This window comes from Gilliamella sp. M0320 (genome assembly GCF_016101635.1).
Taxonomy (GTDB): Bacteria; Pseudomonadota; Gammaproteobacteria; order Enterobacterales; family Orbaceae; genus Gilliamella; species Gilliamella apis.
Genome location: NZ_JACFQD010000007.1, coordinates 1 through 57,671, shown reverse-complemented (window position 1 = coordinate 57,671; position 57,671 = coordinate 1). Strand labels below are relative to the sequence as shown.

General features: G+C 34.4%; 50 protein-coding genes, 2 pseudogenes and 1 riboswitch (1 of these 53 running past the window's edge). Of the genes and pseudogenes, 18 read left to right on the top strand and 34 right to left on the bottom strand.

Annotated features, from left to right (window positions below):
* The 3 genes in view from H3T83_RS09465 to H3T83_RS09455 are tightly spaced (at most 14 nt apart) and all read left to right on the top strand, a layout consistent with a single transcriptional unit that may run on beyond the window.
* Positions 1–149: the final stretch of a nucleoside recognition domain-containing protein gene (locus H3T83_RS09465; RefSeq protein ID WP_144188193.1), read on the top strand. Its footprint begins 508 nt before the window's first position; only the last 149 of its 657 coding nucleotides appear in the window; its start codon lies off the left edge, out of view; the stop codon is at positions 147–149.
* Positions 142–615 (top strand): YjiG family protein, encoded by a 474-nt coding sequence (locus tag H3T83_RS09460; protein WP_086361013.1) that lies wholly within the window; start codon positions 142–144, stop codon positions 613–615. Before H3T83_RS09465 ends, H3T83_RS09460 begins: the two co-directional genes overlap by 8 nt.
* Before the next feature lie 14 nt (positions 616–629).
* Positions 630–1,730, top strand: a complete 1,101-nt coding sequence (locus H3T83_RS09455) for a M20 peptidase aminoacylase family protein (RefSeq protein ID WP_065579177.1) — start codon at positions 630–632, stop codon at positions 1,728–1,730.
* A gap of 42 nt (positions 1,731–1,772) precedes the next feature.
* On the opposite strand, the gene ribB is transcribed toward H3T83_RS09455, so the two are convergent.
* The 6 genes and pseudogenes from ribB to eco all read right to left on the bottom strand — a co-directional run bounded on the left by ribB (position 1,773) and on the right by eco (position 8,161).
* Positions 1,773–2,411 carry a 3,4-dihydroxy-2-butanone-4-phosphate synthase gene (gene ribB / locus H3T83_RS09450; protein WP_198215629.1) on the bottom strand — a complete coding sequence of 213 codons (639 nt, stop codon included), beginning with the start codon at positions 2,409–2,411 and terminating at the stop codon, positions 1,773–1,775.
* Between the two features lie 151 nt (positions 2,412–2,562).
* Positions 2,563–2,701, bottom strand: a riboswitch (FMN riboswitch).
* A gap of 106 nt (positions 2,702–2,807) precedes the next feature.
* On the bottom strand, positions 2,808–3,566 hold the full coding sequence (locus H3T83_RS09445; RefSeq protein ID WP_082205211.1) for an ABC transporter permease subunit: 759 nt from the start codon (positions 3,564–3,566) through the stop codon (positions 2,808–2,810).
* 243 nt (positions 3,567–3,809) lie between these two features.
* Positions 3,810–4,682, bottom strand: a pseudogene (gene potH / locus H3T83_RS09440) (putrescine ABC transporter permease PotH); the annotation flags it as partial.
* Between the two features lie 324 nt (positions 4,683–5,006).
* The gene (potG, locus tag H3T83_RS09435; RefSeq protein WP_034902514.1) at positions 5,007–6,143 is read right to left on the bottom strand and encodes a putrescine ABC transporter ATP-binding subunit PotG; all 1,137 of its coding nucleotides are present in this window, start codon (positions 6,141–6,143) and stop codon (positions 5,007–5,009) included.
* 101 nt (positions 6,144–6,244) lie between these two features.
* Positions 6,245–7,354, bottom strand: coding sequence for an extracellular solute-binding protein (locus tag H3T83_RS09430; RefSeq protein WP_198215628.1), 1,110 nt, complete (start codon positions 7,352–7,354; stop codon positions 6,245–6,247).
* A gap of 312 nt (positions 7,355–7,666) precedes the next feature.
* Positions 7,667–8,161, bottom strand: a complete 495-nt coding sequence (gene eco, locus H3T83_RS09425; protein ID WP_198215627.1) for a serine protease inhibitor ecotin — start codon at positions 8,159–8,161, stop codon at positions 7,667–7,669.
* A gap of 104 nt (positions 8,162–8,265) precedes the next feature.
* Between eco and ydiK the strand changes: the two genes are divergently transcribed.
* Both ydiK and pssA read left to right on the top strand, forming a co-directional pair.
* On the top strand, positions 8,266–9,318 hold the full coding sequence (gene ydiK / locus H3T83_RS09420; protein WP_065579181.1) for an AI-2E family transporter YdiK: 1,053 nt from the start codon (positions 8,266–8,268) through the stop codon (positions 9,316–9,318).
* Positions 9,319–9,454: 136 nt separating this feature from the next.
* Positions 9,455–10,810, top strand: a complete 1,356-nt coding sequence (gene pssA / locus H3T83_RS09415) for a CDP-diacylglycerol--serine O-phosphatidyltransferase (protein ID WP_198215626.1) — start codon at positions 9,455–9,457, stop codon at positions 10,808–10,810.
* A 64-nt stretch (positions 10,811–10,874) separates the two neighbouring features.
* On the opposite strand, the gene H3T83_RS09410 is transcribed toward pssA, so the two are convergent.
* The 3 genes from H3T83_RS09410 to H3T83_RS09400 form a co-directional block, all read right to left on the bottom strand.
* The gene (locus tag H3T83_RS09410) at positions 10,875–11,846 is read right to left on the bottom strand and encodes a sugar-binding transcriptional regulator (protein ID WP_198215625.1); all 972 of its coding nucleotides are present in this window, start codon (positions 11,844–11,846) and stop codon (positions 10,875–10,877) included.
* A 280-nt stretch (positions 11,847–12,126) separates the two neighbouring features.
* A complete protein-coding gene (locus H3T83_RS09405) occupies positions 12,127–12,462 on the bottom strand; it encodes a hypothetical protein (protein ID WP_198215624.1) in 336 nt (111 codons plus the stop codon).
* A gap of 149 nt (positions 12,463–12,611) precedes the next feature.
* Positions 12,612–14,585: a TonB-dependent receptor domain-containing protein gene (locus tag H3T83_RS09400; protein WP_198215623.1), complete on the bottom strand. Its 1,974-nt coding sequence runs from the start codon at positions 14,583–14,585 to the stop codon at positions 12,612–12,614.
* A gap of 170 nt (positions 14,586–14,755) precedes the next feature.
* Between H3T83_RS09400 and H3T83_RS09395 the strand changes: the two genes are divergently transcribed.
* From H3T83_RS09395 to H3T83_RS09385, 3 genes are all read left to right on the top strand, one after another.
* Positions 14,756–15,676, top strand: coding sequence for an ABC transporter substrate-binding protein (locus H3T83_RS09395; RefSeq protein WP_198215622.1), 921 nt, complete (start codon positions 14,756–14,758; stop codon positions 15,674–15,676).
* Between the two features lie 690 nt (positions 15,677–16,366).
* Positions 16,367–17,689, top strand: coding sequence for a 30S ribosomal protein S12 methylthiotransferase RimO (gene rimO, locus H3T83_RS09390; protein WP_198195416.1), 1,323 nt, complete (start codon positions 16,367–16,369; stop codon positions 17,687–17,689).
* 7 nt (positions 17,690–17,696) lie between these two features.
* Positions 17,697–19,085: an MATE family efflux transporter gene (locus H3T83_RS09385; RefSeq protein WP_198215621.1), complete on the top strand. Its 1,389-nt coding sequence runs from the start codon at positions 17,697–17,699 to the stop codon at positions 19,083–19,085.
* Between the two features lie 58 nt (positions 19,086–19,143).
* Here H3T83_RS09385 and tkt read toward each other — a convergent pair whose 3' ends face one another.
* From tkt to H3T83_RS09355, 6 genes are all read right to left on the bottom strand, one after another.
* Positions 19,144–21,150, bottom strand: a complete 2,007-nt coding sequence (gene tkt, locus H3T83_RS09380; RefSeq protein ID WP_198215620.1) for a transketolase — start codon at positions 21,148–21,150, stop codon at positions 19,144–19,146.
* 117 nt (positions 21,151–21,267) lie between these two features.
* Positions 21,268–22,218 (bottom strand): transaldolase, encoded by a 951-nt coding sequence (gene tal, locus H3T83_RS09375; protein ID WP_065613207.1) that lies wholly within the window; start codon positions 22,216–22,218, stop codon positions 21,268–21,270.
* Between the two features lie 611 nt (positions 22,219–22,829).
* Entirely contained in the window at positions 22,830–23,066 is a 237-nt protein-coding gene (locus tag H3T83_RS09370; RefSeq protein ID WP_065651889.1) for a FeoC-like transcriptional regulator, read from the bottom strand.
* A gap of 38 nt (positions 23,067–23,104) precedes the next feature.
* Entirely contained in the window at positions 23,105–25,432 is a 2,328-nt protein-coding gene (feoB, locus tag H3T83_RS09365) for a Fe(2+) transporter permease subunit FeoB (RefSeq protein ID WP_198215619.1), read from the bottom strand.
* The gene (locus tag H3T83_RS09360; protein WP_081298917.1) at positions 25,429–25,668 is read right to left on the bottom strand and encodes a FeoA family protein; all 240 of its coding nucleotides are present in this window, start codon (positions 25,666–25,668) and stop codon (positions 25,429–25,431) included. Before H3T83_RS09360 ends, feoB begins: the two co-directional genes overlap by 4 nt.
* A 234-nt stretch (positions 25,669–25,902) precedes the next feature.
* Positions 25,903–26,244 (bottom strand): nitrous oxide-stimulated promoter family protein, encoded by a 342-nt coding sequence (locus H3T83_RS09355; RefSeq protein WP_065651887.1) that lies wholly within the window; start codon positions 26,242–26,244, stop codon positions 25,903–25,905.
* A gap of 72 nt (positions 26,245–26,316) precedes the next feature.
* Here H3T83_RS09355 and H3T83_RS09350 point away from each other — a divergent pair, with 72 nt between their 5' ends.
* Positions 26,317–27,147 (top strand): shikimate 5-dehydrogenase, encoded by an 831-nt coding sequence (locus H3T83_RS09350; RefSeq protein ID WP_198215618.1) that lies wholly within the window; start codon positions 26,317–26,319, stop codon positions 27,145–27,147.
* Positions 27,148–27,446: 299 nt separating this feature from the next.
* On the opposite strand, the gene H3T83_RS09345 is transcribed toward H3T83_RS09350, so the two are convergent.
* Both H3T83_RS09345 and ycaO read right to left on the bottom strand, forming a co-directional pair.
* Complete coding sequence (locus H3T83_RS09345; protein ID WP_198198776.1) at positions 27,447–28,403, bottom strand: carbohydrate kinase family protein; 957 nt, start codon at positions 28,401–28,403, stop codon at positions 27,447–27,449.
* A gap of 360 nt (positions 28,404–28,763) precedes the next feature.
* The gene (ycaO, locus tag H3T83_RS09340) at positions 28,764–30,527 is read right to left on the bottom strand and encodes a 30S ribosomal protein S12 methylthiotransferase accessory factor YcaO (RefSeq protein WP_198215617.1); all 1,764 of its coding nucleotides are present in this window, start codon (positions 30,525–30,527) and stop codon (positions 28,764–28,766) included.
* Positions 30,528–30,651: 124 nt separating this feature from the next.
* Between ycaO and H3T83_RS09335 the strand changes: the two genes are divergently transcribed.
* A complete protein-coding gene (locus H3T83_RS09335; RefSeq protein ID WP_065613220.1) occupies positions 30,652–30,978 on the top strand; it encodes a DUF4282 domain-containing protein in 327 nt (108 codons plus the stop codon).
* 83 nt (positions 30,979–31,061) lie between these two features.
* On the opposite strand, the gene tsaD is transcribed toward H3T83_RS09335, so the two are convergent.
* Genes tsaD through coaE form a run of 4 tightly spaced genes read right to left on the bottom strand, consistent with a single transcriptional unit; the run spans position 31,062 to position 33,677 of the window.
* Complete coding sequence (gene tsaD, locus H3T83_RS09330; protein WP_065613221.1) at positions 31,062–32,090, bottom strand: tRNA (adenosine(37)-N6)-threonylcarbamoyltransferase complex transferase subunit TsaD; 1,029 nt, start codon at positions 32,088–32,090, stop codon at positions 31,062–31,064.
* Positions 32,090–32,308, bottom strand: coding sequence for a DNA gyrase inhibitor YacG (yacG, locus tag H3T83_RS09325; RefSeq protein ID WP_198215616.1), 219 nt, complete (start codon positions 32,306–32,308; stop codon positions 32,090–32,092). The genes tsaD and yacG overlap by 1 nt, the downstream gene beginning before the upstream one ends.
* A gap of 24 nt (positions 32,309–32,332) precedes the next feature.
* Positions 32,333–33,070 carry a cell division protein ZapD gene (zapD, locus tag H3T83_RS09320; RefSeq protein ID WP_065651882.1) on the bottom strand — a complete coding sequence of 246 codons (738 nt, stop codon included), beginning with the start codon at positions 33,068–33,070 and terminating at the stop codon, positions 32,333–32,335.
* Positions 33,063–33,677 carry a dephospho-CoA kinase gene (gene coaE / locus H3T83_RS09315; RefSeq protein WP_198215615.1) on the bottom strand — a complete coding sequence of 205 codons (615 nt, stop codon included), beginning with the start codon at positions 33,675–33,677 and terminating at the stop codon, positions 33,063–33,065. Before coaE ends, zapD begins: the two co-directional genes overlap by 8 nt.
* A 327-nt stretch (positions 33,678–34,004) precedes the next feature.
* On the opposite strand from coaE, the gene lexA reads away from it, so the two are divergent.
* Positions 34,005–34,631 carry a transcriptional repressor LexA gene (gene lexA / locus H3T83_RS09310; protein ID WP_065651880.1) on the top strand — a complete coding sequence of 209 codons (627 nt, stop codon included), beginning with the start codon at positions 34,005–34,007 and terminating at the stop codon, positions 34,629–34,631.
* 50 nt (positions 34,632–34,681) lie between these two features.
* The gene (locus H3T83_RS09305) at positions 34,682–35,056 is read left to right on the top strand and encodes a hypothetical protein (protein WP_198215614.1); all 375 of its coding nucleotides are present in this window, start codon (positions 34,682–34,684) and stop codon (positions 35,054–35,056) included.
* Between the two features lie 48 nt (positions 35,057–35,104).
* Here the strand turns inward: H3T83_RS09305 and hisM are convergent, their stop codons facing one another.
* The 3 genes from hisM to H3T83_RS09290 are packed head-to-tail and all read right to left on the bottom strand — an operon-like array spanning position 35,105 to position 37,315.
* Positions 35,105–35,827, bottom strand: a complete 723-nt coding sequence (gene hisM, locus H3T83_RS09300; RefSeq protein ID WP_198215613.1) for a histidine ABC transporter permease HisM — start codon at positions 35,825–35,827, stop codon at positions 35,105–35,107.
* A 12-nt stretch (positions 35,828–35,839) separates the two neighbouring features.
* Positions 35,840–36,523: an ABC transporter permease gene (locus H3T83_RS09295; protein ID WP_198215612.1), complete on the bottom strand. Its 684-nt coding sequence runs from the start codon at positions 36,521–36,523 to the stop codon at positions 35,840–35,842.
* Between the two features lie 3 nt (positions 36,524–36,526).
* Positions 36,527–37,315, bottom strand: a complete 789-nt coding sequence (locus H3T83_RS09290; protein ID WP_065579207.1) for a lysine/arginine/ornithine ABC transporter substrate-binding protein — start codon at positions 37,313–37,315, stop codon at positions 36,527–36,529.
* 290 nt (positions 37,316–37,605) lie between these two features.
* Here H3T83_RS09290 and yccS point away from each other — a divergent pair, with 290 nt between their 5' ends.
* Complete coding sequence (gene yccS, locus H3T83_RS09285; RefSeq protein ID WP_370528030.1) at positions 37,606–39,750, top strand: YccS family putative transporter; 2,145 nt, start codon at positions 37,606–37,608, stop codon at positions 39,748–39,750.
* Between the two features lie 470 nt (positions 39,751–40,220).
* Here yccS and H3T83_RS09280 read toward each other — a convergent pair whose 3' ends face one another.
* From H3T83_RS09280 to yejK, 3 genes are read right to left on the bottom strand one after another with little or no spacing between them, the layout of a single operon-like run.
* Positions 40,221–41,147 carry a hypothetical protein gene (locus tag H3T83_RS09280; protein ID WP_198215610.1) on the bottom strand — a complete coding sequence of 309 codons (927 nt, stop codon included), beginning with the start codon at positions 41,145–41,147 and terminating at the stop codon, positions 40,221–40,223.
* A 4-nt stretch (positions 41,148–41,151) separates the two neighbouring features.
* Complete coding sequence (gene nfo / locus H3T83_RS09275; protein WP_086356878.1) at positions 41,152–41,994, bottom strand: deoxyribonuclease IV; 843 nt, start codon at positions 41,992–41,994, stop codon at positions 41,152–41,154.
* Positions 41,995–42,007: 13 nt separating this feature from the next.
* Positions 42,008–43,015, bottom strand: a complete 1,008-nt coding sequence (yejK, locus tag H3T83_RS09270) for a nucleoid-associated protein YejK (RefSeq protein ID WP_198215609.1) — start codon at positions 43,013–43,015, stop codon at positions 42,008–42,010.
* A gap of 182 nt (positions 43,016–43,197) precedes the next feature.
* Between yejK and H3T83_RS09265 the strand changes: the two genes are divergently transcribed.
* Entirely contained in the window at positions 43,198–44,577 is a 1,380-nt protein-coding gene (locus H3T83_RS09265; protein ID WP_198215608.1) for an MATE family efflux transporter, read from the top strand.
* 146 nt (positions 44,578–44,723) lie between these two features.
* Here H3T83_RS09265 and H3T83_RS09260 read toward each other — a convergent pair whose 3' ends face one another.
* The 4 genes and pseudogenes from H3T83_RS09260 to H3T83_RS09240 all read right to left on the bottom strand — a co-directional run bounded on the left by H3T83_RS09260 (position 44,724) and on the right by H3T83_RS09240 (position 48,470).
* The gene (locus tag H3T83_RS09260) at positions 44,724–45,410 is read right to left on the bottom strand and encodes a tetratricopeptide repeat protein (protein ID WP_065651873.1); all 687 of its coding nucleotides are present in this window, start codon (positions 45,408–45,410) and stop codon (positions 44,724–44,726) included.
* Between the two features lie 214 nt (positions 45,411–45,624).
* Positions 45,625–46,530 carry a hypothetical protein gene (locus tag H3T83_RS09255; protein WP_198215607.1) on the bottom strand — a complete coding sequence of 302 codons (906 nt, stop codon included), beginning with the start codon at positions 46,528–46,530 and terminating at the stop codon, positions 45,625–45,627.
* 170 nt (positions 46,531–46,700) lie between these two features.
* Positions 46,701–47,592: pseudogene (locus H3T83_RS11590) on the bottom strand (DMT family transporter).
* A gap of 11 nt (positions 47,593–47,603) precedes the next feature.
* Positions 47,604–48,470 (bottom strand): YicC/YloC family endoribonuclease, encoded by an 867-nt coding sequence (locus tag H3T83_RS09240; RefSeq protein WP_198215604.1) that lies wholly within the window; start codon positions 48,468–48,470, stop codon positions 47,604–47,606.
* A 163-nt stretch (positions 48,471–48,633) separates the two neighbouring features.
* Here H3T83_RS09240 and rph point away from each other — a divergent pair, with 163 nt between their 5' ends.
* Together rph and pyrE are read left to right on the top strand one after the other, a co-directional pair.
* Positions 48,634–49,350: a ribonuclease PH gene (gene rph / locus H3T83_RS09235; RefSeq protein ID WP_065579222.1), complete on the top strand. Its 717-nt coding sequence runs from the start codon at positions 48,634–48,636 to the stop codon at positions 49,348–49,350.
* Between the two features lie 13 nt (positions 49,351–49,363).
* Positions 49,364–50,011, top strand: a complete 648-nt coding sequence (gene pyrE, locus H3T83_RS09230) for an orotate phosphoribosyltransferase (RefSeq protein WP_065579223.1) — start codon at positions 49,364–49,366, stop codon at positions 50,009–50,011.
* Positions 50,012–50,206: 195 nt separating this feature from the next.
* Here pyrE and H3T83_RS09225 read toward each other — a convergent pair whose 3' ends face one another.
* Positions 50,207–50,911 carry a GntR family transcriptional regulator gene (locus tag H3T83_RS09225; RefSeq protein WP_065579224.1) on the bottom strand — a complete coding sequence of 235 codons (705 nt, stop codon included), beginning with the start codon at positions 50,909–50,911 and terminating at the stop codon, positions 50,207–50,209.
* Positions 50,912–51,084: 173 nt separating this feature from the next.
* Here H3T83_RS09225 and H3T83_RS09220 point away from each other — a divergent pair, with 173 nt between their 5' ends.
* Positions 51,085–52,956 carry a beta-glucoside-specific PTS transporter subunit IIABC gene (locus H3T83_RS09220; RefSeq protein WP_198198766.1) on the top strand — a complete coding sequence of 624 codons (1,872 nt, stop codon included), beginning with the start codon at positions 51,085–51,087 and terminating at the stop codon, positions 52,954–52,956.
* 13 nt (positions 52,957–52,969) lie between these two features.
* Positions 52,970–54,406, top strand: a complete 1,437-nt coding sequence (locus H3T83_RS09215; RefSeq protein WP_198215603.1) for a 6-phospho-beta-glucosidase — start codon at positions 52,970–52,972, stop codon at positions 54,404–54,406.
* A 129-nt stretch (positions 54,407–54,535) separates the two neighbouring features.
* On the opposite strand, the gene dinB is transcribed toward H3T83_RS09215, so the two are convergent.
* Together dinB and cptA are read right to left on the bottom strand one after the other, a co-directional pair.
* Positions 54,536–55,591: a DNA polymerase IV gene (dinB, locus tag H3T83_RS09210; protein WP_198192530.1), complete on the bottom strand. Its 1,056-nt coding sequence runs from the start codon at positions 55,589–55,591 to the stop codon at positions 54,536–54,538.
* A gap of 84 nt (positions 55,592–55,675) precedes the next feature.
* Positions 55,676–57,382, bottom strand: coding sequence for a phosphoethanolamine transferase CptA (cptA, locus tag H3T83_RS09205; RefSeq protein ID WP_198215602.1), 1,707 nt, complete (start codon positions 57,380–57,382; stop codon positions 55,676–55,678).
* Positions 57,383–57,671: the final 289 nt, after the last annotated feature.

The following is a 57,671-nucleotide window of genomic DNA, read 5'->3' as shown; positions in this document are numbered from 1 at the left end:
ATTTTTCTATTGGCTCAGCGCTTTTTGCGTCAATGTCTGTTGCAATATTTACGCCTCTGGTCATTATGATTGTATTGAAATTTGTCGGTGCAATTTTAGTCCGCCTTGTATTAAATTCAGTTTACAAAAAGGATTTCATCAATGAGTAATTCAAGCAATCAAAAACAGACTAACAATCCATTAGACATTTTTGTCATTGGTGCTCGTAAGGGCTTTAATATTGCCATTAACAATTTAATGCCAAATATTATTATGGCATTTGTTATTACCGAAATTTTAAAAAGACTCGGTCTAATGCAATTAATTGGTGAAGTATTTGCCCCAGTCATGGGACTATTTGGATTACCAGGTGAAGCAATTACTGTTTTATTGACAGCTTGGTTATCAGCTTCCGCTGGAACTGGTGTTGCTGTAAATTTAATTAGTGGTGGTATTCTCACTGGTACTGATATCACTATTATAGCACCAGCTATCTTCTTAATGGGCTCACAATTACAATATATGGGCCGTCTACTTGGTGTCGCTGATGTGCCTAAAAAATATTGGCCACTATTAATGGTTAATAGTATTGTTAATGCGTTAATAGCGATGATCATTATGCGATTTATTGTGTGATAAAGGAGATATCTATGTCGAACGTACTCGAACACTATCACTATTTACATCAAATTCCTGAGCTAGGATTTGAAGAAGTTAAAACATCAAACTATATAGCAAGTAAACTAGAAGAAGCTGGCTACAAAGTAACCCGTAATATAAATAATACTACAGGTATTGTTGCAGAATATGATAGTGGTAAATCAGGTCCTGTACTGGCATTACGTGCGGATATGGATGCCTTAGGACACATAATTGATGGCCAACATTGTGCCAGACACACTTGTGGTCACGATGGCCATTCATCAATGTTATTGACTGCAGCACAAGAGCTTATTAAAGAAGGAAATATCAAAAAAGGTAAACTAAAATTGATTTTTCAACCAGCTGAAGAGTTAGGTTCTGGTGCATTGGCTATGATTGAAGGCGGTGCAATTGATGATGTTGATATGATCATCGGTTTACATGTTCGCCCTAAAGAAGAATGCCCTAAAGGCTTTGCATCAGCCGCTATGTTCTATTCGGCTTCAACCACAGTTGAAGTCAATATTCATGGTATACCAGCTCATGGGGCAAGACCTCATTTAGGCGTTAACGCTTTAGATGCGGCAACTATGGCGATTCAAGCCGTGAATACCATTCATTTAGCTCCTAGTTTAACATATAGCGTCAAAGCAACACGTTGTATATGTGATGCCGGTGTAACAAATGCTATTCCTTCTGAGGCTTATGTTTGTTGGGATTTACGCGCACCAACCAACCCTGCTATGGATGAATTAAAAGCCAAAACGCTTAAAGCGATTGAATTAAGTGTGGCATCTATCGGTGCTAAAGCTGATATCAAAGTATCGAAAGAAATCCCTGCTGCGGAAATAGATGATGAAGTAACTAAAATCATCGCTGAATCTATTACCGATGTACTCGGAAAAGAGGGATTGAAAGATCCTATTTTCACACCTGGTGGCGAAGATTTCTTCAATTATCCACGCGAAAGAGATGTAAAATCTGGTTTTTGGGGCTTAGGTGTCGATTTAACACCAGGTTTACATCATCCTGATATGACTTTTGATACATCAGCATTAGAAAATGGTGTAAAAATTACTAAAACTTGTGCTTTGAAGGTTTTAGGTTAAACAAAAAAATCCGCCGATTACTTCGGCGGATTATTAAAAACATTATAATAATTTACGATAAGCCACTATATCTTCAATGGTGACTACCGGTAGCTGATGCTGTTTTGCAAACGCAACAACTTGTGGCGCTCTTGCCATTGATCCATCATCATTAGTTATTTCACAAATTACTGCTGCAGGTTTAAATCCAGCTAATGTTACTAAATCAACCGATGCCTCAGTGTGCCCTCGACGATTTAATACACCACCCTCTTTGGCAACTAGTGGGAAAACATGACCAGGATGATTTAAATCTGTTGGTTTAGCATCATCTGCTACTGCGGCTTTGATAGTCGTTACTCGATCTGCTGCAGATACACCTGTTGTAACACCTTTTGCCGCTTCAATAGAAATAGTAAAAGCAGTATGGTTTTTACTCGTGTTATTGGCAACCATCATTGGTAGTTCCAATTTATCACAATAAGATTGTGGCATACATAAACAAACTATACCGCTGCCATGACGAATAGTTAATGCCATTTGCTGAGTGGTAATAGTTTGCGCTGCCCAGATGATGTCTCCTTCGTTTTCACGATCTTCATCATCCAAAACTAACACACCAGATCCAGCTTTGATTGAAGCAATTGCTTTGTTTACGCGCTCGATTGATGTGCCAAATTCATTTAAATTAAACTGATTCATGGTAAATACCTATCCTGTTTTATTAAACTAAATATATTTATTCTTAATTAACTAACTTAAATTTATTAAAAATTAAATATATTAAATACCAGAATCAGGGCAAGTGCTTGACCATAGTGATTTAGCTATAACGCTAATTATAGAAAAGATAAGCTACTCTCTTTCATCCAGACTTTAACTGTCGGCTTTGGAATCTCACCAAATCTGCTGTCCTTAATAAAATAGGATTTTACTAAGCGCTCGTGGGCTATACCACCGGTGGGGAATTGCGCCCCGCCCTGAGAATTTTGTCAGTAACCTGACTGCGCACACTATAATATAAAACGGCTAAAAAAACACGTATATTTTATAAGGATAAAAAAATTGCCGCAAAAGCGGCAATAATTAATAATCAGATTAACGCATGCGAATTTCTCTTAAATGTCGTTTTTCGGCGCGACGCATCCAAAGCCATGACATAAAACCGATAATACCAACAATTAGTAAAATAATTGTTGCTAAGGCATTAACTTGTGGATCGACACCTAAACGAACCTTAGAAAATACTAGTTTCGGTAATGTCATTGCACCCGGTCCGGTAACAAAATTAGCAATAACCACATCATCAAGTGATAGAGTAAATGCCAATAACCAACCAGAAACCAGCGCTGGTGCAATCATTGGTAAAGTAATTATGAAAAATACCTTCAATGGATTCGCACCAAGATCTAAAGCCGCTTCTTCGATTGACTTGTCTAACTCTCGCAATCTGGCACTGATAACAACTGTCACATATGCAGTACAGAATGTTGCATGCGCCATCCAAATAGTCAATGCACCGCGTTCTTTTGGCCAACCGAGCGCTTGTCCCATTCCGACAAATAGCAGTAATAAGGCTAAACCAGTAATGACATCAGGCATAACTAACGGTGCCGTAGTCATAAACGAGAACAGGTTAGAGCCACGGAATCGTCTAAACCGAATGAGAGTAAAAGCAGCTAAAGTACCCAGTACAATCGCTAATGAGGCTGCACCTGCCGCGATAGTCAAACTCAATCCTACTGCTTTGAGTAAAGTGTCATTATGTATTAACTCAACATACCATTTGGTTGAAAATTCTGCCCATACCGTTACCAGCCTTGAACTATTGAACGAATAAACAATTAAAATGACCATAGGGATATATAAAAAGGAAAAAACTACTAATAGAATTAATCCTTTTAAACATCTTACTAACAACGCAATTGTTACAATAGTTGTTAAGATAAGGCTAAATAGCAAGCATCCGACATACAAGCTAGCACTACCTAATAGCGCAAATCCTGATGCAGAGATCAAAACCGATAACACTATTGAACCGAATAATGCAGCAATAAAAACAATCAATGCTGAGCGCATGACTAATGGTAAATTATTCATTTATTTACCTCCCATTTCTCGGTTCTGGAACTTATTAAAGTAGTAGATAGGTACAATTAATATCAATAACATTACTGTTGCCACTGCTGATGCAGCTGGCCAATCGTGATTATTAAAGAATTCAGCCCATAATTGGGTACCAATCATTAGACCATCAGAAGGACCTAATAATTCAGGAATAACATATTCACCTACTGCAGGAATAAATACCAACATGCCTCCGGCGATAACGCCATTTTTGGTTAGCGGTACAATAATTTTGAAGAAGGTTTTAATTGGTTTACAACCAAGATCTAACGCCGCTTCAATCAGCGTTGTGTCTACTTTACTTAATGAGGTATAAATTGGTAATACCACAAATGGTAAATAAGAATAGACAATACCGATATAAACAGCTAAGTAAGTTTTCATTATGATTAATGGCTGATCTATAACCCCTAACCACATTAAGAAATTATTTAATAGACCATTAGGATTTAAAATCCCAATCCAAGCATAAACCCGAATTAGAAACGAAGTCCATGATGGCAATATGATTAATAGTAATAAAATATTTCTGGTTGATGGTTTACATTGTGAAATAGCCCAAGCTAAAGGGTAACCGATCAAAATACATAGCAATGTGGAAATTGCAGCAACTTTTAATGATTGTAAATAAGAGTCTAGATAAATAGTATCTTCGAGTAAATTAAAATAATTACCAAAGTTTAAAACAATATTAACTAGACCATCTTCATAACTTAGCAGTTCAGTATAAGGTGGTACGGCTATCGCCACTTCGGAAAAACTGATTCGAAATACAATCAAAAACGGTAATAAAAATAGCAACAACATCCAACAATATGGAATAGCGATAACTAATAGACGGCCATAGAGTGTCATCAAATCAGAATCATCACGTTGTAGTCGCAACTTACGATAAGCATAATAGATCGCCACTAAACCTAATCCAGCAGGTATATATAAAATACTGCCGGCTATAATCAACCGATAAGCAAATTTAGATGGTTTATAATGTGCCAAATATGCGCCAACACATGATACTAATAAACTTAATACCATTGACGTAAATAACGCATCTAAAAACAGATTGTCAAATGCATTGATGGTTACAAAACGTACATAAACACCAAGTAACACTAAGGCATTTAACAACAAACCCCATAAAATGGATCGCATCAATTTGTCCTCTTGTGTTTATTCGGTCAGCACAACACAGCTATCAATTTCCCAACTTAAGTTGACAATATCACCCCAAGTTGGCATTCCTTTACGATAACGATGTTCGTTTTGTAGTTGAGCAATAATAATTTGTCCACTTTGTAATTTAACGTGATAAATCGACAGATCGCCTAAATAGGCAATTTCAACTACTTCACCCGTGGCAACGTTGTAACCATCGGCTGGAATTTCATCACAAAGTTTAATTTTTTCCGGTCGTAATGCGACTTGAATTGGCACACCTTCAACCGCCGGTGAATCGTAATCGACTTTTAATGGGTGTTTAATCATCGGACAACTGATAATTAATCCATCTTCTAAGGTCTCTTGTAAAATACCGTCAAAAACATTTACAGAACCAATAAACTCGGCACTATAACGGCTATTTGGATGTTCATAGATTTCTTCAGGCTCACCTATTTGCACAAATTGGCCTTTGTTCATAATCGCAATACGCCCAGCCATAGTCATGGCTTCTTCTTGATCATGGGTAACCATTACGCAGGTTGCACCAACTTGTTCTAAGATGCTAACCACTTCAAGTTGCATTCGGTCACGAAGTTGCTTGTCCAATGCGCCCATTGGTTCATCTAACAGTAGTAATTTTGGTCTTTTAGCTAAACTTCGAGCTAAAGCAACGCGTTGTCTTTGACCACCTGAAAGTTGATGAGGTTTACGTTTGCCAAACTGTTCCATATGCACAAGCGCCAACATCTCTTCAACACGATGTTTAATTTCATTTTTATCTAATTTATCTTGTTTTAATCCAAAGGCAATATTTTGCTCAACCGTCATGTGAGGAAAAAGAGCATACGATTGAAACATCATATTAATCGGACGATTATAAGGTGGTACTTGTGATAAATCTTTACCATCTAAAATAATTTGTCCAGAAGTCGGTTGTTCAAAACCGGCAAGCATCCGCAATAATGTTGATTTACCACTACCAGAAGCTCCTAATAAGGCAAAAATCTCTCCGGTATAAATGGTTAAATTGACATCATCAACGGCATAATAATCATCATTAAAAACTTTGGTTAAATTTTTGATCTCCAATAATGGAGTTATCATCTTTTTTTTAGGCTGTACCTGATTTGTTGTTTTATCGTTCACACTTTTTTCCTCATAACAACAAGCCAAAAAAAACGAGACGGAAAGATTTTAAATCTCCCCGTCTAGAATGTATAAGTCAATTAATTGACATTTTCAAACGGCTATTTACCCGTTTTTAATTTTGTCCATGTGCGAGTGATCACACGTTCAAGTTTCGGTTCTTTTACCGTTAAAGTGAATAATTTTTCCATCACTTCTGGTTTTGGATAAACCGCTGGATCATTTTTCACTTCTGGCTTAACAAACTGATCATTTGCAACTTTATTAGCGCTAGCGAAATTAACATCATTAGTAACTTGAGCTGCGATTTCAGGTTTCATAACAAAGTTCAAAAACTCATGAGCCTCATCAGGATTTGCAGAATCTTTTGGAATAGCAAAAGTATCAAAGAATACTAATGCACCTTCTTTCGGAATTTGATATCCAACATGCACGCCATTTTTGGCTTCGTTAGCTCTATCACGGGATTGTAAAATATCACCTGACCAACCTAAAATCACACAAATATCACCATTAGCTAAATCAGTAATATATTGAGATGAATGGAAATAACGGATATTTGGTCTTACTTTTTCCAACAATTCGTAAGCTGCACCAGTATAATCTTTTGCATCAGTACTATTTGGATCTTTACCTAAATATTGAAGAGCACTTGCTAAGATTTCAGTTGGAGCATCTAAGAATGCCACACCACAATCTTTAAGTTTTTCCATATTTTCAGGTTTGAAAACTAAATCCCAACTGTCAACAGGAGCATCCTTTCCAAGACGTTCTTTAACTTTATCAATGTTATAACCAATACCAGTAGTCATCCATACATATGGGATTGCATACTTATTATCTGGATCATGGTTAGCCATTAATTTCATTAAATTAGGATCAAGATTTTTCCAATTAGGCAATTTACTTTTATCTAACGGTAGATAAATATCAGCTTTAATCTGTCTAGCTAAAAAACTATCTGAAGGTGAAACCACATCAAAACCAGAATGACCGGCCATTAATTTACCTTCAAGCGCTTCATTGGAATCATACACATCATAAACCAGTTTAATACCAGTTGATTTTTCAAAATCAGTGATTGTGCTATTACCAATTTGACCTGCCCAATTATAAAAATGCACGACACGGTCTTTTGCTATAGCAGATTGAGATAGTGCTAGTGATACACCAGCGATGATTGAAAGAATTGTTTTACGTTGAGTAAACATGCTCACCACTTCTCCTCTAGTTAGGGATATTACATGTTAGACACAAGCCCATTGTTAAATACAACGGACCCCCAAATTTTACCATTATTACTCATTAAATAATATGGTGAAACCGAGGTAATCAGGCAATCACAAATCATTAATATAATTAATGAACATGTAGAGCTAACCTTGCATTACGAGGGATAAAATACCTTTTTTTTTTCAGATGTCCACTTAAAAAGTCAAATATTCTAAGATTGTGGGCTGAGTGACTAGATTTTAATCAATCAACCCTTTATTAGCGAGCTATTAACAATTAATTTACTTTTTTTATTCGGCGCTAGCTTGCAAAATTTTTGCTTCTGGTTGCCATACACGATATTTAACCGTCAAATCGTTTGGAACGTAGAATACTAATGGTAATCGGCTGTTATAATTTAATAAACCTAACTTATGGTTGATAGAAACAAATTTATTTTCGTTAGCGCCTTCAGGACAAGTCATCATTGTAGAAATGCTACCTTTAGCTTCTTCAACAACATAGTAAGAATATCCCCAACCTTTAAGCTCTTGTTCTTTAACAACTCCACCTAAACTTTGAGTATTGCAATCAACATTCATCTCTTTACCAATTAATATTTCTACTTTAGCGTTAACTTCATCTTTTAAGTTTGGTAAATGAATAACATAACGAGTAGAACCGGCTTTTGCATCAGGATATGGAGCAATTTCATTTAGTTTTTGAACCTCTTGCGGGGCTTTTTGCGTATTTGCGCAAGCAGATAATGCCACACTCATCAATGCTAATAATACTAATTTTTTCATTATTATTTCTCCAATAAAATTGTCTAACTTAATACGTCAACGTATGCTTTTTAGAACATAATGCGTATAATAACATTATCTAGATTAATGAATATGAGATAAAAATGCCAGCAGAAAAAAAAACTGATGATTTATTAAAATTAATTCTTAATTTACTTTTGATAGGCTTACTAATTGTTTTAACTTATCGAGTAGTCGAAGTATTTTTATTTGGCTTTTTTTGGGCGGTAATGGTGGTTATTGCAACTTGGCCATTAATGATCAAAATCCAAAAAAAACTCTTTAATAAACGTTGGTTATCTTTATTAGTCATGGCGATAATTTTAGCCTTTGTCTGTGTTATTCCTTTTATCTTAATAATTAGTAGTGTTGCTCAAAATGGTCATTATCTGGTCGAATGGGTTAGAACGTTATCGCATAGAGAATTACCTACCCTCGATTGGTTGGTCAATATTCCGATGTTTGGTGAAGAAGTTCACCAAAAATGGCTTGAGCTTATCAAAACAGATGGTTCACAATTAATATCCGATATTCAACCTTATATTGGCATCATGATTGGTTGGCTTTTAGAGCAAGTAACCAATATTGGCGTTTTTATTTTTCATGCCGGTGTCATGATCATTTTTAGTTTATTACTGTTTCTTAAGGGAGAAAGTATCACTAAATATGTTTATGTTTTGGCGAATCGTTTATCTAAACAATATGGCACTACAACAGTTACCTTAGCGGGCCAATCAATACGAGCGGTGGCATTAGGTGTAGTTGTCACTGCTATTACATTAGCATTAATTGGCGGAATGAGTTTTATCTTTACCAAAATGCCATTTCCAGGCATTTTAACCCTAATTCTATTTATCTGTTGCGTTGCTCAAATTGGACCTGTTATTGTCATGTTAGGTTGTATCATTTGGCAATTTTGGGATGGGCATATTATATCAGGCATAGTTTTAATTGTTGTGGCTATCATTTTGACCACCCTTGATAGTGTAATGCGAGCATATTTGATAAAGAAAGGCGCCGATCTCCCCTTCTTACTTATCTTATTTGGCGTAATTGGCGGAATTCTAGCCTTCGGAATTATGGGTTTATTCATCGGCCCAGTAGTCTTAGCCTTAAGCTATAAAATTATTCAACAATGGGTTAATGAACAAGCTTAAAGCATATTTAGGTATATAATAGAGTTAGTTAACCGATCAATTTAATTATAGGTTACCCCTAAATAATAGGAGTATTATTTTCTGACATAAATTGTGGTATTCTACACTTTGTGTCAGTTTTAATGATATTTAGAACATGCGAATACCCTTTATAAAATATAATCATCAAAAACATTTAAACGAATTAGCCAAGCTTCAACAGAAAGCTGAACAATATCAGATTATTTATGATCCTAAAACCTATAGAGTTGCATTGCTTGAACAGATAAAAAAAGCTCAACAGCGTATCTATATTGTTGCCCTTTATTTAGAACAAGATGAAGCTGGTCGCGAGATTCTTGATGCGCTTTATCAAGCTAAAACCCACCAACCAAACTTAGACATCAAAATTTTTGTTGATTGGCATCGTGCTCAACGGGGTCGAATTGGTGAAGATAAAACCAAAACGAATGCGCGTTACTATTATGATTTGAAACAACAACATCCATCTGTTGATATTCCGGTTTATGGTGTGCCAGTTAATCGTCGAGAAGTTTTAGGTGTATTACACTTAAAAGGATTCATAATTGATGACACTGTAATCTATAGTGGTGCTAGCATTAATAATGTTTATTTATATAAACTCGATAAATACCGTTATGATCGATATCACTTTATCACTAATAAAGTTTTAGCGGATACAATGGTGAATTATGTTAATGATAATTTTCTGCCACTTGATGGCGTTCAACGGTTAGATGTTAGTGAACATAAAACCCGTAAACAAATCAAGTCAGAAATTAAACAACTACGCCAACATCTTATGGATGTTAATTATCAATATACGGGAAATAGTGATAATGACACTTTATCCGTAGCACCAATTGTAGGTCTTGGCCGAAATAATCAACTGAATAAAATTATTCACCATCTAATAAACACGACTGAACAAAAAATCACATTTTGCACACCTTATTTTAACTTACCTAATATATTAGTGCGTGACATCATTCGTCTATTAAGAAAAGGTAAACAAGTTGAAATCATTATTGGTGACAAAGTAGCTAATGACTTTTATATTCCTGAAGACCAACCTTTTAATATCTCGGGTGGATTACCTTATTTGTATGAAATAAACTTAAGACGTTTTGTTGAACGGCTACAAAATTATATTGATAAGGAACAGTTAATCATTCGATTATGGAAAGATGCTGATCAAACTTATCACTTAAAAGGGATTTGGGTAGATGATGAGTGGATGATGATTACAGGTAATAATCTTAATCCAAGAGCTTGGCGTTTAGATCTGGAAAATGCCATACTTGTTCATGATCCTAAACATGAATTACAACAACAGATTAAACAAGAACTCACAACTATTCGTGAAAAAACAGCACATGTCACCCATTTCCAACAAATTCAAGCTAGCCAATTCTATCCAAAACAGGTACATAAATTAATTAAACGTTTAAGCCGCATCAGAGTGGATAGAATTATTAAACGATTATTATAGTTAAATTTGATTTAGATTAATCAAGGCTATTTGTAATGTGTTTACAAATAGCTTATTGGCTAAATTAGATTTTGTTTTGTTGTAAACTTAATATAGTTCTAGCGTTTGAAGCACTTGTCGCAATGATATCAATTACGCCCGAACGTAGTGCACCTAAAATTGCGGTTGCTTTAGTATTTTCCGAAGCAATAGCAATAACACATGGAATATTGCGTAATTCTTCAATACTTAAACCAATCACTCGATCATTCATATTTGTATCGACGGGGTTACCATTGATATCAAAAAATCCATATCCAGCAATATCACCAATCACACCTTGATTTAATGTTGCATAGGTCACTTCTTGTGGAGTAAACCAACCCAATTGCACCATATAACAGTTTTCATTCATATCGCCAATACCAACTAAAGCAATATCAGCTTTAGCCGCTCTTTCTAATGTATCTTTAATAACTCGATTTTGGATAAATGCACGTTTAAGTTCACGATTTTCTACATAAGCTGGCGCGTATAAAGTCTCACTAGTTGCACTAAATTTTCTGGCTAAACTTCGACTAATATGGTCAGCATCAATAATTTCCCCGACACGCTGAGTACCACCGATACCACAAATAAATTTACACTGTTTTTCAGGAAACACACCAACATGGCTGGCAATAGCAGCGACATTACGCCCTTGTCCCACCGCAACAGTCATACCATTTTTTAAAGTACTAGACAGATAATTCGATACCAGAGCAGCAACTTGTCTGCGTTGCTCCTCTTCGTCTTGATGATCTAAAGCAATTAAAGCTCGTTTGATACCAAAATGGTTAACAAATTGCTGTTCAATGCGAGAACTAAATATCGGATGATATTTAACACTTATTTCAACGATTCCTTCTGCTCTAGCTTTTTTTAGCAAACGACCAACTTTAATGCGTGAAAGACCAAATCGCTGAGCGATTTCTTCTTGAGTTTGTTCATACTCATAGTATGCAACTGCAATTTCTGTAAGTAATTCCGACTCTTGTTTATCTTCAAATAAAACCATCAAGTTTGCCTTTCAACACTGTAGTAACTTCTTGCGCTATGATAGATAATATATTACAAAATCGTCTAGCATGCCATGGATTAAGACCAATAATTAATTCAATAAGATAAAAAATGATATTTTATTAAGTTTGATAAGAATGGAACAAATATACATGATTGGTTGTTTATGATAATTATGAAGAAATTTCAATTTATATTAAGCTAAAAACCCCTTTCCTCAAATTTTTAATCATGAAAAAAATTAGCTGAACTGAATAAATACCGACTAAGAGCGGATATTACTTTTCTGGTGTTTTTTTCTTTCGTGATTTTTGTTTAGTTAATTGTTTTTTTAAGCGCATTCTTGCTCTTGACTCAGCAAATAATCGATCTCTTTCAGCTTTCTTTTGCAGCTTCTGTTGCTGTTCTTTTTTTTCCCATTGCTTAACCTTCCATGTTGACCATATTTTAAACACTTGCCATAAAACAAAAAGCGAAACTACTGCAAGTATAGCTGCATACGGGTCGAAACCATCTTCATAGTTAATTCGAGTTAATACTATAACAGCATATACTGGCAAACTGGTTAGCAGAGATACAAGAACTAGTAGAATCGTATAGACATATTTCGGCATATGCTTATTTAAAATCCTTTTGTGAAGTAATTCTCAATCATGACTAATAAATTAAAATGTTAATATATAGTTAATTAATTAAATAAAAAAGTGGCTGTATTAACAACCACTCAATATTTATAATTACATTTTTTGATGATGAACACTAATTAGAAATTAATTTCAGTACCAACAAAATAGCGACGACCTTCTAAGGTTTTACCGAAATCATCGTTAGAAACATCTCTATCAAATAAGTTATAAACACCACCATAAATCTTAGCATTTTGATTTATTTGGAAAGATGCACCCACATCCCAGAAGGTATAACCTGGATATTCAATCTTTTTGCCACTACGATCCGTAGTTGTTTCCACTCCGTAATAAGCAACTTTAGTCCATAAATCCAATTGTTGGGTTAGATTCCAATCAAGCTGAGTATTGAATTTTTGCTTAGGTGTACGATTTAAAGGTTTACCTTTATTTTTACCAGTTTTTTGTTCTGTTTTAGTCCAAGAATAGTTAGAACTTAGCAAGAAATCAGTAAACAATGGTGTTTTAAATGATAGTTCTAAACCTTTAAGATCGGCTTTATCTACATTCTCACGGCCTTGAACAAAATCAAATTTTTCTTTATAACCATTGATTCGGCAATTTCTTGATCCTGCTTTACCACGACAAATATAATAAGACTGGATTTTGTCTTTATATTTAGTATAAAAAGCTGTTGCAGATGCATCAATACCATAATCATTGGTATAACCAACGCCTATTTCAAATGAATCCGTTTTTTCAGGTTTTAAATCGGGATTACCCATTATCATTCCTTTGTTACCTGTTCCAGATCCACCTGTAACCTGTCCCCAATCTGAAACAACTTGGCGTAGTTGTGGTGTTGCAAATCCAGTTGAATAACCACCCTTTAAGGTAAAGTTATCATCAATATTCCAGACACTATAGACTCTTGGATTCCAGTTGCTACCATAGTTTTCATCTTTGTTATAACGCAAACCAGCCGTTATACTCCAGTTATCAAAAATACTTATTTCATCCTCAGCGAATAATGCATAACTCCAACGATCAATTTTTGTTAGAGTCTTGTTTAACTGATTACCTCTATCATGAAGCTCTTGATAAGTATATGCTCCACCAGCAGTTAACATATTAATCGAGAAAGGAATTGTCACACGTGAGTCAACATTAGTATTACGAATTTTCATTTTTCTTTCTGGATTATTATTACCTTCATGAGAAATAAAGGATGTCGTCGATACATCGCCAAATAAACCATTATGCGTTAAAGCAAAAGAGTTGCGACGGTTATCTCTATTAAAATCACCGCGATTAACTGGTCTTGTTTTACCACCTGAAGCATTACTGTTTTGTAAAGAGCGTCCAAAATCAAGATCAAATGTCTGAGTATCTGTAGCATTAAGTGATATTTTCCCATTTAGGCTGCGTAATTTTTGTCCTGAATGCCCATTTAAAAAATTATCTTCACTACGTTTGCTGTATTGGCCAAATAATTGAATACCTAAAATATCATCAATAATTGGGCCCATCGTTGAAAAACTACCTACATAGGTATTTTTCTCATCAGAACGATAAGGCACAATTGATTCAACCCTTAAACCACCGTGCCATTTGTTGGACACTTTTTTAGTAATGATATTAACTACCCCACCCATAGCATCTGAACCATATAAAGAAGACATAGGTCCACGGACAACTTCGATACGCTCAATAATAGTTAATGGGGGTAGCCAGCCTTGCTCGAAACCAGAATTATCACTATTTGGTCTAGTTTCACGAGTACTAACTTTTTTTCCATCAATTAATAATAATGTATATTTGGCATCCATACCACGAATACTAATATCGGTCGAATCTCCACCACCAGTTATGGTGACACCAGGAATGTCTTTCAGAGCATCGGTGACATCACGATAAGGCTTTTTGCTAATTTCTTCCGGCGTGATCACCGAAATTGTTGCCGGAGCCTCTTTAATTTGTTGTGAAAATCCTGATGCTGTCACCACCATAGTATCAGTATTTTTATCATCAGCCGCCATCGCTAAACCTGATAATGATAATAAAATACTTGTATTTAAGACATGTGTAGCCAACTTAAACTTCGTATTCATTGTTATAACCCTATTAATTATATTGATATTTTGCAAAGCAATCCGCGAGTAACAATATACTATATGAGAATAATTATCAATATCCTTACGAAAAATTATTTATTACTAGACAATCATAATCCTTTAAACAATAATAGTTATCATTTGCATCATACATATAGGAACTAATTATGAATACTAAGAAAAAACTATTATTAAGTAGCTTAGCAGCGTTAATGTTAGGTTTGACTGGTTGTCAATCGTCAATTACAGTAAATCCAGATAATAAACAATCAGTTGTTGTACCTAAATCACCAAATAAAGTTGTAGTGATGAATTATGGTGCCTTAGATACATTAGATGCTTTAGGTAAAGGATCAATTGTAACAGCAACACCGCTTTCTGTACTTCCGGCTTATCTTCAACAATATAAAAATGCAACTATTACTGATACAGGTAATATGAAGGAACCAAATCTTGATGCAATCAAACAAGCTAAACCGCAATTAATTATCATTGACGGCCGACAAGCAAGCCATACGGAAGAATTTACTAAAATCGCACCAGTAATTAATTTAAGCGTTGATGCAAAAAACTACCTTGAATCGACCAAAAATCATATCAATGTATTAGCAAGTATTACTGGTACTGAAAAAACAGCTAACAATCTAATTCAATCATTAGATGCTAAAGTAAGCAATGCACAATTAGTTGCTCAAGCAAGTAATAAAAAAGCAATTGTTGCTATTCATAATGACGGTAAAATGATCCTTATCAATGCAAGCTCTAGTGCCGCATTAATTCATGATGTGTTAAAAGTAAAACGTGCGGTACCATTAGCACCACAACCGACCAACGGTATTGGTAAACCAAAACCAACCTTTATTGATAATAATTACATCAGTAAAGTTAAACCAGATATTATTTATGTTGTAGACCGTAGTAAAGCAATTGGCCAGTCTGCGATGAAAAATGATTTCTTCAATGCAAAAGTATTAGCAAAAAGTAAAACTGAAGTTATTTATTTAACACCAGACCTTTGGTATTTATCTGGTGGCGGTGCTGAAAGTTTAGATCGTCAAATCGATGAAGTAATTAATGTATTAAAATAAATTGATTTTTTTATAATAAATTAACTTCCTTTCACAAAAGCCCTTATCATTATAAGGGCTTTTTGATTAACAGATTTACCTTGTCCTTCCTCAGAATATTCCCCCCATCAAATGATTGATAAGTGTTTTTTATTATTTATTATTACACGCCAATTGAATGTAAGGAGAGTAAACATTAATGAAAAAACTATTGTTAGTTGCAGTATTATTTTCTTTTATGGTTCACGCATGAACGTGATGCTCCGCTAGGTTTAACATGGGGTGCATCAATATCGGACATTGTTTCAAAATATAATGCAAAAGAAATAATTGAACAAAATGATTTGATCATATATGAATTACCTAACCCTCCTATAACATTACCTAATATTACTTTATATAAATTATTAGCTCTGTTGAAAGGAAAAAAATAGATGCAAAGGGTATTAATATTAGTGATCCGTCGAATAAGGTTTATCGATATTACCTATTACAAATAATTAAAATATAAACTTCAAATTATTTACAATAAATAGCATGTTACATACATGCCATAAGAAATTATATTTTTATAGATGATAACTGCGCTAAAAATTTTTATTTGGTTCAAGTTAAATATGTTAAAATGCTCGCCTGTTGTCATAATCTAAATTGGCAAATTTTTAAATTCTCGATAAATACCTCAATAAATTTTAAATTACTATAAATATTATGAATACATCATCCCCTACTATCGGATTTGTGAGCCTTGGTTGTCCTAAAAATTTAGTTGACTCTGAGCGAATTTTAACTGAATTACGTACTCAGGGTTATCAAGTTGTACCTAGCTACGATAATGCTGATTTAGTTATTGTTAACACCTGTGGCTTTATTGATAGCGCGGTACAAGAATCATTAGAAGCCATTGGCGAAGCGCTAAATGAAAATGGAAAAGTCATTGTGACTGGTTGTCTTGGCGCTAAAGAAGATCAAATTCGTGATGTACATCCTAAAGTGCTTGAAATATCAGGACCTCACAGTTATGAGGCTGTACTTGAGCATGTTAATAAATATGCACCTAAACCTACCTATAATCCATTTACTAGTTTAGTACCCGAACAAGGGGTAAAACTAACACCAAAACATTATGCTTATTTGAAAATCTCAGAAGGCTGTAACCATAGTTGTTCATTCTGTATTATTCCTTCATTACGTGGCGAAATGATCAGTCGACCAATCGGTAATGTGCTTGATGAAGCAAAACGTTTGGTTGATGGTGGGGTGAAAGAATTATTGGTTATTGCCCAAGATACATCAGCTTATGGTATTGATATAAAAAACCGGACCAATTTTTGGAATGGTATGCCGTTAAAGACCGATATTCATACCCTTTGTGAACAATTATCTAGCCTTGGTATTTGGGTACGACTACATTATATGTATCCTTACCCTAGTGTGGATAATTTAATTCCTTTAATGGCGGATGGCAAAATCTTACCTTATTTGGATGTACCATTACAACATGCTAGCCCTACTGTATTAAAATCAATGAAACGACCGGGAACCATTGAAAGAACACTTGAAAGAATTCATAAGTGGCGAGATATTTGTCCAGAAATCACTCTGCGTTCAACTTTTATTGTCGGTTATCCAGGCGAAACTGAACAAGATTTTGAATTACTACTCGATTTTCTATCTCAAGCACAATTAGATCGTGTCGGTTGTTTCCCTTATAGTCCAGTAGAAGGCGCTGCGGCTAATCAATTAGCCAATCAAATACCGGAGCATATAAAACAAGAACGATTCCATCGGTTTATGCAATTGCAACAAACAATTTCAACCCGTAAGCTACAAAACAAAATTGGTAAAACATTATCCGTGCTTATCGATGAAGTGGATGATGAAGGTGCAATTGGACGAAGTATGGCTGATGCACCGGAAATAGATGGTGTAGTCTATCTAAATGAAGAAAAAACGGTTAAAGTTGGCGATATTGTTAAGGTCAATATTGAACATTCAGATGAATACGATTTATGGGGAACTGTACAACAGTAAATAACCAATGAAATTACATTATCGAAATGAAATTAAAAATTTAATTACCTTAGCTATCCCTGTCATGATTGCTCAAATATCACAAACAGCAATAACGTTTGTTGATACAATTATGGCTGGAAATTACAGTAAAACAGCCTTATCAGGTGTCGCTATAGCGGTATCAATTTGGTTACCCACAGTATTATTTGGTCAAGGTCTATTGACTGTATTAACTCCTATTATATCAAACTTAAATGGTGCAGCTAAACGTGAGCAAGTTGCCGATCATACACGGCAAGGTGTGGTGATTGCATTAATTTTATCAGTAATCATAATGTTAATTTTATATCATTCAGATAAAATAATTAGCTTAAGAAGTTCCGCTGATAATCCGATTGATCCAGACATGATTGAAGTTGCCGTTTCATTTTTACGTGCAATTATGTGGGGAGTACCAGCATTTCTACTATTTTTAGTTTACCGCAATCAATGTGAAGGTTTATCTAACACAAAACCCGCCATGGTAATAATATTCATTGCCTTACTTGCTAATATTCCAATTAACTATGTTTTAATTTATGGCAAATTAGGCTTACCTGCTTTTGGTGGTGTCGGTTGTGGCATTACTGCAGCAATAATTTTCTGGTTAATGTTTGGTTTAATCCGTATATATACCTTAACTACTGCTAGCCAACGTGATATTCGTAAAACGCCATTAACAAAGCTTGTTGATTTTTCCATCATTAAAAAGATAGTGGTATTAGGAACACCTTTAGCTCTTGCTTACTTTTTTGAAATGAGCTTGTTTGCTGTAGTTGCCTTACTTATTGCCCCTCTCGGACAAATAACTGTGGCGGCTCATCAAATTATCTTTACTATTAGTAGTTTAACATTTGCAATTCCATTATCTCTTGGCGTGGCGACCAGTATTCGTGTCGGTTACTTATTGGGTAAAAATAAACCAATTCTAGCCAAGCAAACTGCTTATATAAGTTTAGCGATATCCTTCATGATAGCGGTAATCGTCGCATTAATTCTGGTCATTTTTAGATCACCAATAATAACCATATTTACTCATGAGATCGATGTAATAACCATCTGTCTACAACTGATTATTTTACTTGCCATCTATCAAGCTTCAGATTATTTACAAGTAGTCGCAAGTAATGTATTACGTGGTTATAAAGATACTAAGAGCATATTTTTTATTACTTTACTGTCTTATTGGGTTGTTGGTTTACCCGTTGGTTACATATTAGGCTTAACTGATCTAGTGATGGAACCAATTGGTGCCGCAGGATTTTGGATAGGGATTATATCAGGGCTTGCTGTTGCTGCTTTTCTGTTAATTGCCAGAATGGTTTATCTACAAAAACAACCAACAGAAATAATATTAAAACGAGCTTCTAGATAATTTGATTAGATTAAAAAAAGCCACCATAAGGTGGCTTTTTACTATTTAAATAAATTTATTATTTTAATAAACTATTGGCTTGTTTTAGAACATTCTCAACTGTAAAACCGAATTTAGCAAATAATTGTTCTGCTGGACCTGACTCACCAAAGCTTGTCATACCAATAATCTTACCATTTAGACCAACATATTTATACCAATAGTCACTAATACCAGCCTCAATAGCGACTCGTGCAGAGACTGAAGATGGTAATACTGATTCTTTATAAGCTTGGTCTTGTTTATCAAATGCATCGGTTGATGGCATTGAAACAACACGTACTTTTTTACCAGCTTCGGTAAGTTTATGATAAGCCTCAACAGCTAGTTCGACTTCAGAACCAGTGGCAATTAAAATCAGTTCAGGAGTTCCACTACAATCATTTAAAATATAGCCACCACGATAAACATTAGCTAATTGTTGTTCGGTGCGTTCTTGTTGTTTAAGATTTTGTCTTGAGAAAATTAACGCAGTTGGACCGTCTTTACGTTCAACAGCATATTGCCAAGCAATAGCTGATTCAACTTGGTCACAAGGACGCCAAGTACTAACGTTTGGAGTGACACGTAAGCTTGCCATCTGTTCTACAGGTTGGTGAGTTGGACCATCTTCACCTAAACCAATTGAGTCATGCGTGTAGACAAATAAAGAGCGAATTTTCATTAATGCGGCCATACGGACTGCGTTACGCGCATACTCCATAAACATCAAGAAAGTTGCACCATAAGGAATAAAGCCGCCATGTAAAGCAATACCATTCATGATTGCAGACATACCAAATTCACGTACACCATAATGAATGTAGTTACCATCTGGATTAGCTAAAATCTCTTTAGAGCCTGACCACATAGTTAAATTACTTGGTGCTAAATCAGCTGAACCACCTAAAAATTCAGTTAACACTGGCGCAAAAGCTTCAATGGCATTTTGTGAGGCTTTGCGGGTAGCAATTGTTGCCGGATTTGCTTGTAGCTTATTAACAAAAGCTTTAGCGACCTGTTGCCAATTACTTGGTAAATCACCATTCATACGACGTTTGAATTCTTTTGCTAATTCTGGGTAAGCTTTTGCATATGCATCAAAGCGAGCATTCCACTCATCTTCACGTTGTTTACCAGTAGCTTTTGCATCCCACGCGTCATAATAATCTTTTGGAATTTCAAATGCAGGATATGACCAACCTAAAGCTTTACGCGTTGCTTCAATTTCAGCATCACCAAGTGGAGCGCCATGACAATCATGACTTCCTGCTTTGTTTGGAGAACCAAAACCAATAACAGTTTTACACATTAATAATGATGGTTTATCAGTTACAGCCTGTGCTTGCTCAATAGCTTCAGCTAATGCCTTAGCATCATGACCATCAATACCACGAATAACATGCCAACCATATGCTTCAAAACGTTTAGCGGTATCGTCGGTAAACCAACCTTCAATTTCACCATCAATTGAAATACCATTATCATCATAAAAAGCAATTAATTTGCCTAATTTAAGTGTACCCGCTAATGAACATACTTCATGAGAAATCCCTTCCATCATACAACCATCACCCATAAATACATAAGTATGATGATCAACTATGGTATGTGCAGGTTTGTTAAATTGAGCAGCTAATGTTCTTTCAGCAATAGCCATACCGACAGCATTGGCAATACCTTGCCCTAAAGGACCTGTTGTTGTTTCAATGCCCGGAAGATGACCAAATTCTGGATGACCTGCGGTTTTAGCATTTAATTGACGAAAGTTTTTTATGTCATCAAGGGTTACGTTATAACCAGTCAAATGTAATAAGCTATAAATTAACATTGATGCATGACCATTCGATAATACAAATCGATCCCGATCAGCCCAATTAGGATTGGTAGGATTGTGTTTCAAAAATCCTCGCCAAAGGACTTCAGCCATATCGGCCATCCCCATCGGCGCACCAGGATGGCCTGATTTTGCTTTTTGCACGCCATCCATGCTTAATGCTCTTATCGCATTGGCTAGTTCGCGGTGGGATAGTGTGGTTACATTCATGTTAATATTCTCCAAAAATATATTTTAAATATTCATTGATTGTCTACAAACAGCAGACAGATAAAACGCTTTCGTACCAAAACAAAAAAGGGGAATATATTTCCCCTATTCTTTTAATTAAAGTAGTGCTCCGATCATATCTTCTAGTTTACCCTGATCGACAGCAAATGCACGGATGCCTTCAGCCAATTTTTCAACAGCCATAGCATCACTGTTATGCTGCCATCTAAACTCAGCTTCAGTCATTAATGCTGGACGCTCAACTAAAGTTTGATTTGGATCTAATTTACGCACTACTGGGGCACTTGATTTTTGCATCTCAGACAATAAATTAGGGGAAATAGTTAAACGATCACAACCCGCCAATGCTAAAATTTGATCAACTTGTCTAAAACTAGCCCCCATAACAATAGTCTTATAACCATGTTGTTTATAATAGTTATAGATATTACGTACTGAAACTACACCAGGGTCTTGATCAGCAATATAAGGATCAATGGGTTTCTTAGCTTGATACCAATCATAAATACGACCAACAAATGGCGAAATTAAAAAGGCATTAATCTCGGCACAAGCACGCGCTTGAGCGAAGGAAAACAATAAAGTTAAATTACAGTTAATCCCTTCTTTTTCTAAAACCTCAGCAGCTTTAATACCTTCCCACGTAGAAGCGATTTTAATCAGAATTTTTGATTTATCAATGCCTTTTTGTTTATAAAGCTCAACAATTCGACGAGCTTTTTCAATACAGGCTTGGGTATCAAATGATAATCTTGCATCAACTTCAGTCGAGATTCGCCCAGGGATAGATTTTAAAATTTCAGCGCCAATATTTACCGCTACTTGGTCACAAGCATTAACCAATTGCTCGGCTTTACTACCACCTAGTTTTTTAGCTGTTTCAATAGCAGAATCAATTAAATAACGATATTGAGGAAGTTGAGCAGCTTTTAAAACAAGCGATGGATTAGTTGTTGCATCTTCAGGAGAAAACTGTTTAATTGAATCGATATCACCAGTATCAGCAACCACTACGGTTAATTTTTTGAATTCATCTAATTGACTCATACTTCTATTTCCTCTACTACATGTTTTTTAAACATAATTATAATAACATTTATTAAGTAATAAAACGACAAGGTTTCATCGTTTCGGTTAAGGTCTTTCTGGCTAAAAATGAACAAGACCGACAAAACTACAATTTGATCAGAATAAGCTATCGATAAAAACGAAAAACATTGATATTTCATAGCCATTAACTAACTTTTTAGTACATAAAAATTAACAGGTAAATAATGTAACAAATTGACTCTTAATATTTACGTAATCATCTAAACCAGTAGTTAGCAATTTGTTGATCGGATTTAAATCAAGGATATCTTTTTATCACTTGTTATCGGTTTTATAGTTTTTCCTTATTTACACCAAAATGAACATAAGTTCATATTAATATCATTTGTAATTTTGAGATACAAATAAATTTAATTTTGTGACATAAGTCGCAAAAAAAATAGTAAATAAAAGATAATTTAATTTTTAATAGCTGATAAAAAAGTGGATTCAATTCTAAAAAAAGCAAAAAGTTAAAATAATTTGGCAAGAATTTATCAAAGGTTAGATATTAATACTTTTGATACAATCAAATTAACTTTAACCATTAATTGATTGTATTCGATATTTTACTCAATCCATACATAGCTTGCATAAGCGTCTAAATTACAACTTATACACGTTGAACACTGTTTACCTGCACAAGTTAATAAATCACGTTTAATTAATTTTATTACTCCTTTTTTAACCCAAAAATTCAGCATAGGTTCAACTGCACTGCTAGATAAGCGAAAGTGACGAGCCACATCTTGCAGATTAGCTCGTCCTTGTAACTGAATATAATCACGAATTGCGGTAATTAACATATTATTAAATATTTAAATTTAACATTAACCAATAATTTTTATTCACAACAAGCTGATTGATTGTTGTGAGATCGTGGTTTTGGTAAGTAATATTGATTAAAGCAAGGTAAACGCCCCATTTTACGCATAACGATAAAAATGAAAGTCATAAATCCTCCAATAGCTATCAACCAATAAGGCGCACATGAAGATTGGCCTAATAAACTAAATTGGTAATAAATTGTTGCTGACAACCAACCTATAACAAATGTCCAAATAGCGACAAATATCATCCACCTTAGCCCTGTTTCACGATAGATTGTGCCTAATGCTGCCGCACAAGGTGTATAAAGCAACACAAAAATAAGATAAGCAATAGCTGAAGATGATGTAACAAATGAACTACTTATTTTCGATACCGTCGTCGAGTCGACAGACAATTCATTTTGTAAACTGTTTTCATCTTGATTAATACTAGATAGACCTAGCGGATCAGCGATTGAGTTAATTAAATCAATAAAACGATCTGGAATGGTTTCTAACGCTGACTTGATGCCATCATAAAAAGAAAAATGTTCTGGTTGTTCAGTTTGATGATCCATTGAATAAAGTGAATTTAAAGTTGCCACAACTGACTCTTTAGCAAAGATTCCGGTAAAAATACCTACTGCTGCAGGCCAATTTTGCTTATCAATTCCCATTGGTGTAAATACAGGAGTAACTTTTTGCCCCATAACTGATAACACAGAGTGATTTGAATTTTCATTCCCAAATGAACCATCAGTTCCTAAGGAATTAAAGAAGCTAAGTACGGTTACCATAACGACAATGGCTTTTCCTGCTCGTAAAACAAAGCTTTTCAAACGTTGAAAAGTTATTCTCAACATACTCCGTAATGTCGGAATACGATAAACGGGCATTTCCATAATAAATGGCGTTAATTCACCTTGTAACAGAGTACTTTTTAATATAAATCCCGTTAGCATAGCGACCAAAATACCCAGCAAATACAGCATAAAGACAATAATCGATGCATGATTAGGAAAAAAAATCACAGCAAACAAAGCGTAAATGGGTAATCGAGCACTGCAAGACATAAACGGAATTAAACAAATTGATAAAATACGATCACGAGGGCTATCAAGTGTCCTTGTTGCCATAATTGCGGGTACGCCACAACCAAACCCCATTAGCATGGGGACAAACGCTTTACCGGGTAAACCAATGCATCGCATAAAACGATCAACAATCATTGCGGCTCGCGCTAAATAACCTGAATCTTCCAAAAAAGATAGCACAAAAAACATCGCCGCAATAACCGGTATAAAGGTCGATACCGTGGTAATGCCATTGCCGACCCCATCAGCTAAAATAACTGTTAACCAAGTTGGTGTATCTAGCATATTTAAGAGATAAGCAAAGCCATTAACAAAAATGGTACTAAATACTCCTTCAAAAAAATCAACAAAAACTGAACCAAAATTAATCGCAATAAAAAACATGCTATACATTGCGAGTAAAAAAAATGGAATACCAGTAAAACGCCCTAAAGCTAATTTATCCAATTTTTCAGTAAGATTAATATTGGCTTCTCTAGGCTTATCAATCACCATCTTGCAAAGCGTATCAATCGTATCATAACGTGCACTTGCAAGTGCTACGTCAATCTGATTATCGAAATTGATAGACAATAAACAACGACAAGCAGCTAACTTTTCGTTTTCTAAAAAATCTAAAGATTGATTTGCCCCATTAAGCAAGTCTTCAATTAACTGCCAACGATTAAATTGTTGTATCCGACTGGTTGCAGGCAATTCACCTAAATATCGGTTAAATACCGCTTGTGCATCACTACTTAACGTATCAATGGTTGGCATTGCTATCTTTAAATTCGATGAGCTAACTTCAATTTGCTGATAAAATTTTGATAATCCAGTTTTTCGCGTAGACGAAATCGCAATAACCGGACAACCTAAAGCTTTGGTTAATTTATCGATATTTAATCTTTCTCCCATAGCTTTAAGTGCATCAACCATATTAAGCACAATTATCATAGGTACTTGCATATCAATTAACTGAAATGTTAAATATAAACTGCGTTGTAAATTTGTTGCATCAATAACATTAACTATCAAGCTATTGTTATCAGTTAATAGAAACTGCCGAGTAATAAATTCATCTTGAGCAATACCGATTGGATCTGGCTCAACAGAGTAAGTTCCCGGTAAATCAACAATATCATAATGCTTATTTTGGTAAGCAAACGAACCAGATTTGTGCTCAACGGTTACCCCTGGCCAATTACCTACACGCTGTTTTGAACCAGTTAACAAATTAAATAATGTCGTTTTGCCACAATTAGGATTACCAACTAATGCAATTTTCATGCGACTACCTCAACTTCAATTGCCGCCGCTTCACGACGGCGTAAACACAGTAGAAAACCACGCAAATTAATTTCAATTGGATCACCTAATGGAGCTATTTGCATCACAGTCAACTTACATCCGGGCGTCATTCCCATAGCTAAAAGCTTTTGACGAAAAGGTAAAGAGTCAGGTAACAGACGTTTAATAACAGCTTCACGTCCTTGAGAAAGGCGATCAAGCGTAAATGCAGACATCATACTTCCTATCAAATAAGGTTGTATTTAAAAAATGACAATATTTTAAAAGATAATCATTCGCATTTTTAGCATTAAACTGCGAGCAAATTGCAAAAAACATCTAAAATAAGTGAAAATTATTGCACTGATAGAAAAAATGAATACAACATTGATGAAATCAAAAAAATAAGTGATAAAAATAAGCCAAAAACCCCTCTCCTCAACTTTTTTAATTGTGAAAAAATGCTTTCGTTAAAATACCTTCAAAATAGTTTTTAAATTTTTATACAAATGCTTAACCGCCATAATTGGATGATGGATCATCATTCTTGGGCCGGCATAGCGCATAACTTCTTTGATTTTTAGTTTGTAATCTTTGCGATAGCAATGTTTTGGACAGAGTTCACAGGTGGTTTTCTGTTCGCCAAATCGACACATAGTTAAACGTTGCATGGCATATTGCAACAGATCATTACACTCGTCACAAAGCTGATTTTTCGGTGTATGGTGTTTCTGGCGGCAATAAAGGGCTATCATCACCCTCACCGTGGCTTTTTCTTGAGTAATTTTGGGACCAGTGTTATTTGCAACCATAATCAAATATACGTCTGTTAAAAAGATGATAGAATAAAGAATTAGTTATTATGATCACAAGGATTTTGGTTAATGGCAAGAATTATCAACAAAGATACTACGGTTTGTATGTCACTTTCAGCAAGACCTAGTAATTTTGGTACTCGTTTTCACAATTTTTTATATGAAAAATTAGATTTAAATTATCTATATAAAGCATTTACAACCAATAACTTAAAAGATGCTATTTATGGAATTAAAGCATTATCAATTCGTGGTTGTGCTATCTCAATGCCTTATAAACAAGCATGTATTGAATTTATTGATGAATTAGATGTTTCGGTACAATCAATTCAAGCGGTTAATACTATTGTTAATACCGATCACTATTTGAAAGCCTACAATACTGATTATATTGCTGTGGAAAAACTAATTAAAGTTAATCATATAAGTAATAACACACCATTCGTTTTAAAAGGTAGTGGTGGTATGGCTAATGCTGTAATTGGGGCATTTTACGATGCTGGTTTTAAACATGGCATAGTCTGTGCCAGAAATCAACAGAAAGGGCAAGCTTTAGCTAAGCGTTATAATTACCAATGGCAAAAAGATGAATCTACCATTACACCAGAACAAGCTAAATTAATTATCAATGTTACGCCAATTGGCATGCAAGGTGGCATTGAGGCAGACCAATTATCGTTTAGTGAAACAATAATTAATCATGCCGATATTGTTTTCGATGTTGTTGCCTTACCTGTTGAAACACCACTTATAAAATTTGCCAAAAAATTAAATAAAACAATTATTTCAGGAGCTGATGTTGCCGTATTACAAGCGGTTGAGCAATTTATTTTATATACCGGTGTTACTCCTAGTGAAGAATTGATCCAGCAAGCAGGTGAATTCGCCAGACAAGGTTAAAAACATTACAAAGAATTAATAATAGAATCAGGTTAACATGTTAAATAAGGACGTTTAACAAAATTGTAGTTTGTTTTAAAAAATATATCAAAACGATAACAGTGATTAATAAAATGGTCTTATGAGAAAACGCTTTGCTTAAAGCTTGTAAACGTAATTGAATGAGCATAATTGATTAAAAATCCTATTAGAAAGCAGAAAATTTGTGGTACTTAAAAATATTTAGAAAAGTAATTTTTAGAGATTCAAGAAATCGCTCAAATAAAACAATTTTGATGATTAATGATTTTAGTAATAGATCAAAAAAAGTATTTAAAATCCTTAATAAGATCTTTACCTGCTTGATTAATATCAACCAAGTTAGGCATTGCACTACGCCCTCTTTTCTGTTTGTTGGCTGCTACTATGGCTAGATTGGCAAACAAAATTGTTTTCTCTAATGGCCAACCATAACTAATACCGTAAGCAAAAGCCCCCTGAAAAATATCATTTTCAGTAATGTCATCAACAGCTTGTTTGTTAAAGCCAGAAATTGTCACTACTTGTTGATGATCAAGATATACGCAATCTTTTTTATTCATACGAATAATAATTTTACCGTTAGTTAAATTGCGTAATTTTTTCAATGCACTTTTAATCTCATCGCTACCATGGAAAGCTTTTAATTTGACAAAAGCACTAGCAAATTGTTCTGTTACAATTAGATAATCAGCTTGTTGAGCTAAGTACAAACTATTAGCCGACAGGTTATCTACATTCATAATCATTTTGACTTTGGGTAAATGCTCGATTAGGTACTCACTCAATTCTGCTTCATAGCCATCAGCTAACATAACTATATCATTTTTGTTTTCGCTTACAGTTTGTACAAAGTGAGCTAATTTATTTTTTTCTGCTATTGTCAATTTAGGTGGCTGTAGCAAGCGATGTGATATAATTGTATAGCTATTATTTTGCTCATCAACAGTGATAGCTTCTAATGGTGTGACCATTTTCTCTGAAAAGATAAATTGCCGCGTATTAACGCCAATATTAGCAAGCTCTGTCTCAATTTGATTACCATGATTATCATTGTTGAGATGGCCAATATGATATATATCTTCACCCCATAGTGCTAATAAATATGCTGTATTAGCACATGATCCTCCGCCAGAATAAATAACATTATCGGAAGTAATTGAACCATTCAGTTCCAAACCAGATGAGGTAAAACACAATAGATCTAAACAAGCAAAACCAACGGTAAGTATTGTCATCATTTATCCTTAATAAATTATGTAATTTAAAAAAAACAAATATTGAAAATAATTTAACTAAACGATTTTGAACGTAATTGTGCTATTGATTACCACTAATTAAGAGAGAAAAAAGCAATAAGGGAAGTAATCTTACTGCTTTCATATAATACAACAATGCCAACAAAAATCTTTTGGATATGTAAATCTAACTTTTGATAACTTAATCAAATAACTGATCTAATTAAGAATCGATAATATAATATTCTATTTAGCCCCATTTGATAAGTATTAATTAAAATTTATTTTATAAAAACTATTGCAACCATCAGTAATAACTATTAATAGTTAGTTTTTTCTGATGATTAATAAAAATTTTTGTTACATAATTTGATGTAATTTGTGATATACCTCTAAAAGCTTTTTGTGCATGGTAAATAGATCCATTAAACTATCACTATCTGAAACAGAGTGTTCTAAATCCGTTAGTCCAAAAAATTGTTTTTTTGCTGTTGCATAAAGCCACATTTCTGCTACACAGGAACTACCATACATTTTATTAAAAGCAGGTTGATAATCATCAAATTGGTTTGCGCCACGCTCAATAATGAAATTAACTAAAGTTTGCAAACAACGATAAGCGTGATTGCGTTCTACACTAAAGATAGACTCATTCATTTCAATCGTCCAATCTATCCATAATTTAGCTTGCGGTAAATCCTCTGCCGCTAACGCCAGCATAGCTTTTAATTCGCCAATTCTCAATGTTAACCATGCATTATCTTTACCTGTTGCAATACCAAGTAATTCACGAACTCGAGCAAAATCATCTATACCTTCTTCATCAAACAGTTCAATAATGTCGAGTAGTTGCTTGTTAGTACGTTTTTGATATGGTAGTGACAAAATCAAATCACGAAGATGAATCACCATATTGTTATTAGCAATTAACAGATCCTCTGGTGGATAGATTTCTGACATGCCAACGGCTAAAATTCGACAAGCATAAACCCCAAGATGCTGATAATCCATTATTAACACTTCTATTTGATGACGCTCAAAAATCGCCATCAAGTTGGCAAATTCCTGCTCGGTTGTACCAGAAAAATCCCAATCAACAAACTCATAATCCGATTTTTGATTAAAAAGATCCCAAGAAATTAAGCCACTTGAATCAATAAAATGCGTTTCTAAATTACTAAGATCTGCTACATCATCATTATCAAAACTTGGCGGTGAAAACACATCAAGATCTTTAAGACTTCGACCTTGTAGTAATTCAGTCACTGTTCGTTCAAGTGCTACACCAAAATTAGGATGAGCACCGAATGAAGCATAACATGTACCATTTTGAGGGTTAAATAGCACAACACAAATCACTGGAAATTCACCAGCTAATGATGCATCAAAACAATAAATAGGGAAACCTTCCTTTTCAAGCGTTTCGATTGCTGCTAATACGGCTGGATAACGATTAATTACTGTTTCGGGAATAGTTGGCAGACTAATAGCTTCAGCAATAATTTTATTTTTGGTATAACGTTCAAATATTTCGGATAAAGCTTGTACTCGCGCTTCATTTTGTGTGTTGCCTGCTGACATTCCATTTGATGCATATAAGTTAGCAATTAAGTTCACTGGTACATAAATGGTTTTGCCATCTGATTGTTGTACAAATGGCAGAGCACAAATACCCCTTTCACTATTACTAGACTGTAAATCAATTAGATCTGTTGCCGTTAATTCGTGTTCAGGATCATAAAAATTAAGTAACTTTTGCGATAATAAACCTTTGGGTAAACTATTATCATCAGGAATTGCAAACCATTTTTCCGATGGATAATGAACAAATTCACCATTAGCGACTTTATCACCTAAATAAAAATCAGAAAAAAAGTAGTTAGTTGAAAGTCTCTCAAAATATTCACCTAAAGCAGAAGCTAGCGCCGCTTTTTTACTCGAGCCTTTGCCATTAGCAAAACATAAAGGACATTTTATATTTTGAATATGTACCGACCAAACATTGGGCACGGGGTTAAGCCAAGAGGCTTCATTAACAGCTAAATCATATTTATCTAATTGTTGTTGAAAATAGTTAATGGAATCTTCAAGTGCTGCATCTTTACCCGGAATAAATGTTTTCATATTAAAATTTTAAAAACCTTTTTAAAAATAACGTTGCTTTATTGATTTATTTGGTATTAAATGTATCGTTTTTTTGACCAAAGTCAAAGCAATAAAATAAATAAAACTTAATTAAGGAAATAAAATGAAAAAAATAATAGATACCAGTGGACTTTCTTTTAAAGACTTTTTCTTTTTTGACAAAATGTTCACGCCTAAAATTATTACTGTAATTTATTGGATAAGTTTAATTCTTATCGCATTTTCAGGTCTAGTTATCATCTTCTCAAGTTTTCTAATTATTCGTTATAGTTTTGGCTCAGCACTACTAGGTATAATAACCGGCATTATAACCATCGTTGGTGGTGCTTTATTTACCCGCATCGGATACGAAATAATTTGTGTTCTATTCAACATTAACCGAAATATCGAAAAACTAGCTTTAAATAAATCAACTGACGATAATCAATAAGTCTTATATTAAGAAAAAAGTGGGGAATTTACCCCACTATAAAAATCTGGTAATGCTCCATTGATAAATAATTAAATAGGACATTATTCTTTCGCGTTTAATTCACTTAATGGCCATCTTGGTTTAACCTCAATAGCTAGATCGGCAAATTGTGAGGCTTTAAGATGAATCATACCTGCATAGGCTATCATCGCACCATTATCAGTACAAAATTCTAATCGAGGATAATAAACTTGCCCTTTGCGTTGGGCCATAAGTGCAGCAAGTTGGCGACGTAAAGTTTTATTGGCACTCACTCCTCCGGCAATAACCAATCGATTAAAACCAGTTTGATCTAAAGCTCGACGTGACTTTATTAATAAAGTATCAACTAAAGCATCCTCAAAGGCCTTAGCTATATCTGCTCTGGTTTGTTCGTCAAGATCCTGAGCTTGGCTCTGTTGATAAATAGTATTTGCTGCAGCAGTTTTAAGCCCTGAAAAGCTAAAATCTAAACCAGGTCTATCAGTCATCGGTCGAGGAAAACGAAACCGTGTGGCATCGCCGAGTTCAGCTAATTTTGATAATTTCGCACCACCAGGATAGTCAAGTCCTAACAATTTAGCGGTTTTATCAAATGCTTCCCCTGCTGCATCATCAATTGATTCACCAAGTAATTGATATTTACCAACACCAGTTACTTTAATTAACTGAGTATGTCCTCCTGATACTAACAAAGCCACAAATGGAAACTCAGGGGGATTATCTTCTAGCATAGGGGCTAACAAGTGACCTTCCATATGATGAACCGCAACGGCTGGTACGTCCCACGCATATGCTAGTGAGCGTCCAATAGAGGCGCCAACCATTAAAGCACCAATCAAACCAGGGCCTGCGGTATAAGCAACACCATCAATATCACTGGCACACAAATTAGCCTCTTTTAGTGCAGCTTGTATCAATGGCACTGTTTTACGAATATGGTCACGTGAGGCCAATTCTGGCACAACTCCACCATAATCGGCGTGTAATTTTATTTGTGAATAGAGTTGATTAGCGATAAGCCCTTGCTTGTCATCATAAATGGCAATACCTGTTTCATCACACGATGTTTCAATACCTAAAATCTTCATTAATGTTTACTCACTAAATTGGAAAGATCATCTTCACTCCAAAGATCTTGTTCACTTAGTTCTTTATCAGCAATGCTATGTTCTTCAGTTGCCCAATCACCTAAGTCAATTAATTGACAACGTTTACTACAAAAAGGTCGGTATAAACTTTTTTCAGACCATTCAACATCTTTTTGACAGGTAGGACACTTTACAATAGTAACAGTATTTTTATTCATTTAAACACTCTTAAAGTAATAGGGCTAACAACATGCAAGTTCAAATTCAATTGCATCAATATTACTATTATCGCCAGCATAAAGGGGTAAAAAACGAATGCTATAACGAGACATGTGACCGGAAACTTGAGGGTAAACATTTTTCTCGAAAGCAACACGAATTCGAATCAAATTCACATCACCATTAGTCTCTTGAAAAAAATTATTAGTACAAGTAAAAGTTTTAAATTCACCTAGTTGCCTAATAAACTGTAAACATGCTTTTAACGTTTCATCAAGTATTGCAATATGCTGAAGCCATTTATCAACTTGCATATTACGTTTTTCTTGCGGTTGATTTAACCACAAATGGAAGGATGGTAAATCAAAACTACAACATCCACCTGGAATCATCAAACGCTGACGAATTGCCATGATAAATCGATCATCTTTTAACGGTTGTCCCAAACGTAAACTTGAGTTAAATTTAGTTAAAAACAGTTCATACTTGTTAATCATTTCGCCAAGCAATTCTTTATCAACACCGTCAATATCAATCCAAGAAAGTAATTTTTGTTTTTGAGCTTCAATCTCTTTAATCAAATCCCCTTTTACATCATTTCGTTCAATAATCTCGAGTAATTCTGATAAAGCATGAAAAAACAATAAAGCATTATTTTTCTCGAAATGATGGTGTGTATTTAATTGATTAAGTAAAAATTCAAGCCGTAACCAAGTACGCATTTTTTCATTTAATGGATGTTCAAAAACAATGTTATTCATAGCTATTCTTAACTTTAGAGTTATGCAAATATTTTTTATTTAAATCATATACTTGCATTGTTAATGACACCAAATTACCGTCATTAATAATAATATCATCTGCAAATGCTAAACGATCGCTTAATGAAACTTGTGAATCAATCATTCTCTTTGCTAAAGACTCACTTATTTTATCACGATCAATTAAGCGCTCTAGTTGTAACGCCTCTGGAGTATCAATTATTAACACCCGATCAGCTAGTTGGTGTAGATTATTTTCAATTAATAATGGTACCACCCAAATTATATAAGGAGCTGTTTGTTTTGCAATCTGTTGTTGAGTTTCTTGTGCAATAATCGGGTGCAATAAGTTGTTTAACCATAACCGTTCATGTTCATTATTAAAAATAATTTCTCTTAATTGACTTCGATCTAACTCACCATTTTCTAACAAGATCTCTTGGCTAAAATGTTTTACAATTTGCGTCAATGCAGATGATCCTACAGCAACAACTTGCCGAGCAATTACATCAGCGTCAATAATTGGTACACCTAATTGTGCAAATAGATTAGCAATGGTACTTTTACCACTGGCAATGCCACCACTAAGTGCAACAACATAAGACATACATTAGTTCCAATAAATAATCATTTCGAAAATAATTATATCATACAACTATTAAACAGAATACATGCCAATAAATTACTAAACTAGCCATTAAATTTACGCTAAGTATTACTTTGTTAGTTAGCCAGATAGATTGTTTGTAGCATAAAATTGTTTTTTTAAATAGTTTTATGAAAATTTTCAATACTATTATGTGATTTAGATCGAAAATCTAACTTTAGTTACCATTTTTATCCATTATTCATAAAAAAAATAGATAAAACAGTTGTTTTGTTTTTTTAGCTGTATATAATCACATATATCTGTATATAAAAACAGGAATTCGCTATGAGACCATTAACCGAACGCCAACAACAAATTTATGATTTAATTAAAGAAAATATTCAAACCACTGGAATGCCTCCAACGCGAGCAGAAATTGCCCAAAAATTAGGCTTTCGTTCAGCTAACGCAGCAGAAGAACATCTTAAAGCCTTAGCTAAAAAAGGTGCTATTGAAATGATTGCCGGTTCATCACGAGGAATTCGTTTATTATTAGAACAACCTGATGACACTAATGAACTTGAAGGTCTACCACTCATTGGTAAGGTCGCAGCTGGATCACCAATTCTAGCGCAAGAACATATCGAAAGTCATTATCAAGTATCACCAAGTTTATTTAAACCTCAAGCCGATTTTTTATTAAGAGTTGAAGGGATGTCAATGAAAGATATTGGTATTTTAGATGGTGATTTGCTTGCTGTTCACAAAACTCAAAATGTTAAAAATGGTCAAGTTGTTGTTGCGCGAATCGATGATGAAGTAACAGTTAAAAGATTATCGCAAAAAGGTCGTCACGTAAAATTGTTAGCTGAAAATGCTGAATTTGCCCCAATTGATGTCGACTTAGAACAACAAAGTTTTGCTATTGAAGGAATTGCTGTTGGTATTATTCGTAATGGTTCATGGATGTAAATTCAAAGATAGTATAAAATACTAAGTACTGTTGCTTAGGAGTTAACCATATGTGGCTATTTTGGTTGTACGAATCATTGGGATTTGTTGGCGTAATACTATTAATTTTTGCTTATTGCCATTTCAGTAAAAAAGGTTTTTGGTCTTTCTTATGGCGTAATTTGAAATGGGTAGCATGGGCGGTTGTGGGCGTTTGGTTGTTAATTGCTATACTTTGCCGAGGCGATTTATATAATGCAGCACGTTGTTATTTCCGTGGCGAAAGTATGCATGCAAATACCAAATACTCAATCTTTTGGAGTGAATGTCAAATCGAAACAACAAATGGCAGTTATTTACCTATTGATCGTACTCGTGCGTTACCAGGTTCAAAAGATCATGACAGCAATGATAATGGAATTCCTACTGATAATTTAATTAATTAATTTTATTCATATATCTTCAGGCAATATTGAATATTGCCTGTTACTATTTTAACAAGTCTTTAAACCACCAACATGTATATAAAACAAGTAATGTTTTTCAAGTTGTCTAAAACCAAAAATTAAAACAAAACTCACACATAAATAGATCACCGCCGCAATACCAAAAGCATGAAAAGGTTGATAAGTTTCAGCATAAATATCACGCGCAATTTTCATCACATCTTGAACCGTCACCGTAAAAGCTAAAGCTGTCGAATGCAACATAAAAATGACTTCATTACTATAAGCAGGTAATGCAATTCGAAAGGCTCTAGGTAAAATAATGTATCGATATAATTGGCAACGATTAAAACCAAGTGCCGTAGCAGCTTCAATTTCACCATTAGGAACGTTGCGAATAGCACCCGCAAAAACCTCTGTAGTATAAGCACAAGTATTTAAAGCAAAAGCTAAAATAGTACAATTTAACCCACTTTGAAAAAAATCATTTAAAGATTGATGTTGATTAACAAAACTTAATGTGTATATACCTGTGTAGATAATTAATAACTGTACATACAATGGCGTACCACGAAAAACATAAGTAAATAGCCAAATAGGCCATTTTATAAAAAAATGTTTTGAATTACGGCCAACCGCTAACACTAATGCAAATAATCCACCTAAAGATACAGATAAAATCAAGATCCACAAGGTCATTGCTAATCCAGTAATATGATAGCCATCTGACCATAATAGTGCTTTCCAATAATCTTGAAGGATTTCTAACATAACATTGCTCGTTTATAATTTAGCTTTAGTAATTCCGGTGGAATAATGCTTTTCAAGCCACCATAGAATAATATTTGAAATAGAGGTGAAAAATAGATAAAAAGCGCCAGCTATGAGTGCAAAAAATAGCGGTTGATATGTTGCTTCACCAGCTGTTTTAGTGGCTTTCACAAGGTCAAACAATCCCAATAACGATACTAATGCTGTGGCTTTTAAAATCACTAACCAATTATTAGCAATGCCAGGTAAAGCAAAACGCATCATTAATGGGAACCTGACATATATAAAGGTGTGGCATTTATTCATACCTAATGCAGTTGCAGCGTCAATTAATGTTTTGGGAACAGCTTGAAATGCACCGCGAAATGTCTCAGTAAAATAGGCACCATAAATAAAACCTAACGTAATAATACCTGCCACAAATGGATCAATTTCCAGCATATCTACATCAAAAAAATCGGTAATGTTATTTAATAAAAATTGAAGACCAAAAAAGATCAACATCATTAAAACCAAATCAGGCACACCGCGAATCAATGATGTATAAGCCTGACAAGCTAGTCGTAAAACTGACCTTTTTGATAATTTACCGAGTGCACAAATAACGCCAATAATAATGGCAAGAATTAGCGAAAAAATCGCTAATTCAATAGTGATCAAGGCACCTTGTAATATTAGAGAAAGATAACCTTGCATGAACTATTTTTTATTACTATAAACGTTAAAGTCAAAATATTTGTCATTTATTTTTTGATAGGTACCGTCATTTAAAATTTCAACTAGTGCTTTATTGAAAGCTTCACGCAGTTCATCATCTTTTTTACGGAATCCTAAACCAACGCCAACATCAAAATAGCCTTTATCGTTTAGAACTTCCCCGGCAAAAGCAAAATCTTTACCTTGCGGTTGTTTTAAAAACGCATAACTTCCCGTCACTTCATCTTGTAATGCCGCATCTAAACGACCAGCAACTAAATCTGAAAACACCTGCAATTGATTTTGATATGGTACAATGATTACTCCATTTGGACGCCATTTATCATTAACAAAATGTTCCTGCGAAGTACCTTGTTCTACCCCTACTCTTTTACCTTTTAAAGATTCAACTGTCGGTAATAAATCAGCACCTTGTTTAGTAATTAATCGCGAATTAGTAAGAAAAATTTCATCTGAAAAAGCAATCTGTTTTTTACGTTTCTCAGTCATCATTAATGACGATGAAATCATATCAATTTTACGCGACAATAAAGATGGAATTAAGGCATCAAAATCAGTCGATTGAAATTCACATTTAATATTAGCTTTTTCGCAAAGTGCTTTGGTAATTTCAATATTAAAACCAGTAATTTCACCATTTTTATCTATAAAATCAAATGGAGCATAAGATGTATCCGAACCAATTTTGATTGATTCTGGTAATTTAGCATCACTTAGACAAGCACAACTTAACAATGCTAACGCCGATACCACTTTAAATAAGTTCTTCATGATTTCATCCTGTAATGATTTTTAAAGGCATAATATAACGTTTTCTTAAATTTATTTATAATAAAAAAAAATTATTAGCCTATCTGATTTGCTTATGCCGTGATTATAATTACAGCCAGTTAAATTAACAGATAATATAAAATTACTTCTATTTTAAATAAGATAGATAGCTAAAACAGTAAACCACTAATTTAAATTAGCATCATCATTATACTTATTTGCTTTCGCTAATGATAACAATATAGTATTCTTAATATTATTATGAAAACTCAACTCAAACACTAAACAACGTGCATTCATTTATCCTATCCTTACGCAAAGTTTTTTATAGCAGTAATTTACTGTTTAGTATTCGTATGCTGGTTAGTTTGACTGGATCTACTCTAGTACCATGGTACTTTGATTCTGTACCATTAGTGATCCCTCTCACATTGGGCGTAGTCGCAGCAGGTTTGACTGAGATAGATACTCGCTTATTAAGTCGTTGTATTAATATATTATTAACACTAATTTGTTTTGCAATTGCGACATTTTCGGTCGAATTTCTGTTCGATGCGCCACTATTGTTTATTATTGGCTTAGTTAGCTCAACGTTTCTATTTATTATGCTTGGTTCGTTAGGTCAACGGTATGGTGTTATTGCCTTTGGCTCATTACTAATTGCAGCTTATACCATGCTCGGGCATAATTTATTTGCTGATAATTACACTCTTCCTTGTTTTTTATTGTTAGGTGCACTTTGGTATAACCTTGTTTCACTAATTGAATCAATTGTGCAACCTATTCGCACTACACAACAAACTTTAGCCAATTGTTTTCTGAAATTAAGTTTTTATCTTGATGCAAAAGCCGCAATGTTCGATCCTGATGAAACCGATGGTTTTAAGCGACAAACTTTTGAGTTAACGACCTGTAATACTCAGGTTATTAATGTATTTAATGATGCGAAACGATCATTATTTAATCGACTTAAAGGTTTTCGTGGACAAACCTATATCAGAAAAATGCTCAGTTACTATTTTGTCGCTCAAGATATTCATGAGCGAGCAAGTTCATCACATGGCGATTATAAAGCGTTAAGTCACCATTTCAAACATAGCGATCTTTTATTTCGCTTTGCCAGAATTTTAAATTTACAAGCTAAAGCTTGTGCTAAATTAGCACTATCAATTAAGTTAAATCAAACTTACCAACATGATCCATTGTTCGCTCGCTATTTTACCTATCTTGAAGAAGCAATAGGTGAATATCAACAACAAACTAACGCTAATTTATTACTCATTAAATCGTTACAAAATTTATATCAAAATTTGCTCGCTATTGATTTATTATTAGCCCATATCGATACTGAGCAACATTTATCGAAAAGCCAAGAAGATAACCAGTTAATTGATGAAGAGCTTACCCGTTTTCATGATATTTTTGCCAAAATTAAGCAAAATTTAACCATCAAATCGCCACTATTTCGCCATGCCATTCGTATGAGTATTGTATTATTTGTTGGGTATATGGTGATATATTTTTCTAACCTTTCACATGGTTATTGGATTATTTTAACCAGCTTATTTGTTTGCCAACCAAACTATTCAACTACAAAATATCGCTTAAAATTACGCGTTTTTGGTACTATTTTAGGGATAATTGCCGGTATTCCTTTAACTTACTTGTTTCCAAGTATCGAAGCGCAACTAGTATTGATCATTATAACTGGTTGGTTATTTTTCCTATTCAAAAACTCACAATATGCTTATGCCACTGCCTTTATTACCTTATTAGTATTTTTCAGTTTTAGCTTAATCGGTGAAAGCAGTATCTCTGTTGCTATTTCACGCATTATAGCTACCTTAATTGGCTGTTTTATTGCTTGGTTTGCGGTAAGTTTTATCTGGCCAGATTGGAAGTTTAGGAATTTACCTAAATTACTAGATCGAGTCTGTCACGAAGATAGCCACTATTTAGCAGTAATAGGTAGTCAGTATGTCTTAGGTAAAACTAATGATCCCAAATACCGTGTCGCACGACGCGCAGCTCATGATAGTAATGCAGATTTATCCTCCTTAATCAGCTTAATGACTAAAGAGCCACACGTTAAACAAGATGTGATTGACCAAGGTTTTAGATTATTGACCCTTAATCACACCTTAATTAGTTATCTATCCACTTTGGGCGCACATCGCGATAAAAGTATTTCAGCGCATACTATGGAAATTTTTGATGATGTATCGGTTTATATAATTACTATGCTAAGTGACCAAAAAATCGATTCTGAATATCAACCATTGAAAAAAGTGGTTGCTGATTATATTGAATCACTATCAATTAATGATGACCAAAGCAATAATGATCTGCTGGTTATGCAGCAATTAGCCTTAATCTTAGATATTTTGCCAGAAATAATTTCTCTTATTTGTGAATTGAATAATAAGACTGCCTAATAGGATTGTTTTAAACAGTTATTATCTTTTGCAATGAAATAAACAACCTTATATTAATGCAATTTCTTCAATATAACTATTAAATCCGACAACTTGTAAAAAATATTGAGGAGTCTATACCATCATTAAATTATTTTTAAATGATTTTAAATAGTTACCTTTATAAGCCTCAATGTTATTGAGACTTATTATTAACTTTTACCCATGTTACTGGCGGTAACTTATACTCTAAACCAAATTCATTACGCGTTTTTACTTGTTGATAACGCCTCACAATCTATTGTTTAAAATCTCAAGTACGGGCTCGTCTTTATCGTTGTTTTATTTTGTTCGTTTTTTCCATTTTTAAGTATAATTTATCTTATTCCTTAAAAAAGTTGTTCTTAATTAATATCATTTACAACTATAAAAACGAGAATCGCAGCGTAGCTTTATGTCACATTTAGAAAAAGATGAATCAATAAAGTCTATCACTGGGCAACCCAGTTGTTTTTATTTATGCAGTGTAGCTTTATGTCAAATTTAGAAAAAGGTGAATCAATGAAGTCTATCACTGGGCAACCCATTATTGAGAAACACCCAAACACGACTAATGGTTTATTTTTAAATAATTTTCCCGTCCATTGTTTTTTGTATTCATGATCTTTATCTTTGCCATTTAAAGGTAGAAGGCTGTATTGCTGAGTTAAAACTTCATCAAGTAAGATTTTATTCTTATCATTCTTAACCACTAAACCCGCACATTTAGGGTAATAATCTGGGTACCAAGGAGATTTCCCTAATGTCCATAAATTGTAATGTAATCCATGAGCTTGTGCTAAATAATTATCCTCTTTATCGCTAATTTTTTGCCAGTTTAATAAAGTTAGTTGCTCTTGAGCAAAAGGACTTTCCTTTCCAATATAAACAAATGTTGTATCATTAGGATCGTAATCTTGAGGTAGTTGATTCAATGCTAATGCAAATCCAAATAGATAATATTTTTCATCAGTAGGTAAACAATCGCCTCCTATTGCAAATACCTCCAATTTACTAATGGGAAAACTATATAATTTATTATATTCATAATTATATACGAATAAGTTATCCGTTTCGGATATGCCACTGGCAGTCAAAAAACTTTGTCGATATTTTTGAGGTAATTGATGTTTATCATTTTTACAATCATCCTCTATATTAGGAAATATTGGTTTAATAGATTGTTTTTTATTGCCATCTTTGTCATAAATAACAATATGACTACCTCGGAGTACCGATACAAAATAGAATTTTGGCCCGTTATTATCAATAAGATTAAGTTCAAATATCTCTAATTGCTCTCGTGTATTGCCAGTTGCATAAAAGCTACAACTTAATAAGAACAATATACATATCGCTAGTATTTTTTTGATTCGCATTTGATTATTTTTCCTGTTCTTTTAACCATGCTATCTCTTGAGCCCAAATATCTGGGTTAATAGTTTCAAGAATAAGTGGAATTTCATCAATTCGTGAGTCTTGCATAATAAATTTAAATGCAGCTTCACCAATGGTGCCTTTGCCTAAGCTGTCATGACGGTCAACATGGCTGGCAAGTTCGCTTTTGGCATCGTTTAAATGCATACCTCGTAAATATTTAAAACCGACAATTTTTTCAAACTCATCAAAGGTCTCTTTGCAGGCTTTTTCGCTGCGTAAGTCATAACCGGCAGCAAAAGCGTGACAAGTATCAATACAGACGCCTACACGGCTTTTGTCTTCTACTTTATCGATAATTTGCGCAAGATGTTCAAATTTATAGCCTAGGTTAGATCCTTGTCCTGCTGTGTTTTCTATCACAGCGACGACACTTTTGGTTTTATCTAGCGTGATATTTATCGATTCGGCAATCCGCGCTAAACATTCATCAACCGAAATTTTTTGTAAATGACTACCTGGATGAAAGTTTAGCAAAGTTAGGCCTAACTGTTCACAACGTTGCATTTCGTCCAGAAACGCGGTACGTGATTTTTCAAGTTGTTCACTATCAGGGCTACCTAAATTAATTAGATAACTATCATGAGGTAGAATTTGTTTATTGGTGAATCCATAGCGTTCACAACGTTTTTTGAAACTATCAATCACTGCAGTTTCAAGCGGTTTTGCATGCCATTGTCGTTGATTTTTAGTAAATAGAGCGAAGGCTGTTGCGCCAATTTGATAAGCATTTATTGGCGCATTATCCACACCACCAGCTGCACTCACATGTGCACCAATGTATTTCATATTTTTCCCCTAATTATTCGTTTGAGCCACTATTGCGTTGAAGTTGATCACGTAAATTAGGTGGGACGCCCTTAATAACGAGTGAATCAGTTTGTGGGTCCCATTTTATACGCTCACCTAATAGATCGGAGTTAAAACTTAGGGTTAATCCACCACCACTACCGGAGAATTTTTTTAATTGACGTAAGGCACTACGATCAGCAGGGAATGTATCTTCCAAATCATATTCGCTATTTTTTACAAATTCCATAAAGTTATTTTCGTCACTTGTTGGTAATTCATTAGCAAGATTTTTCAGCTCTATCTCTTCCCCTGCTTGTAATTGAGCTTGACAATAATTATAGACATTTTCACGAGCACTAGTTTTATCTTGTTTGTCAAATTGCATCTCTTGACAGTAATCATCTACCGCTTTAACAAGAGTTTTATTTTGCGCTTTTGCATCTAATCCTTCACTAGCACCTAAGTAATCCATGAAAAAATCAGATACTTTTCGCCCGACTCGGCCTTTTAGGAAAGTTAAATAACGTTTTGATTCTGGTGCCGTTTGCCATTCAGTAATATCAATACGGGCAATAATATCCGCATGATCGATATCTAGATACTGAGTTTCAGAGATATTAAGCTCCTCATTAACTAACATGCTTAAGCAACTATTTAATACAGCAATAATTAGATATTCAACTGCAAGGTATCGATAGTGGCAAAAAATAACAGTACCACCTTCTGCAAATGGATATTTGGCTAATTCATTACGCAACTGTTTGGTTGATTCTTGACTAAAATTAAGAAAATTTTGATTACCTAAACGTAACTCTTTAAGTGATTGTTCAAAAAGACTTTCACTATTAAATAAACCATATGCTTTACTTTTATTGTTGTAAATTCTATTAATATCTTCAATCAAGTTAGCAACAGCTTGTTCATTACCGAGGAGTGAATCACGAAGTTGTAGTTCAATTTCAGTATCACTTTTTCTAATTAATTTATGTAGAACTATATTCTCAATTTGTACGCTCATGGAGATTCCTATTTGGATCGACAATTTAATAGTGTCTATTTTAACAAAGCACTAAAAAAGTGCTATCATCAATTTATAACTCTGCTAAACTAAGCAACATTCTTATTGTCAATTTTATACTTTACATATCCTTGTTCTAAAACTTCTTTATAACTTTTAACCTTTTATCAATGTGAATCAAAATGACAAACTCACACGATATTTATGATGATTTTAAACATAAAAAAATCAGCTTATTGTTTTGGCAATATGCGCTTCCATCTATTATCGGCACAACAGTGAATACGCTGTATAACATTATTGATGGAATTTTTATTGGCCATTGGATTGGTCGTGAAGCACTGAGTGGCGCAGGTATTATTTTACCGGTAATGAATCTTGCTGCGGGCATTGGCATGCTAGTAGGTATTGGTTCTGCCAGCCGAATATCTATCTTTTTAGGCCGAGGAGAAATCGATAAAGCAGAAAAAGTAGCCGGAACTTCTTTCATGTTAACTGCCGTACTTAGTGGTATCACTTTAGCCTTACTACTCTATTTTATCGATCCTGTTTTACACTTTATTGGTTCAAGCCCAACCAACCATATTTATGCTCGTGAGTTTTTAGAGGTGTTTTTACCGGGCAGTATATTTATCACATTAACATTTAATTACAACAATATGATGCGCGCCAGTGGCTATCCGTTTAAAGCCATGGTGACTATGTTTATTAGTGTGATTGCGAATATTATTCTTGCACCAATTTTTATTATTGCTTTAGGTTGGGGAATGAGAGGAGCAGCTTTTGCTACCACACTCTCAATGTTCATAAGCTTTTTATTTGTGATGCAGCACTTTATTAGCAAAAACAGTAATATAAAGCTATATCGTCGTAACTTTAGGCTCGATTTTACTTACATTAAGTCGATTTTGTCGATTGGCATGTCACCATTTGCTATGCAAGTTGCCGCCTCAGTGGTAGTTGTTTTTATAAACTGGCAGTTAACCCGTTATGCCCCCATTTCACATGTTTCAAGTGATGATGCGATTGCTGGTTATTCTAACGCTAACCGATTAATTACACTGATTATCATGATTGTGATTGGTGTAAATCAAGGTATGCAACCGATTATTGGTTATAATTACGGCTCTAAAAATTATGTCCGAGTGAAAGAAACCTTTATCTATGCAGTTAAAATTGCCACAGTTATCACCACTGTAGGCTTTATATTTGGTTGCTTTATTCCTGACGTGCTGGTTAAAGCGTTTAGTTCTGATGTCGATTTAGTGGCAATATCCGCGATTGCACTACGTTATACTACGTTTTCATTTGCGTTTGTCGGCTTTCAAATGGTAACAACTAGTTTTTTCCAATGTATCGGGATGGCAAAGATTTCTATTTTGTTAAGCCTTTCAAGACAACTTTTAATTTTATTACCAACGCTTTATATTCTTCCATTATTCTTCGATTTAGATGGCGTTTGGGCTGCATCACCAACAGCAGACCTTTTATCAACCGGTATCGCTTATGCCGCGTTATATTGGTATTTCAAATCGATAAAAAGAAGACATCGTTTAGCTTAAGCTCGTTTATATTAAGCAGTTAGTTAATGAAGATTGATTTTATAATTCTAAAAAATGAAAAAGGCGGACTAAGCCCGCCTTTTAAATTTCAATTTAGCTGTCGTTTAATTAATTCTCACTAAAACTAAATTTTAATTAATCAAAAATTATTGACAAATTGGATGCTCCACACCGCCTTCACAAGCTTTTTCAAATAAATCCATCGCTTTATCGTGATCTTTTTTTAGGTCAGCCACACCATTTTCATACATGACAGCTAAATTAAACTGGGCTTCAGGTATGCCTTGTTCAGCTGCTTTTTCATACCAGTATCGAGCTTTAATTACATCTTTTTTAATACCTTGACCAAAAAAATACATATCACCTAAAAAAGATTGAGCATAAGACAAACCTTGTTCTGCCGATTTTTCAAGTAGTTCTTTTGCTTTTAATGGATCTTTTTCAACACCTCTTCCTTCTTTATACATGCCACCTAAATTTAATTGCGCATACTTATCATTTTTTGCAACACCTTTTTCATACCACTCTTTCGCTTTAGCATAGTCTTGTTCAACGCCATCACCTTTATCATACATAGTACCTACATTGGATTCGGCTGTTCCACTGCCTTGTGCAATAGCTTTATCAAACCATTCTCTCGCTTTTACGGTATCTTTTTCAACACCTTCTACCCCATTGAGGTATCTATAGCCTAACTCATTTAGTGCAACTGGATCATTTTGCTCGGTGGCAATTTTTAGTACTTCATCATATGGTACATTATCATATTTAGCTGCATTAACCGAACATGCAAAAAATAAAATTAATAAACCACTTGTAAGCATTTTTTTCATATTAATTATTCCTTCTCATCCATTAAAATTTTGCTACCAACGCTTTATATTCTTCCATTATTCTTCGAGTTAGATGGCGTTTGGGCATCATCACCGACTGTTAACCGTTTATCAGCCAGTATCACTTATGCTACGTTATATTGGTATCATAGATCAATTAAAAATCGACATTATCCGAAACATTAAAAAGGGGCACCTTGCCCCCGTAAAATCATTATAATTGATCACAAGCTTGTTTTAATAATTCATTAGTTTCATTATCAATATAGACATTTTCAACTAAAATTCCTTTTTTAACATCTCTTAGATCAAACTCTTTTTTATTTTTCCTCATTAATTTCTTTTTCTCTATGCTAAAAATACTATTCTGCTTGCATTGGGGACATTGACAATATTGGTATTCTAAAACATCGATAGTTTTTGTTGACTTGTCGACTTCGCTTGCAAGTAATTTTTCATTAACATAGAGTGTTGATTGCAATAAGACATCAGCATAATTATTAGTGACATGGCTAGTAATATTAGATTCTAAATTTTCATTACTATACGAGAAAAATCGGAATTTTCTATACCAAACTCGACAATCTTCACAAAAATATTCTTTAAATTTAAATGCAGCAACTAATGGATAGAAAAAGGCAAGAAATTCGATTAAATATAAGATTTTCAACATGGAACCAGAAATATAACCTGTACTTGCACCTTTACTAATGATTATTTTGTGGATTGGAAGAATACCATTAAACATGAGGTCACATACCGTGAACGGTTTGAAAAACAGCTTAAAATAACTCTTTGGACCCAGCGACATAAAGTTAATTTCAAATGTGCATATGCTTGAATAATATGCAAATAGACAGATAAAAAAAGCCATACACAAGTGAACAATGGTATTTCTTACTTTTGCTAACTTTGCAAGGTTATTTGTAATATAAGCTAATGTAAACCCCATCCCACCAACTAAAGCAATATTAATTACTACAATTGGTGAAATATAAGAGATAAATGAATAGATGATACCCAAAACTATTGCGGCCAAAATACCTGCTAAGGTATAGCCAATAGTTAATAGTGGATCATATTTTTTTGAAGACTGATAATAACTAACAGTAAGACTCATTGTTTTATTCCTTTAACAATAAATGACAAATAAAAAAATTAATTTATAGCTAACCTAAAATGTTAATTGTCAATTTTTGTAGTTTTCCTCAAAATAGGAACTATATGATTAATTTGAAAGAAGTATTTTAAAGATGCTTGCGAAAAAGTAAAGATAATTAATGTATTGAATTAGATAGATTTTTTATTTAGGCTTGATGAGATAACCATTACTAAACAAATAAAAATCAACAATATCCCCCCCAAACCGATTAATGATAAATCCTCACCAACAATTAATATCGCCAGAATTGTGGCTACCGCGGGTTCCAATAGGCTAATGGTAGTTGCTAAACTGGCAGATATTTTTGATAATCCATACCCATAACATAGATAACCCAAAAACATCGGAATTAATGCCATATAACAGCCAACTGCAATATTATTCCATGCTGCAAAAAACGTAGTTCCCGTTATTAGCATTACCGGAATCAGTAATAAACCGCCACAACCAAAAGTAGCCCCCATGGCCGCTTTGCTATCAATACCTTTTAACATTAATTGTCGTGCTGACCATGAGTAAAGTGCATAAGTAAAACCAGCAATAAGTCCTAATAAAATTCCCAAACCAACATAATTATATTCAATTGTGGTCGAGGCATTTTCAGAAAATGCTAACATAGTCATGCCGATAATACCCAATAAAGCGCCAATAACCCATTGTTTAGTTACTTGAAAATCACGACTTATATTCAATCATAGCTGATAAGATTGGCGCTGATCCTATTGAAACAACCGTACCGATAGTAACGCCTGATAAGCGCATAGAAGAATAAAAAGCCAAAGGATAAACGGCAACTGCTAATGCCCCTAAAATTAAATAGCGATAATGCGATCTTATTGATGTTAGTTCTTGGTTGATGTTAGGTATAGCAAATCCACACTGCAATATTCCGCCAATACCCATGGCGAATGAACCAATAAATAGAGGAGATAAACTAGGGGCAAAAGTGGCTGCTGTGCCAGTTGTGCCCCATAATAGCGATGCCAAAATAACAGCAAAAATACCGAGATACTGATTCATCAACTAGTAAATTATTCGATATTTTGTACTTGCTCGCGGATTTGTTCAATCAACACCTTAAGTTCGATAGCGCTAGCGGTTACATCAGCATTAATTGATTTTGAAGCAATGGTATTTGATTCACGATTAAATTCTTGCATCATAAAATCGAGTCGACGACCTACGGCCTCATTTTTCTTTAAGATCGAATATGTTTCGTTAACATGCGTCATTAACCGATCTAGTTCTTCAGCGACATCAATTTTTTGGGCAACCATAACAATTTCTTGCTCTAGACGTGAGCTATCCAGATCAATATTAGCTTCTTCAAGCTTACTTTTTAATCGTTCTTTTTGCCATTCTAATATCTGCGGCATCCAATTCCGAATTTTATCAACTTCTTCGGTTATTGCTTGTAAGCGCTGAGTAATTAATTCACAAAGCGCTTTACCTTCACGCTCCCGAACGGCGATAAATTCATCAATTGCGCTTTCAAGTAAAGCCAAAATTTCTTGCGAAATGGTATCTAAATTTTGTTCTTTGCTTGACATAACACCTGGCCAACGTAAAACATCAAGCGGATTTATTTGTCCCGTTTGATACTCACGTTTTATCCAGTCACCAGCTGTTAATATTTGTTTAGCCAGTTCAATGTTTAATGACAGTTCTTGATGTTGTGCCGCTGGATCTAATTCGAAACGTAAATTACATTCGACTTTTCCGCGCGTTAATCGTGCCCGAAGTCGTTCACGAATAATCGGTTCAAGAGAGCGAAACTGTTCGGGTAAACGAATATAGGTTTCTAGGTAGCGTTGATTGACCGAACGTAGCTCCCAAGAAGCACTACCCCATGATTGGTTCAACTCTTTTCGTGCATATGCGGTCATACTAGAAATCATAATAGGTCCTAAATTTATGAAAAACTTGCTGGGCATTGTATCACAAATTCTGTATAATGTGCTCTTAGCTTAGGCTAAACATCAACGCTTTCTTGTTGATGTCCTCCTAAATGATTTAATAAGTTCAAAGATAAATTTTAAAATAAAACTGCTGGAGAATTGCATGCGCCCGTCTGGTCGATCCGCGGAACAAGTCCGCCCAATCAAAATAACCCGTCATTACACTAAGCATGCAGAAGGTTCTGTATTAGTCGAGTTTGGTGAAACAAAAGTACTTTGTAATGCAACAATTGAAGAATCTGTACCACGCTTTTTAAAAGGTCAAAATCAAGGATGGGTAACCGCTGAATATGGTATGTTGCCGCGAGCTACCAATTCAAGAACCCAACGTGAAGCGGCAAAAGGAAAACAAACTGGCCGTACGATGGAAATCCAACGCCTTATTGCCCGTTCATTACGCGCAATGATTGACCTAAAATTATTAGGTGAATATACCATTACATTAGATTGTGATGTTATCCAAGCTGATGGAGGCACTAGAACAGCATCAATAACTGGTGCTAGTGTGGCATTAGTTGACGCAATAAACATGATGTTAGCAAGTGGTAAAATCAAGCAAAACCCAATTAAATCTTTAGTGGCTGCCGTATCGGTAGGCATTGTTAATGGTGAAGCGGTATGCGACTTAGAATATATTGAAGATTCTAATGCCGAAACCGATATGAATGTGGTAATGACTGATGATGGTCGCATCATTGAAGTTCAAGGTACTGCCGAAGGTGAACCATTCAGTCATGAAGAATTATTAACTTTATTAGAACTGGCAAAAAATGGCATTACAACCATTATAGAAGCACAAAAACAAGCTTTAAAAGATTAATTGGAGAGGATCGATGAAATCATATAAGAGTGAATTTATAGAATTTGCTTTAAATAGGCAAGCATTAAAATTTGGTGAGTTTACCTTAAAATCAGGGCGGAAAAGTCCCTATTTTTTTAATGCAGGACTATTTAATACCGGAAAGGATTTGGCATTATTAGGTCGTTTTTATGCCGCTGCATTAATGGATGCAAATTTACAATATGATGTCATCTTTGGTCCTGCCTACAAAGGTATTCCAATTGTCTCATCTACAGTTGTGGCTTTATCCGAGCACCACAATGTTGATGTACCTTATTGCTTTAACCGTAAAGAAGCTAAAGATCATGGTGAAGGTGGTAATTTAGTTGGTAGTTCTATTCATCAACAACGCGTCATGTTAGTTGATGATGTAATTACCGCTGGTACTGCAATTCGTGAATCAATGCGAATCTTAGAAGATAATCAATCTAAGCTTGCTGGTGTATTAATCTGTCTTGATCGTCAAGAAAAAGGTCGAGGTGAATTATCCGCTATTCAAGAAATCAAACAAACTTATAATTGTGACGTAATTTCGATTATCACTTTAGATGATTTGATCCAATATCTTTATCGTGATCCATCACGTAAAGACCAAGTAATCCAAGTCGAAGCTTATCGTTCTGAATATGGCATTAAATAACCAAGCGTCGTAAGACGCTTTTTTTATATTTGCAAACTTTTACAATTATTTGACAACTATTCAATTAAAGTAATTACCATTTTTTCTTATCTTTCGACATTAATTTACTTAAGCCCATTTCGCTAGCCTGAATTAAGAAAATAACCATTATCAAGCGTCTTTTAATATTGGATTAACTAAATGAAATCTTGCTGATTATTTTGAATGACTTTGAACAAAGAATTTCGCATTATCGTAATGATAGATAATTCGTGAAAAATCGAAAGGTTCACCAGAAGAAGTATAAAAGATCTCTTCAACACATAAAGCGGGATCGCCGGCCTTTAAACCCAAATAAGGAGCGATATCTTCATCCAATTTTATGGCTTTAAAATATTTATCTGAAAAACCGATATTGACCTTACAAATATCTTTTACATAACTAAAGATTGAGTTTTCGGCAATTTCTTTATTTAAATAAGAAATTATATTTTTTCGATAATAAGATTGTTCAAAACCGTATACTTTATCTTCAACCAAACGTAATCGCTTTATATAATAGACATATTCATCATCTTCACACTGAAGGTTTTCTTTAACTTTAGCATTAGGTTGAATAACATCAACATTAAATACTTGCGATGAGCCAGGTAAATCATTGAGATCGACACTAAAACCATGACTTTCCAGAAAATTTAGATAACCTTGTTTTTTCGGTTGTCGAACAAAAATACCACTACCTTGGATTTGATAAATTACGCCATGTCTTTCAAGACGATTTAGAGCCTTAATAATAGTAGTTCGGCTAACTTGATATTGCTGAATTAAACCTTCAATATTTGGTAATTGCGTATCTTTAGGCAAATCTTGCTGATAAATTGCTTGCTGGATTTTTTTCGCTATATCTTGATATTTTAACATTTGTTATTCTTTATTATTGTTATAAATAGTTTTCATTCTATACCTGTAAATTAATTATTAAATCAAAATTAAGAGAAAACGGGATCTAGATCACAAACAATAAAATTGGTCATTAACAATTTTTAATTTAAGGTTACTATAAGCTCTCTTACCTGTTGAAAGGAGCATAATTAATGTCATCTAAAATTAGAGATTATAATAAATTGGCAGTTGATATATTAAATGAGTTAGGCGGTGAAGAAAATATTGTTACCGTAGCTCGTTGTGCCACTCGCTTGCGTTTAGTCACGCAACAAACGCCTGAACACGCTAAAGAAAATATTGCAAAATTCCCAGGCGTTATCACTGTGGTTGAAAAAGGTGGTCAAATTCAGGTTGTTATCGGTACTAATGTAGATAAAGTCTATAATGCCTTTACCCAATTAATGAAAGGTGGTAATAAAGTTGATGTAAATAGTAAAAGTAGCATTTTAAACCGTGTTATTGCCACTATGTCAGCCGTTTTTGCCCCATTTGTTTATGTATTAGCTGGTGCAGGGATATTACAAGGTATCTTGATTTTAATTAAGCTAGCTTTCCCAGAATTTGAAGCAACAGGTACTTGCCAAGTATTTAACTTTATTTCTTGGGCTCCATTCGCATTTTTACCAATTTTTATTGCCATTACCGCATCGCAACATTTCCGTTGCAACATCTATATTGCGGTGGCTTGCTGTGCAGCCCTACTTTCACCAACATGGGCCGAATTGGCAGCTATGATTAAATCAGGACAAGAGATTAATCTTTTTGGATTAGCACTGTCTGAAACTACTTATAGCTCAACCGTATTGCCACCGCTATTTTTAGTTTGGTTGCTATCTTATCTAGAGCGTTTCTTAGAGCCTAGATTACATAGCATTATTAAACCGCTATTAATGCCATTAATCAGTCTAGTGATTATGGTGCCATTGACTTTAGTTGCGATTGGTCCACTTACTGCTGGTGCTGCACATTATATTGCTAGTGGTTATAACTGGATTGTTAATCTTGCTCCATGGGTTGCCGGTGGCATTATTGGCGCATTTTGGCAAGTACTTGTTATTTTCGGCGTCCATTGGGGTATTACACCAGTAATTATCGAAAATATTAGCCAATACGGTAAAGACTCTTTCCAAGCTTACCAAACTATTGCCGTAATCGGTCAAGTTGGTGCTGCACTAGGCTTCTATATCAAAACACGTTCTAAAGAAATGAAAGGTGTCTCTTTATCAGCATTTATCACTGGTCTATTTGGTATCACTGAACCGGCTATTTACGGGGTTAACTTACGTTTCAAAACACCATTTATCTATGGTTGTGTCTGTGGTGCTCTTGGTGGTATTGCTGCTGGCTTCTTTACACCTTACTACTATACTTATGCGGCATTACCTGGACCATTAACCATCGTTAATGCAATTAATCCAGAACATTATGGTTCGTTCATCGGTGTTGCACTTGGTTCAGCCATTGCGTTATTTGGCCCAGTCCTACTTCTACAAATTTTTGGGACTAATGAAACAAAAGCAAATAATGTACCTGTTGAAGACGATACACCAAAAATCGTTATCGACGAAATCGATGTAACAAGTCCAATGATTGGTAAAGTATATCCACTAAGTGAAGTACCAGATCCGGCTTTTGCCCAAAAATTGATGGGTGAAGGTATTGCGATAGAACCAACTGAGAACCATGTCTATGCACCTTATAATGGTAAAGTGACTGCCGTTTTTGAAAGTTCAAAACACGCTATCGGTTTAACTTTAGATAATGGCGTAGAATTATTAATTCACGTTGGTATTGATACTGTTAATCTGACTAACAATGAATTTAGTTACCATGTGAGTATGGGACAACAAGTTAAAACGGGTGATTTACTAATTAGCTTTGATCCGCAAGCAATTAAACAAGCTGGTTACCCATTAATTACACCGATTATTATTGTTAATACTGATCAGTTCCAAACGATCACACTAACTGATAAAACTGAAGTAAATCTTGACGATATCTTATTTGAAATTAAGCAATAACAAGGAACCAAAAATGACTAAAAAACCATTTTTATGGGGTGGTGCATTAGCTGCCCACCAATTTGAAGGCGGCTGGAATGAAGGGGGCAAAGGACCAAGCGTGGTTGATGTCATGACCGCTGGTGCTCATGGCGTTGCAAGACAAATCACTCAAGATATCGAAGCTGGTAAATTTTATCCAAATCACACTGCAATTGATTTTTATCATCATTATAAAGAGGATATTAAATTATTTGCTGAATTAGGTTTAAAATGTTTACGTACTTCAATTGCTTGGACACGAATCTTTCCTAATGGTGATGAGTTAGAACCAAATGAAGCTGGCCTACAGTTTTATGATGACGTGTTTGATGAACTTATTGCTAATGGAATTGAACCGGTTATCACCCTTTCACACTTTGAAATTCCATTACATATTGCTCGTCATTATGGTGGATTCAGAAATCGTAAAACGGTTGAGTTTTTCGAACGTTTCGCAATTAGTTGTTTTGAGCGCTACAAAAATAAAGTCAAATATTGGATGACGTTCAACGAAATCAATAATCAAATGGATACTAGTAATCCAATCTTCTTTTGGACTAATTCAGGTGTCCAAGTTAAACCGGGTGAAAATCCACAAGAAGTACTTTATCAAGTAGCACACTATGAATTATTAGCAAGTGCTAAAGCAGTGATTGCTGGTAAGAAAATTAATCCTAATTTTGAAATTGGTTGTATGATTTCGCATGTGCCAATCTATCCATATTCTTGTAATCCTGAAGATATGATGGCATCAGAAATTGCTATGCATCAACGCTTCTTCTTCCCTGATGTACATGTACGTGGTTATTACCCTGCTTATGCATTAAAAGAGTTTGAACGAGAAGGTTACAAACTTGACATCACTGAAGATGATTTAGCCTGTTTAAAACAAGGAACAGTTGACTACATTGGCTTTAGTTATTACATGTCAACAGTGGTAAAAGCTGATGCTAAAAATGACCATCGTGACAATATCGTCAATGGTGCGCTTCCAAATGCGGTTGAAAACCCATACATTAAAAGCAGTGACTGGGGATGGCCAATCGATCCAGAAGGATTACGTTATACTCTTAACCGTTTATATGATCGTTATCAATTACCACTATTCATTGTTGAAAATGGTTTTGGTGCGATAGATGAACTAGAACACGATAACCAAATTCATGATAAACCACGTATTGAATACCTTGGTGCTCATATCAAAGCAATGCAAAAAGCGATGGATTACGATGGTGTTGATGTGATTGGTTATACAGCATGGGGAATTATCGACGTAGTATCTTTCACTACTGGTGAAATGAAAAAACGTTATGGCGTAATTTATGTTGATCGTGACAATGAAGGTAACGGCAGCATGAAACGCTATAAAAAAGAATCATTTGAATGGTATAAAAATGTGATTAAGACTAATGGTCAAAATTTAAAATAATCATTTAGCTATCTATTCAACATAACAATCAAGGATCTGATTTATCAAAATTAAATCAGATCCTTAATCATTAACAAATCTCACCATGATCTAATAGTAAAAAATAACTATTTGATCGTCAGTTAGCAATCAAAATTGAAAAATTAGCTGTTTTTCAACTTGAGGATCAATCAAAGTGACATGAAAACCAATTAATCTTATACCTCGATTATTTCGTCTTTCTGTCCACACTTTATAAGCCTGCTCAATCAGATCATCCTTATCCAATTTTGACCAGACATGCTCTTGGGTTGTCAGTTGAAAATCATCAAATTTAAATTTGACACCTTGCCTTGCAATCGATAAATCAGCACGAACTTTGCTTAATCTTTTTTCGAGTTCATCAAATAACGGATCAAATTGAGCTAAACACTCATCCCAACTATAAATATCATCAACTAAAGTACGCTCTACGCCTACGGATTTACGTTGTCTATCATTACAAACTTCACGTTCATCTATACCTTGACAACGTTCATATAAAATTCGACCAAATTTACCAAACTGATTCAGCAATTTGGTTAGGTCATAATTGACCACATCCTTACAAGTATATAATCCCAATTCTGTTAGCTTTTTCTCAGTTACTTTACCCACACCAGGAATTTTTTTTAGCGGTAACTGCTCAATAAAACTCCCTACTTGTTCGGGTGTAATCACATATTGGCCATTAGGCTTATTCATGTCAGAGGCTATTTTAGCTAAGAACTTAAGTGGTGCAACACCAGCCGAAGCAGTGAGTTCGAGTTCTTTATATATCGCTTGACGGATATCTTGAGCAATTAAAGTGGCTGAGCCGTGAAAAAGCTTACAATCAGTCACATCTAGATAAGCTTCATCAAGGGAGAGTGTTTCAATAGCTTGAGTATATCGTTTAAAGATTTGCTGAATTTGATTAGAAACTTCTTTATAAACAGCATGCCGACCGGGGATAACTTTAAGATTAGGACAGAGCTTAACTGCCTGTGCCATTGACATAGCGCTATGAACACCAAATTGACGAGCTAAGTAATTTGCAGTTGATACCACACCTCGCTTACGCGGATCACCCCCTACCGCAATAGGTATATTGCGATAACGGGGATTGTCTCTCATTTCGACGGCGGCATAAAAACAATCCATATCGACATGAATAATTTTTCGCATAATAGATGTAATAGTATTTAAAAATAACTGTATAAATATACAATACCATACCATACCTTAACTTTATCTGCAAATTACTCACTATTATTTAGTTAACTTATCAAAATCAGTTAAGCCTTTTTTATCATGAGGATCGCCAATCCACCGAATCGGTTGTTCAAATTTCGCATTTACTATACTTTTTTCTGGAGCATAGGAATTATAACTAAGCCCAGCTAAATCAGACCAAGTATGAATCAAGTCTTGAGTACTGAATTTTCTATTCACATAGGACTGAAAGTTATTGGAATGACTAGCTAGCCATTTTGGTGACTGCCATAGCATAAATGGTACGGTATACATCACCTTAGTCGGCGCTTTTTCATTACGCCCTAAAACATCATGCGGAGGGGTCTGATAAACGTCTTCACCATGATCAGAAAAATACAACATAAAACCATTTGCTTGACTATCTTTAAATAAATTAAATAGCTTAGTTATTACAAAATCATTATAGATGATCGCATTATCATAACTGTTATAAACCTTTAACTTATCATCATCCAGTTTAAACGCTAAATCCGATCTATCATTAAAACGCTGATACTCTGCACTTTGAGGATAGCGCAATTCATATTTCATATGTGTACCCAGCAAATGAATGACGATAAATTTCTTTTCAGCAGGATCATGTAATACTTTTTTAAATGGTTCAAACACCGATGAGTCATATTGGCGTGAACTTTGATTACGATCATTATTCATATAAAACTGTTCATCGGCTTGTTGAGAAAACATGGTCAACATCGTATTACGTTTTGTCATCGTCTGTTGATTAGTGATCCAAAACGTTTTATAACCAGCCTGCTTCATAAGGTGAATAAGCGAGGGTTTGCTAAGATATAAATCTGGATTTTGTTCATCTGCCAAAGTTAGGGCTTGCTGCAATATTTCAATAGTATAAGGTCTTGATGAAACCACATCATTAAACACAACAAAATCAGGATTATCTTGCTTAAATTGTTCAATCAACGGCGTAGTATTGCGTTCATAGCCATAAATACCCATACGATTACGTGTGGTCGATTCACCAATCACTAACACTAATGTTCTTGGTGTATCACCATTAGCATCCGTTAAATTTTCAAACTTAGGCAATGTTTGCAGATGATTTAAAATATTCTCCATATTTGAAAGTTGCGAACGATAAGCTAAATAACTATTGATTAATTGCCACGGAACCGTGGTTTCCATACGTGTTAGCAAATGCTGAGTTGCTTGTTGAAACGACATTTTTTTTATTACAACACCAATACACAGCGGCATTAATGCATAAATAACAATGATTATCGACACTAACCATTTAGTCATATTTTTAACATAAATAGGTTTAACTTTAAGCCATAGAAAAAACCCAAGCAAAATATAGATCAGCAATACTATAACTAACTTAATGCTTAAATATTGAGAGATAAATTCATGTGATTCGTTATAATTCGACTCGGCCATTACAAAAAAGACACTCTGTGAAAACTCTTGCCGATATATGGTAAAATAACCAATAGAAATTAAAGATAATCCCCCAATTATAATGCCATAAACAGTAGCAATTTTTTTGGTATAACGAGGAAAAAATAATACCGGTACTAGCCAAATCATGCTGTAAATAATTGAATCACGTAAGCCAATAAAATTAGCATGTCCAGACAACGCAATATAGAGTTGCAAACTACAAGAAAAGTAACAAAAAAATAAAATTACATAGAGCAATGAATGCCAATTAAAATCTGGAGAATTATCTAATTTTTGCATAGCGACCATTATTCACAATTAATAATGGTAACTAAACTAACAAAAGCAGATTAACAAAACCTTAAGAGCAAATAATAATGGTTAATTACTGTCTTTTTGTGAAAGAAAAGTAGAATAAGCATTTCAAAAACCCCGTTCCTCAATTTTTTTGGTTCGCTGAGTTTCGGACGTTTTGTTGTTTGGTGGTTATTTCTATACGGTGAATACGTCCGAGTTAAGAGGGTTGCCGCCAACCCTCTTTACAATCTCCCGCGGCGACCACGCAAGTGGTCACTGCGTGACTGCCTTC

Excerpts from the sequence above, each read along its gene's own strand:
- H3T83_RS09455 (WP_065579177.1), top strand. The coding sequence starts at position 630 with ATGTCGAACGTACTCGAACACTATCACTATTTACATCAAATTCCTGAG.
- H3T83_RS09265 (WP_198215608.1), top strand. The coding sequence starts at position 43,198 with ATGACAAACTCACACGATATTTATGATGATTTTAAACATAAAAAAATC.
- H3T83_RS09355 (WP_065651887.1), bottom strand. The coding sequence starts at position 26,244 with ATGGTTGCAAATAACACTGGTCCCAAAATTACTCAAGAAAAAGCCACG.
- H3T83_RS09295 (WP_198215612.1), bottom strand. The coding sequence starts at position 36,523 with ATGCAAGGTTATCTTTCTCTAATATTACAAGGTGCCTTGATCACTATT.
- H3T83_RS09350 (WP_198215618.1), top strand. The coding sequence starts at position 26,317 with ATGGCAAGAATTATCAACAAAGATACTACGGTTTGTATGTCACTTTCA.
- dinB (WP_198192530.1), bottom strand. The coding sequence starts at position 55,591 with ATGCGAAAAATTATTCATGTCGATATGGATTGTTTTTATGCCGCCGTC.
- H3T83_RS09260 (WP_065651873.1), bottom strand. The coding sequence starts at position 45,410 with ATGAAAAAAATGCTTACAAGTGGTTTATTAATTTTATTTTTTGCATGT.
- H3T83_RS09220 (WP_198198766.1), top strand. The coding sequence starts at position 51,085 with ATGTCATCTAAAATTAGAGATTATAATAAATTGGCAGTTGATATATTA.
- H3T83_RS09370 (WP_065651889.1), bottom strand. The coding sequence starts at position 23,066 with ATGTTAATTACCGCAATTCGTGATTATATTCAGTTACAAGGACGAGCT.
- hisM (WP_198215613.1), bottom strand. The coding sequence starts at position 35,827 with ATGTTAGAAATCCTTCAAGATTATTGGAAAGCACTATTATGGTCAGAT.
- zapD (WP_065651882.1), bottom strand. The coding sequence starts at position 33,070 with ATGAATAACATTGTTTTTGAACATCCATTAAATGAAAAAATGCGTACT.
- ydiK (WP_065579181.1), top strand. The coding sequence starts at position 8,266 with ATGCCAGCAGAAAAAAAAACTGATGATTTATTAAAATTAATTCTTAAT.
- feoB (WP_198215619.1), bottom strand. The coding sequence starts at position 25,432 with ATGAAAATTGCATTAGTTGGTAATCCTAATTGTGGCAAAACGACATTA.
- H3T83_RS09360 (WP_081298917.1), bottom strand. The coding sequence starts at position 25,668 with ATGTCTGCATTTACGCTTGATCGCCTTTCTCAAGGACGTGAAGCTGTT.
- ycaO (WP_198215617.1), bottom strand. The coding sequence starts at position 30,527 with ATGAAAACATTTATTCCGGGTAAAGATGCAGCACTTGAAGATTCCATT.
- H3T83_RS09335 (WP_065613220.1), top strand. The coding sequence starts at position 30,652 with ATGAAAAAAATAATAGATACCAGTGGACTTTCTTTTAAAGACTTTTTC.
- rph (WP_065579222.1), top strand. The coding sequence starts at position 48,634 with ATGCGCCCGTCTGGTCGATCCGCGGAACAAGTCCGCCCAATCAAAATA.
- pyrE (WP_065579223.1), top strand. The coding sequence starts at position 49,364 with ATGAAATCATATAAGAGTGAATTTATAGAATTTGCTTTAAATAGGCAA.
- lexA (WP_065651880.1), top strand. The coding sequence starts at position 34,005 with ATGAGACCATTAACCGAACGCCAACAACAAATTTATGATTTAATTAAA.
- H3T83_RS09280 (WP_198215610.1), bottom strand. The coding sequence starts at position 41,147 with ATGCGAATCAAAAAAATACTAGCGATATGTATATTGTTCTTATTAAGT.
- H3T83_RS09255 (WP_198215607.1), bottom strand. The coding sequence starts at position 46,530 with ATGAGTCTTACTGTTAGTTATTATCAGTCTTCAAAAAAATATGATCCA.
- H3T83_RS09395 (WP_198215622.1), top strand. The coding sequence starts at position 14,756 with ATGAATACTAAGAAAAAACTATTATTAAGTAGCTTAGCAGCGTTAATG.
- ribB (WP_198215629.1), bottom strand. The coding sequence starts at position 2,411 with ATGAATCAGTTTAATTTAAATGAATTTGGCACATCAATCGAGCGCGTA.
- H3T83_RS09290 (WP_065579207.1), bottom strand. The coding sequence starts at position 37,315 with ATGAAGAACTTATTTAAAGTGGTATCGGCGTTAGCATTGTTAAGTTGT.
- H3T83_RS09405 (WP_198215624.1), bottom strand. The coding sequence starts at position 12,462 with ATGCCGAAATATGTCTATACGATTCTACTAGTTCTTGTATCTCTGCTA.
- cptA (WP_198215602.1), bottom strand. The coding sequence starts at position 57,382 with ATGCAAAAATTAGATAATTCTCCAGATTTTAATTGGCATTCATTGCTC.
- yacG (WP_198215616.1), bottom strand. The coding sequence starts at position 32,308 with ATGAATAAAAATACTGTTACTATTGTAAAGTGTCCTACCTGTCAAAAA.
- H3T83_RS09240 (WP_198215604.1), bottom strand. The coding sequence starts at position 48,470 with ATGATTTCTAGTATGACCGCATATGCACGAAAAGAGTTGAACCAATCA.
- yejK (WP_198215609.1), bottom strand. The coding sequence starts at position 43,015 with ATGAGCGTACAAATTGAGAATATAGTTCTACATAAATTAATTAGAAAA.
- H3T83_RS09445 (WP_082205211.1), bottom strand. The coding sequence starts at position 3,566 with ATGGTCATTTTAATTGTTTATTCGTTCAATAGTTCAAGGCTGGTAACG.
- coaE (WP_198215615.1), bottom strand. The coding sequence starts at position 33,677 with ATGTCTTATGTTGTTGCACTTAGTGGTGGCATTGCCAGTGGTAAAAGT.
- tal (WP_065613207.1), bottom strand. The coding sequence starts at position 22,218 with ATGAGTCAATTAGATGAATTCAAAAAATTAACCGTAGTGGTTGCTGAT.
- H3T83_RS09215 (WP_198215603.1), top strand. The coding sequence starts at position 52,970 with ATGACTAAAAAACCATTTTTATGGGGTGGTGCATTAGCTGCCCACCAA.
- tsaD (WP_065613221.1), bottom strand. The coding sequence starts at position 32,090 with ATGAAGATTTTAGGTATTGAAACATCGTGTGATGAAACAGGTATTGCC.
- H3T83_RS09225 (WP_065579224.1), bottom strand. The coding sequence starts at position 50,911 with ATGTTAAAATATCAAGATATAGCGAAAAAAATCCAGCAAGCAATTTAT.
- H3T83_RS09305 (WP_198215614.1), top strand. The coding sequence starts at position 34,682 with ATGTGGCTATTTTGGTTGTACGAATCATTGGGATTTGTTGGCGTAATA.
- H3T83_RS09410 (WP_198215625.1), bottom strand. The coding sequence starts at position 11,846 with ATGGTTTTATTTGAAGATAAACAAGAGTCGGAATTACTTACAGAAATT.
- rimO (WP_198195416.1), top strand. The coding sequence starts at position 16,367 with ATGAATACATCATCCCCTACTATCGGATTTGTGAGCCTTGGTTGTCCT.
- H3T83_RS09460 (WP_086361013.1), top strand. The coding sequence starts at position 142 with ATGAGTAATTCAAGCAATCAAAAACAGACTAACAATCCATTAGACATT.
- nfo (WP_086356878.1), bottom strand. The coding sequence starts at position 41,994 with ATGAAATACATTGGTGCACATGTGAGTGCAGCTGGTGGTGTGGATAAT.
- tkt (WP_198215620.1), bottom strand. The coding sequence starts at position 21,150 with ATGAATGTAACCACACTATCCCACCGCGAACTAGCCAATGCGATAAGA.
- pssA (WP_198215626.1), top strand. The coding sequence starts at position 9,455 with ATGCGAATACCCTTTATAAAATATAATCATCAAAAACATTTAAACGAA.
- eco (WP_198215627.1), bottom strand. The coding sequence starts at position 8,161 with ATGAAAAAATTAGTATTATTAGCATTGATGAGTGTGGCATTATCTGCT.
- H3T83_RS09400 (WP_198215623.1), bottom strand. The coding sequence starts at position 14,585 with ATGAATACGAAGTTTAAGTTGGCTACACATGTCTTAAATACAAGTATT.
- H3T83_RS09430 (WP_198215628.1), bottom strand. The coding sequence starts at position 7,354 with ATGTTTACTCAACGTAAAACAATTCTTTCAATCATCGCTGGTGTATCA.
- H3T83_RS09385 (WP_198215621.1), top strand. The coding sequence starts at position 17,697 with ATGAAATTACATTATCGAAATGAAATTAAAAATTTAATTACCTTAGCT.
- H3T83_RS09345 (WP_198198776.1), bottom strand. The coding sequence starts at position 28,403 with ATGACAATACTTACCGTTGGTTTTGCTTGTTTAGATCTATTGTGTTTT.